Source organism: Marinimicrobium agarilyticum DSM 16975, from assembly GCF_000423345.1.
Classification (GTDB): Bacteria; Pseudomonadota; Gammaproteobacteria; order Pseudomonadales; family Cellvibrionaceae; genus Marinimicrobium; species Marinimicrobium agarilyticum.
The window spans coordinates 229,218-286,888 of sequence record NZ_AUHU01000006.1 but is presented as its reverse complement, the minus strand read 5'-3'; the positions used below and the strand labels follow the sequence as shown (position 1 = coordinate 286,888).

The following is a 57,671-nucleotide window of genomic DNA, read 5'->3' as shown; positions in this document are numbered from 1 at the left end:
AATCGGTATCGGTCAATCCCTGAGCGTGAATCAATGTGCTCTGACTATAAATGTGCTCTGACTATAGCAGATTGTGCCGGGTGCCCGCTTCGGTGACCGGGGTTTTACTGGGCTCGCCCGCGATCTCCCTTACCAGCTTGGGCACCATATAGCCCGGAAGAGTTTCGCGCAGGTGACGATGCAGCGCCAGAGCCTCGGTCTCGGGTACATCGAAGTGATGGGCGCCGGCGACCGGGTCCAGTAAGTGAAGGTAATAGGGTAGAACGCCCAGCTCAAACAAACGCTCGCTCAGCTCGCTCAATGCCGGGGCCGTATCGTTGACTCCGCGCAACAGCACCGCCTGGTTGAGCAGGGTCACGCCAGCGGCGCGCAGTTGCGCCAGGGCCGCTCCCACCTCGCCGTCCAGCTCGCGGGCGTGGTTGCTGTGAATGACCACGGTGGTCGCCAGGCGGTGATGGGTCAGCCAGTCGAGGCAGTCCTCGTCGATTCGGTTGGGCAGCACCACCGGCAGGCGGGTATGGACGCGCAGGCGGCGCACGTGATCAATGGCGCTGACCCGCTCGGTCAGCCATTTGAGCTGCCGGTCGGGGGCGTTCAAGGGGTCTCCACCGCTGTAAATCACTTCGGTGATGCTGGGGTCAGCGGCAATGTAGTCCAGTGCCGCCTGCCAGCGAGCCCGGCCGGGGTTGTTGTCGGCGTAGGGGAAGTGACGGCGGAAGCAGTACCGGCAGTTGATCGCGCAGCCGCCGGAAACAATCAGCAGCACCCGGCCGTGGTATTTGTGAATCAGCCCCGGGTGTGGGTTGGCTTCGGCTTCGCCCAGCGGGTCCTGACTGTAGCCGGGGGCCGTCTCCAGTTCGTCGCCCACCGGAAGCACCTGGCGCAACAGCGGGTCGTCCGGGTCACCCTTGCGAATACGGGCGGCGTAGGCACGGGGCACCCGCAGCGCGAAGTCATTGCTGGCCCGCAGGGCTACCGGCAGTGAGGCCGGGTCGAGCTCGAGCAATTCGTACAGCTCCCGCGGGGAGCGGATGATGTCCGCCAGTTCGCTTTGCCAACGGGGGGCCTGCCAAGTGGTGGCGGTTCGATGTATCATGGGCGCCTTTTAACATTCCAGAGTCAACGAGAGGGCGTAATGGCCACCTATTCTATCAACGATTTCCGTGTCGGTCTGAAAGTCATGCTCGACGGTGACCCCTGTAACATCGTGGAAAACGAACTGGTCAAGCCAGGCAAGGGTCAGGCCTTTAACCGGGTCAAGTTGCGCAACCTGAAAACCGGCCGTGTGTGGGAGCGTACCTTCCGCGGCAGTGAAAACCTGGACGGCGCCGATGTGGCCGACCTGGACATGGACTTTCTTTACTCCGATGGTGAGTTCTGGCACTTCATGGAGCCCACTACGTTTGAACAGCACCAGGCGGATAAAGCCGCAGTGGGCGATGCCGCCAAGTGGCTTAAAGAGCAGGACAAATGTGTTATCACGCTGTTCAACGGCGCGCCTCTGGCGGTGACCCCGCCCAACCATGTGGAGCTGGAAGTGGTTGAGACCGATCCGGGCCTCAAGGGCGACACCGCCCAGGGTGGCACCAAGCCGGCGACCCTGAGCACCGGCGCTGTGGTCAAGGTGCCGCTGTTTATGAACCAGGGTGATGTGGTCCGCGTCGATACCCGTACCGGGGAGTACCTGGGCCGCGCGTCCAAAGACTGATCCCTTTTACCCGCCCGGCCAAGGCCGGGCGGGTATCCCCCTCCTTTATCTCCGACAATCAACCATCCCAATGAATGACTGGCAACCTTCCGCCTCTATCGAACAGCTGCGCCAGCGTGCCCGGTTGTATCGCCAGGTCCGCGCGTTTTTCACTGAACGTGAGGTGATGGAGATTGAGGCGCCGGTGATGGGGGCCGCCACGGTCACCGATCCGTTTATCGATTCCGTGACGGCGCAGTGTGCCGGCCGCTCCTATTACCTGCAGACCTCCCCCGAGTTCGCCATGAAGCGGTTGCTGGCCGCCGGTGCGGGCGCCATCTATTCGCTGGGCAAAGTCTTTCGCAACGGCGAGCGCGGCCGCAAGCACAATCCGGAGTTTACGCTGCTGGAGTGGTATCGCCCCGGCTGGAATGATCACCAGTTGATGCGGGAGGTCGAGGCGCTGGTGCTCAGGGTATTGCCGGGTTTGACGGTCACCTACCTCAGCTACCGGGAGTGGTTTGAGCGCCACCTCGGCCTTGACCCGCACCGGGCCACCGCCGGGCAACTGGCGGCGCTTGCACGGGAGCGCATCAATATTGAGGCCGGGGAGGAAGACAGGGACTTTTGGCTGGACTTGCTGGTTACCCACGAACTGGAAGCAACGCTCGGCCCCGGGCTGACCTTTGTCTACGACTACCCAGAGAGTCAGGCGGCTCTGGCCCGACTGGCTACCGACGCCGAGGGGCAAACGGTCGCGCGTCGGTTCGAGGCCTTTATTGGCAGCATGGAACTGGCGAATGGCTACTGGGAATTGACCGATGCTTCGGAGCAGCGTCGCCGGTTCGAGGCGGATCAGGATAAACGCCGAAAATTGGGGCTGCCACAGTATCCGGTGGATGAAAAATTATTGGCCGCCATCGACGCTGGCTTGCCGGACAGCGCCGGTGTGGCGTTGGGCATGGACCGGTTGTTGATGTGCCTGACCGGTGCCAGCTCGATCGCCGAGGTGCTTGCCTTTGATGTTAACCGGCTCTAGCGGGCCATCCGAGAGGTGAGGCGGGAGCACGAGCGCTACCGGGCCCGCTATACGTTTGACCCCAAGGACGTTTATCTGGATGGGTGATTGTCTCGCCGCTCGGGCTTTTCTGCTCCCGGCTCGGGCTCCTCGGGGGGTTCTTCCTCGCCCTCATCGGTTGAGGCTTCCGGATTGATGCCCATTTTCCGGGCCTGCCGGCGCCAGCGTCGCCGGGCCAGTTCCTGCATGTTTCGGGTCTTGTCTTTTTCATCCACGATTTCCAGGCCGAGCAAGGTCTCCAGTACATCCTCCAGGGTGATAACGCCCACCACCGAGCCGTATTCGGTGACCACCAGGATCATGTGAGTCTGCTCCCGAAGAAACTCCTCCAGCGCCTGGGTCAGCGGCATACTGTCGAGCAGCGCCGGAATCTCGCGGCGGTACTGCTTGAGCGGCTGATCTCCTTCGTCCCGGGCACGTGCCAGCAGCAATTCGTTCAGCAGTACCACCCCGGTAATGTCATCGGGATCATTCCGGTAGACGGGAATACGCGAGAAGGGAATGGTGCGATGGCCGTCGAAGAATTCGGTGACGCTTTGCTCTCCGGCGGCGGAAAACAGAACGGTACGAGGGGTCATGGCATCCTTGATCGGGGTCTGTCTGAGCATTAGCAGGTTTTTCATGATGCCTGTTTCCCGCTCGTCCAGATGACCCTCCTGGGAGCTGAGGTCGGCCATGACCGTCAGTTCATGTCGGTCGAACCCTGAAGCCTGGGCATCCCCCCGGGTGATCAGCCGGGTAATCTGCTCGGACATGATGATGAAGGGGTAGAGCAGATAGATCAGGTAGTGCAGCCCGTAGGCCGTGGCGGGCGCCAGAGCGCGCCAATAAAAGGCCCCCAGGGTCTTGGGAATAATCTCGGAGAACACCAGAATCAGCAGCGTCAGCACGGCGGAAAAGACCCCCAGATAGGCATTGCCGAATACATGGGTGGCCTGGGCTCCCGCGCCCGCGGCCCCGGCGGTGTGGGCGATGGTGTTGAGCGTCAGAATCGCCGCCAGCGGGCGATCGATATTCTGTTTGAGTGCGCTCAGCAGCCGGCCGGAGCGCTTGCCCGCCTGATTCAGAACGCTGGTATAGGCGGAGGTGACGCTCAGTAACACCGCTTCGGCAACGGAGCACAGGAAGGAAATCCCGAGAGCGAGGGCGATGTAAATCAGCAGCAGGGTCATTGGGGCGCTCTGACGAAAATGGGGCTGAAGATCATATCAGGCTTACCGATCTTCTTCACAGTGGGTCAAGGTGCTGGCGTCGCAAGCGTTGACAGCTATAAGCACGCGGGGTAATTTTCGCGGACTAAAAGTCTCAACAACAAAATCCCAACAACAATCGTCAAACACAAGGTCAATACTATGCAATGTCTATCTGGTCTTCGCTTCGGGGGCTTGGGACTGGCGCTCGCCAGCCTGCTCGCCTGTTCCCCCGAACCGACAGAGGCACCCGAGCAAAGCACGAGCCCGGAAACCCGCGCCGCCGTCGAGTGGCCCCGCCTGGAAACGCCAGTGCCCCAGTCACCGGACATTGAGGCCCGCATCGACGACCTTCTGGCAAAAATGACGCTGGAAGAGAAAGTCGGCCAGATGATCCAGCCGGAAATCAAAACCGCCACGCCGGAGGATGTGCGCCAGTATCACCTCGGCTCGGTTCTCAACGGCGGTGGCACCACCCCCGGCAATGACAAGCACGCCCCCATTCAGGCGTGGGTGGATTTGGCCGACGCTTATTACAACGCCTCTGTGGATACCACCAATGGCCGCACCGGGGTTCCCATCATGTGGGGCACCGACGCTGTTCACGGCCTGGGCAATGTGGTGGGCGCTACGCTTTTTCCTCACAACATTGGCCTGGGTGCGATGCGCAATCCGACGTTGATTGGCAGGATCGGCGAAGTCACGGCCCGCGAGATTGCGGTCACCGGGCTGGACTGGAACTTCTCACCCACCGTGGCCGTTGCCCGTGATGACCGCTGGGGCCGCGCCTATGAGGCCTACGCTGAAAGCCCCGAGGTGGTGGGAGAGTATGCCGGGCCCATGGTAAAGGGGCTTCAAGGTAAGCCCGATACCGCCGACTTCCTGTCCGAGCAGCATGTGATTGCCACAGCCAAGCACTTCATTGGCGACGGCGGCACCGCCCAGGGCATTGACCGGGGCGAAACCCTCGGGGATGAGAAAACCCTTCGGGATATCCACGGCGCCGGCTATTTCAGTGCTATTGAGGCGGGGGTACAGGTGGTCATGGCGTCCTTCACCAGCTGGCAGGGCGAGCGGATGCACGGTCATAAATACCTGCTGACCGATGTACTCAAGGATCAGATGGGCTTTGATGGTTTTGTGGTGGGGGATTGGAGTGGCCACGGCTTTGTTCAGGGGTGCTCTCCCGAGAGTTGCGCCCGGGCCGTGAACGCCGGGCTTGACATGTTTATGGCCCCGGGCCCGGAGTGGAAAGATCTGTATTGGAATACCATTGAACAGGTGCGCGATGGCACCATCAGCCAGGCTCGGGTCGACGACGCCGTGCGCCGCATCCTTCGGGTTAAGTTTCGTGCCGGTCTGTTTGAAAAAGGCCCACCGTCGGAACGGGCTCTGGCGGGCGATGCGGATGTGCTGGGCTCGGCCGAGCACCGCCAGGTGGCCCGCCAGGCAGTACGCGAATCCCTGGTGATGCTGAAGAACCGGGACCAACTGCTACCGCTCAAGCGCGGCCAGCGCGTCCTGGTGGCGGGTGACGGGGCTGACAACATTGCCAAACAGTCCGGTGGCTGGTCCGTCACCTGGCAGGGCACTGGCAACGAAAACAGCGATTTCCCGGGGGCCACATCCATTTATGACGGCATTGACGCGGCGGTCTCCGCCGGTGGCGGCGAGGCGGTGTTGAGTGTCGAGGGTCAGTATGAGCAGAAACCGGATGTGGCGATCGTTGTCTTCGGGGAAGACCCTTACGCGGAAATGCAGGGTGACCGGAACAACCTCGCTTACGCGCCCAAGGACCCCCGCGACTGGGAATTGCTCAAGCGCTTGCAGAGCGAAGGCATTCCCGTGGTGTCCCTGTTTATTACCGGCCGGCCGTTGTGGGTCAACCGCGAGCTCAATGCCTCCGACGCCTTTGTGGTCGTCTGGTTGCCGGGCACTGAAGGGGGCGGCATCGCCGATGTGATTTTCCGGGACAACCAAGGCGAGGTGAATTTCCCCATGACGGGCGAATTGCCGTTCAGCTGGCCCAAGCGTCCGGATCAGACGCCGCTCAATGTCGGTGATGAGACGTACGACCCGCTCTTTCCCTACGGCTACGGTCTGAGTTACGGCGAGAAGGACCCTTTGACCGAGCCCCTGTCTGAAAAGGGCATGGAAGTGGCCGAAACCCGGGACCGGTTGGAGCTGTTCAAGCGTCGGCCCCTGGGCATCTGGGAGTTGGAAATCATCGGCGCCCAGAATGATCGAAAAACCATGACCAGCAATCGGGTGGAAGTGTCCTCTCTGCGCATCGAAGCGGTGGATCGCAACGAACAGCAGGATGCTCGTCAGGTGGTCTGGAACGGGAAGGGGCCCGGTCAGGTCGCGCTATTTGCTCCCCAGCGGCAGGACTGGACGGGTTATCTGGAGGATGACGCCGCCCTGATATTCGACATCAAGGTCGATCGAGCGCCGACCGACACCACCTGGCTGCGTTTCGGCTGCGGTTCCTATTGCGCCTCGGACATTGAGATGACCGAGCGGCTGACGGCTGCGCAAGGGAAGGGCTGGCAGACCGTCAGCGTGGACTTGAGCTGTTTCCCCCAAGCGGGCGCCAACTTCGGTGTCAACCAGCCCATTGAAGAGTTCATTACTCAGGTGCGTCAGCCCTTTTCGCTGCTGACCGAAGGGCAGTTGGATGTGACCTTTGCCGAGGTGCGTGTTGAAAAAGGCAAGGCGAGCGAAGCCACCCTGAGCTGCACTGACTGACCGGAGCGTAAGGCGCGGCGAAAGCGGGCTTTGATCAGAGGTCCGCTTCCGTCCAGTCCGCTGTGGTTTTGGCGATCACGACCTGATTGCCGCCCGCGTCCTTGGCGCGGTACATCGCCTGATCCGCCGCCCGCATCAAGCCGCTAGTGTCGCCAGCGTGTTCAGGATACAGCGCCAGGCCGAGGCTCGTGGCGATATGCAGCGTGTGGCCTTCCACACGAAAGGGGGCTTCACAGGTTTTTCGGATTTTTTCAGCGACTTTTAGCGCTTCCTCCTGTCCGGTGATACTGTCCAGCAATACCACGAATTCATCTCCCCCCATCCGGGCTACGGTGTCGGCCGCTCTCAGGTTGACCGTCATCGCCTGGGACACCAGCTTGAGCAGTTCATCACCGAGATCGTGGCCGTAGTGATCGTTGATGATCTTGAAGCCATCGAGGTCGATAAACATCAACGCCACCCGCTCGCCGTAGCGCCCGGCGCTTTTCAGTGCCTGGTCCAGGCGGTCGGAAAACAACGCCCGGTTGGGTAAATTGGTCAAGGGGTCGTGCTGGGCCATATGGCGCATATGCTCTTCCATCTGCTTGCGTTCGGTCACATCGCTGATAAAGCCGTACCAGCGTGTGGTGCCGTCGGGCAGTCGCTCCGGCTCGGCGTTGCCTTCCAGCCACCGCATTCCCTGAATTGGCATGACTGCCCGAAACTCCTGATGCCAGGTGGTCAGGTGGCGGGCGGATGAAATAATGGAGGCGACAATGTCCTTGTAGTCCTGGGGGTGAGCACGAGCGAACAGTCGGTTCACGTTCTCGCGAACCTCCTCCGGGGTCACCTCAATGTACTCTGTCAGCCGCCGGCTCGCGAACGGCATGGCGAACCGGCCTTCTGGGGTCATTTCGAACTGGTAAACGACTCCCGGAGCCTGGGCGGTGAGATTGTCCAACAGCTTTCCCCGTTCCAGTGAGGCTTGGCTGCCCGCGCGTTCGCGATAGACCTGCCCGATCTGATAGCTCACCACCTGGGCCAGTAACAGTACTTCGATCAGCACTGCCACCATGCCCAGGTGTTCCACAAGGTAAAGGGGGTTGCTGGTACTTTCGAGGGAGATCGCGATGAGCGCGGGTATGGCAAAAGCCGCGTTGGCAATCAGGTACAGGCGCGCAACCCTGTGCCCCTGCAGGCTACAGGTGATCCCGCAGAGCAGCCCGTAGAGCGCAAAAATTGCCACCCCGATCCGGCAAAACTCCAGCGACCAGTTGGGCCAGAGCAGGGCCAGGGGCCAGAAGCTCGCGAGAATCCCCAGCAGCGTAATCCCCAGCCAGAACAGTGCGGGGTGATGCTCCCGGTCAACCCCCAGCAGCCGCATCACAAACCCGATATAAACAGCGTTGGAGAACAGAATCGGGGTGCTGATCAGGTAGAACCAGGTCCAGCCGAACAGCTGGCTGTACACCAGCATGGCGGCGCCGTTGTACAAGAGGTTTCCCAGAATAAACAGGGCGTAGAGGCCGTCGGTCCGGGACCGGCGCCACACCGCCATGACCGCGTAGTAAAACAGCAGCCCGAAGAAGATGCCGAGTCCTGCCAGAGTCAGACTCTGGGTCCGGACGATCTGCTGCTCGTAATACGCCCGCTCAAACAGGTGGGGCTCGGGCAGCGCGAGGTAGAAGGGGCTCTCCATTCGGGTCAGCACCCGGTAATTCCCCTCGGGCAGTGACAGCCGGCGACCGTGGCGCAGGAAATAATCGTACCGGTCTCCGAAGCGCAGCCCGCCCTCTATCCGTTTGATCTGCTCGCCCTGGTCATTCACCAGGATGTGAATGAAATGGTTCAGGGTGGATGAGCTGGCGAAATCCAGCACCAGCTCGGTGGGTTCTGACAGGGCGAAGGTTAACTCGTACCACAGCACGCCGCCTCCGGCCGGACTGACCTCCGTGGGTATCAGTTGCGCGGCAGTGGGCACGCCGGTGGCGGTATTCGCGGTGGGCGCGGGTGAGACCCAACGCCCAACCTGCTCGATGGCGGTGCTCTGATCCGCGTTCTCCTCGGCGCTGGCCGGCCCGCCGTGCGCACTCAGGCCGAGCAACAGCCCAAACACAATTGACAATCTCAGCAAGCGGACTCCTTGACTGGGGAGGTTAGGCTCGACTTGGTCGCCGCGAGGACGGGTAAAAGCTCACGCATAAGCATTGACCAGAAACCGCGACTTCGCAAACCTTCGTTTGGGCCCCGGCGACCGGAGCGAGTGATCCAGGTTGGCGGTGGGGTGTCGCATTTTTCCCTTTTGAGGCGGAAATGGCAAGTTTTTACAGGCTGGGTAGAAACTGAACGAGGTCCGTCGAGGCCGTGGTTGCGGGGGGCTCGGGCAGTTACTCAGCCGTCATTCACACAGTTGTGCACAGTTTCTGTGGATAGCGCTGAGGCTGTGGAAAACCGCCAGCCTGTGTCTGAATGGCCAGTTTGCGCTAGAATGCCCGCCTCACTGATGAATTTGGAGGTAGCTTTATGGAAGCTTTACCAGAGACGCTGCGGGAAAATGTCCGCCTTCTGGGCGAATTGCTGGGCGACACGGTACGTGATCACGAAGGCGAAGACCTGTTCCAGAAGATCGAGGACATCCGCCAACTGGGCAAAGCCATCCAGCAGTCTGAAGATGAGGATTCCACGCCCCTGGTGGAGCGCCTGGGCGAGCTGAACGATCGGGATATTCTGCCGATCGTACGCGCCTTCAATCAGTTCCTGAATCTGGCCAACATCGCCGAACAGGAGTACTCCGCCAGCGCCGAGGCTGAGCCGGACGACGGCCTGAAAAATCTGCTTTTGGAACTGAAAGACACCTATGGCCAGGATCGTCTGACCGAGGTGATTCGCGACCTGAATATCCAATTGGTACTGACGGCGCACCCGACCGAGGTCACCCGTCGCACCCTGATCCGCAAATACGACCAGATTGTCCACACCCTGAGCGACCAACAACGCGGCAACCTGCTCACCTATGAGCAGGATAAGCATCGCGGGCGGCTGCACCGGCTGGTGGAAGAGATCTGGAGCACCGATGAAATCCGCACTGAGCGGCCCACGGCGGTGGATGAAGCCAAATGGGGCTTTGCCGTTATCGAGAACAGTCTCTGGCAGGCGGTGCCGGACTTTATCCGCCACCTGGATCGGCTCTGCTGCCGTCACCTAGACCAGTGCCTGCCCATCGATCTCAAGCCATTCAGTTTCTATTCCTGGATGGGGGGCGACCGCGACGGCAACCCCAATGTGACCCACACCGTGACTCGCGAAGTGCTGTTGCTGGGGCGCTGGATGGCGGCGGATCTGTACCATCGGGATATTCTGAGCCTGGGCAACGACCTCAGCATGCACGAGGCCGGAGAGGCGCTGCAAGCGCGCTTCCCGGAAAGCCGCACCCCCTACCGGGACCTGCTGGCCGAGTTGCGCCAGCGTTTGCAGGCCACCTTGGAGTGGACAGAAGCGCGCCTCCAGGGCCGCTCCCCTGAGCTGACCGCCCGGGTGATTTCCCAGCGGGACGATCTGCTCGAACCGCTGCTGATGTGCTACGACTCTCTGCGCGAAGTGGGCTTGCCTCATATTGCCAACGGTCCGGTACTGGATAATATCCGCCGGGTCCAGAGTTTCGGTATCAATCTCGTACCCCTGGATATTCGCCAGGATGGCGAGCGTCACGTCAAGGCCATGGATGAGCTGACCCGGTATCTTGAGCTGGGCAGCTATATGGAGTGGGATGAGGAACAGCGCCAAGCGTTCCTGCTGGAGCAACTGGACAATAAACGCCCGCTGCTGCCGGCCCGCTGGCCCATGAGCGAGGAGACCGAAGAGGTGTTGGCCACATGCAAGGTCGTCGCCCAGGAGCCGGAAGAGACGCTGTCGCATTACGTGATTTCCATGGCCCAACAGCCCTCGGACGTCTTGGTGGTGGCACTGTTGCTGCGCGAGTGCGGCATCACCTGGAACATGCCCATCGTCCCGCTGTTTGAGACCCTGGACGACCTCGATCGGGCGCCGAAGGTCATGGGCCGGCTCTGGCAGATTCCCTGGTACCAGGAGTACACCGAAGGTCGTCAGACCGTCATGATCGGTTATTCCGATTCGGCCAAAGACGCCGGTAAATTCGCGGCGACCTGGGCCCAGTACAAGGCTCAGGAAAAGTTGGTGGAAATCGCTGAGCAGCAGGATATCCGTCTGGTTCTGTTCCACGGCCGGGGCGGTACCGTCGGTCGCGGTGGCGGCCCCGTGGAAAAAGCCATGGCGTCACAGCCGCCCGGCTCGGTGCGCGGTCAGATCCGTGTGACCGAACAGGGGGAGATGATCCGCTACAAGTTCGGTCAGTCCCGCGTGGCCTTCAGCAGTTTCTCGACCTATGTTTCGGCGACTTTGCGGGCCACGCTGATGCCTCACCAGGGGCCCTCGCAGGAGTGGCGTGACCTGATCGAGCGCATGGCGCAGAGCAGTCTCGAGGCGTATCGCAGTGTGGTGCGCGGCCATCCCAAATTTGTGCCCTACTTCCGCAGCCTGACGCCGGAACAGGAGCTGAACCTGTTGGCGCTCGGCAGTCGCCCGGCCAAACGCAAGGCCACCGGCGGCGTCGACAGCCTGCGGGCGATTCCCTGGGTGTTCGCCTGGATGCAGGTGCGCCTGAACCTGCCTTCCTGGCTGGGCACCCGCCAGGCGCTGGAGTACGCGCTGGAAAACGCCCCTTCGACCCTGGTGGACATGCTGGAGAACTGGCCCTTCTTCTCCAGTTTCCTGGACCTGCTGGAAATGGTGGTGGGCAAAGCCGACCTGCCGATCTGCAGTTACTACGAGAAGGAATTGGTACCACAAGAGCTGCACGGGCTGGGGGAGCAGTTGCGGGCGGATCTGGGGGCGTTGGAAGTCCTGATCAACCGGATCAAGCACCAAGACGAGTTGCTGAGCGACGAGCCCATGCTCCAGCGGGCGCTGAGCGTTCGCAAGCCCTACGTGGACCCGCTGAACTATCTGCAGGCGGAGTTGCTCAAGCGCCACCGCAGCGGCAAGGAAATCAGCCCCGAACTGGAAAGGGCGCTTAAGGTCACCATGGCGGGTATCGCCGCGGGGATGCGCAACACGGGGTAAGGGCCCGAATGAGCTTGGCCCGGGAGGCTTGCCGCGAACGCGTCACAGGCCTCTTGGTGCCTCGTTCTCTTCAACCGGCGAGCCTGTGCGTCGGGACAGGCTTTCCAGCGTCTCCCCCGGCTCGGCGGCCGCGATCTGGAAGCTCAACTCAAGGGTGGCCAAGGTCTCTTCGCCCTCCTGATCTTTTAGCAGTACATGCTTGAGGCGCCCTGCAAGCTGCTCCGCGAAGCGTTCGGCCTCTGCCAGGCTTGCGTCCGGCATAAAGACGGCAAACCGACGACCGCCCATACGAGCGGCTATTTGACCCGGGCGCAGATAGCGACGTACCGCTTTGCCCACCCGGATCAACACTTCATCGCCGGCCTGGAGCCCCAGTCTCTGGTTCAGTTCGGTGAGGTTGAGCACCCGGAAACCGATCACCACGGGTTGATCATTCTCCTGGACGGGGTGGTCCATCATTGGGCCACAGGTGGTAAAGAAATAGCGCCGGTTGTACAGTTGAGTCAGTTGGTCAATGGTGGCCAAGTCCCGTTCGATTTTCTGATAGCTGCCAAGCATCAGTCGGCTGACGCGATAGGCGCGTCCCATCTGATAAAGACCGAGCGTGGCGATCAGAAGTCCCAGGGGAACCAATGCCAAGCCAATGGTCTGCGGCAACCAACCGTCGGGCTGGATGAGGTCGTTGAGCAGGTTCTGCCATACGCCCAGAAAGTGAAGGCCAAAGCCCAGCGTCAGTTTGAGAGCGACGGGCTGTCTTACCGGCAGATAGGCGGCGACCACAAATAGCAGGAACGCCGCCAGGCACAGGAACAGGTCCCGTAGAACGTACGCCCAGTCCACACTGTCCGGTCTTAGGGACGGATGGGTGTAAAACAGAAATAATGCCCAGACAAAGGCGAACAGCACCGTTAGCAGTAGTGTAAAGAGCGCCTTCGAAAAGTGGCTGAGCATGATCTTCTCAAGAGGTTTGCTGGTATTAGAGAAAGTGTAGCAGGCGCCATAGGGCCTCGCCCGGTTCTTTTTCCGGCGCCTGCCTGAGAGTGAGCAACGGTTATGAGCAGTGATGAGCGTGATGATTGGGCACTGTTTGAGCGCGAAATGCGCGATGTCCAGCCCATCAAAAGCGAGCCCAAAGTACCTCTGGGGCGGCAGGACGCCCCGGAGGTGACCCTGGCCCAGCGCCGTGAGGCGGCGGTGAAGGCCGCCGTGGGCGCTGACGAGAATTTTCTGTCCGGCGAGTATGTCCCGCCACTGGATCCGCACGATGTGTTGGATTTCAAGCGGGATGGGGTACAGAACGGGGTGTACCGCAATTTGCGCCTGGGTAAGTACACTATTGACGCCCGTCTGGATCTGCACGGAATGACGGTGGAGGAGTCCCGCCGCGCGGTGTTTCAGTTTGTGCAGGACTGCATGTCCCAGGACGTTCGCTGTGGGCTGATTACTCACGGCCGAGGCGTCGGACGGGAGCGGCCAGCGCTGTTGAAAAGCTGCGTCGCACATTGGCTACCGTTGATGCACGAGGTATTGGCGTTTCACTCGGCGCTCCCCCAACACGGCAGCAGCGGCGCGACCTATGTTCTTCTGCGCAAGAGCGAGCGCAAACGGCAGGATAATTGGGAGCGGCAGCATAAACGCAGAGGTTGAATCCGGGACATGGCTAATCGCTGGCACTGAGGGCTGGAGCGGGATAACCCTTTCAAGACCGTGGAGCGGGGGACCCGCGATTCGAGCCTACAGGGATGTATTTACGGCGTGTCTTGAAAGGGTTATCCCGCTCCAGACCGGAGGCAAATTTATACAAAACACCTCGATCAAGAGTCCAACTTCCCCTGAACCAACACATACGGTCTTATCACCAGCGCCCACACCTCGGCGTCCGCCTCGTGCCAGGCTTGGGCCTGTTCGTCCCCAACCACATCCACCTTGCCGTCCTCCATCCACTGTTTGAACTGCTCGGCATTGTCCCGTGACAGTTCGGCGCCTACTTTTATCAAATCCAGTTTGGGGCTGACTCCGATGGCTCGGCCGGCGGCAAAAAACCGCTGGAGTTCGCGCCAGGGAATGGTGGCGGTTTCGAGGTTGAGGCTGGCTTCCAGCGCAATTGTCGGATCGTTGGTCATAGCGTGGGTCGTTAAACGGTTGAGGCGGAATTAACGTTGGGCCAGAAGCGCTCTCGCAACACGTGACGCGTTTGGCCGCTGCAGAGTGTGACAGATTCGGTCGCCGGCGGCGACCAGGCGGTCTAGGTCCACGCCGTGTTGGATACCCAGACCATTGAGCAGGTACACCACATCCTCGGTCGCGACGTTGCCCGCCGCGCCCGGTGCGAAGGGGCAGCCACCCAGGCCGGCGACGGCGGCATCAATGGTGGCGATGCCGTGACGCAAGGCGACCAGAATATTCGCCAGCGCCTGGCCGTAGGTGTCGTGGAAGTGAACCGCCAGGGCATCGGCGCCCAGCTGGGGTACCAGACGCTCGAGCAGTCTTTCCGTATCGCCAGCGGTGCCTACGCCGATGGTGTCGCCCAGGGAGACCTCTCGGCAGCCCATCCGCAACAGCTTTTCGGCAAGCTCGGCGACCCTGTCCGGCGAGACCTCACCCTCGTAGGGGCACCCGAGCACGCAGGAAATGTACCCGCGCACGGGCACGCCGGCCGCCGCCGCCGCGCTGATCACCGGCTCAAACCGTTGGAGGCTTTCGGCGATGGAGCAGTTGATGTTTTTTTGGCTGAAGGTTTCCGAGGCCGCCGCGAACAGGGCCACTTCATCGGCGTCGACGGCCAGCGCCCGTTCCAGCCCTTTCAGGTTGGGGGTGAGCGCCGCGTAGGTGATGTTCGCCCGTCGTTGGAGCTGTTGAAACAGCTGGTCGCTGTCAGCCATTTGAGGGACGCGGGTAGGGTGAACGAAGCTTCCCGCCTCAAGATAGTTGAGACCGGCATTGGCCAGATCTTCCAGTAGCCGTAATTTGGCGTGGAGCGGGACGGGCGTGGGTTCGTTCTGAAGGCCGTCGCGCGGTCCGACTTCAATCAGTCGGACGCGCTTGGGGTAGGGCGAGGAGCGGTGGTCGGTCACGCCGCTCAGTAGACGTCGTAGTCGTTGCGGCGCAGCATTTCGTCCTGGGCCAGGGCGGCATCGACGCGCTGCACATCGGCGGGAGTCAGCATGCCTGCCGCTTCTCGCAACTGGAAGGTGTTGATAATGTAATTGTATAGCGCGTCCTGATAGTCGCGCTCGGCCTGGTAAACCGCTTGCTGGGCCAGCAGCACTTCCACCAGATTGCGCGTGCCGACCTCGTAGCCGGATTGCGTGGCTTCCAGGGCGCTGCGGGCCGAAACAATGGCTTGTCGACGCGCCTCGACTTGAGAAACGCCGGTTTCAACGGACAGGTGCAAAGAGCGCGTGCTTTGAATGACGCTGCGCTGAGTCCGGTTGAATTCCGCGCGTGCCTGCAGGTACTGGGCGTGAGCCTGGCGACGCTCCGCAGAGATGCCACCGCCGGAATACAGAGGTACATTCAGGCTGAGGCGGATGCTATGGCCTTCAGATTCGGAATCACTGTTAAATACCTGACCACCCAAAAATTGCGAACCTTCCGAGGCAGTATCGCTGTAGCTGGCTGAGAGTCCCAGCGTCGGTAAGTGTTGCGACTTGGAGACTTTTGCGCTCTGTTCGGAGGCGCGAGTGTTCAGTTGAGCGGCTTTCAACTGGTAGTTGTTTTCCAGCGCAAACTCGACCCAGGCATGGCGATCGGTCGGAGTCGGGCGCACCGCTTCGAAGTCGTCTGGTAGTGGGGCCAGAGCATTGATCGGCGTGCCGGTCATTACTTCCAGATCTTCGTAGGCGATTCCCAGGTCACCCTTGGCCTGCAGTACGTTGGCGACGGCGCTGTCGTAAACCGAGCGGGCTTCGAGCACTTCGGTAATGGCGGTCAGCCCGACCTCATAGCGCTGCTGGGTCTGTTCCAACTGCTGGGCCAGGGCCTCTTCCTCGGCCATGGCGGTTTCGAGGTTGTCGATGGCACGCAACACGTTGAAATAGGCTTGTGCCACCCGGACGATCAGGTCTTGCTGAGCGGCGCCGAACTGGACTTCCGCCAGCTCGCTCAGGGTGGCGCCGCGTTTGTAGTTGTACCAGGCCGCCATATTGAACAAGGGCTGGGAGAGGGAAATTTCCCAGCCAGAGCCCTCGCTCTCGGTCTCTTTTATTCGTTCATCGCTGTTTTCGGCCAAATTATTCAGATTTTCTTGCTCGCCTTCGGAATAGTAGGCGCTGGCATCAACTTCCGGCAGCAAGCTGGAGCGGCCAATCGCCCGGTTTTCCAGCCCGGCCTCGTAAGCGGCTTCATCCGCTTGTAGCTGGGCGTCATTTTTCAGCGCCAGCTCATACACATCCAGCAGCGAATTGGCGCTGACAGAAAGGGGGGCCATGGCGATCAGGCCGAGAAACCAAAGCGTTTGGGTTGTTTTCATGTGAGTTCCTGTCCGTTGCATTCCAGAGTTGGGACGTCGTCGACCGACTGGTGGGCAACTCGGGAGTTTACTCACTCGCTCGCGGGAGGTCGAGCCCGCTTGCGGGGGAAGTTGTAAAAAAGGGTTAAACAGCGTTAGCGCGGCGACCCGCGATTGGGAGAAGTACGCTGCCTTTACAGGGCCGGATGACTGGCCTAGACTAAAGGCCAATCGTCGGGGTGCCCTGGGCTGAATGCCAAAGGCTGAGATTTTACCCGTTGAACCTGATCCGGTTAATACCGGCGTAGGGAACGAAAGCGAAACAGCCCTCTCTCGGTGTTCCTCACCGATTCTCAATCTCTATTTGGCTTGTTGCTGACGTTTCCCGCGCCACTGTCTTCGGGAGTGGAACGCGTGAACGACATTTTGGCACAACCCCATCGCTCTGGGCCCCCTGTGGCGTTGACGATCGCTGGCAGTGACAGTGGCGGCGGCGCTGGTATACAGGCGGACCTGAAAACCTTCGCCGCCTGCGGTGTGTTCGGCTGCAGCGCCCTGACGGCCTTGACCGCCCAGAACAGTCTCGGTGTTCAGTCGGTGCATCCAGTCCCCCCCGCCTTTGTCACTGAACAGCTCAACTCCGTGCTCTCGGACTTTTCGGTCCGGGCGATCAAAACCGGCATGTTGGCCAACGTTGCGGTATTGGAGGCCGTCGTCGACGTGCTCAACGATTGGCCCGACATCCCCTTGGTGGTCGACCCGGTCATGGTGGCCACCAGCGGTGACCGCCTATTGGAGCCCGAGGCGGAGCGAGTCATCCGCGACCGCCTGCTCCCGCGGGCCAACCTGATCACACCCAACCTCCCCGAGGCCGCCGCCCTGCTGGGCGAACCTCGCGCGGAAGATCAAGCCGGGCTGTGGCGACAGGCCGAGCAGCTCCTCGCCATGGGGCCCGAAGCGGTACTGCTCAAGGGCGGGCACAGCGAGGGTCCTGAGGCCATGGACCTGTTGCTCAGTGCTGAACTGTCTGAAGTGCTGTCCCGACCTCGCCTCAAAACGGCCAATAGCCACGGCTCGGGCTGCACCCTCTCGGCCGCCATTGCCGCCGGTCTGGCGCGAGGCTTGAGCCTCGCCACGGCGGTTGCCGAAGCCAAAGACTTTGTGCAGGGGGCGCTCGCCGGCTCGATCGGGTGGCAGTTGGGCGCGGGTGCCGGCCCCCTCGACCACTTCTATCGGCAGCACTGGCCAGAGCCGCCGATTCCTTCTTCATCCCTGTTGTCATCCGCCACCGAATGACCTTTTGACTGAATACCCAAATCAAGGAGTTTGCTATGCCGTCCCAACCCAATAACCAACCCTTGCGCGAATCCGCGCAGGTCGATAACGCCTCGGTCCAACCGATGCCCGGCTCGAAAAAGGTTTATGTGGAGGGCTCTCGGCCCGATGTCCGTGTACCCATGCGGGAAATCCAGTTGAGTCAAACCCCCACCGAATTCGGCGGAGAAGAGAATCCCAGCCTGAGGGTTTACGACACGTCGGGCATTTATACCGATCCGGAGGCGAGCATTGATCTGCGCCGGGGGCTGCCTGCGCTGCGGGCCGCCTGGATTGAGGAGCGCGGTGATACCGAGATCCTGCCCAAAGCGAGCGCTTACTACACCCAAAAGCGCCAGGATGATCCGGAACTGACGGCGCTGCGGTTCGACCTGAGCCGCCAGCCGCGCCGGGCCAAGAAGGGAGCCAATGTCAGCCAGATGCACTACGCGCGGCGCGGCATCATCACCCCGGAAATGGAGTACATCGCCATTCGCGAAAATATGGCGCTGGCCGAGGCACGCGAGCGCGGCGACGTGCAGCACCCCGGGGAGGCCTTCGGCGCAAACATTCCGGAGGAAATCACCCCCGAGTTTGTCCGTTCAGAGGTCGCGCGCGGGCGGGCCATCATTCCCTGCAACATCAATCATCCGGAGTCCGAGCCGATGATCATCGGTCGCAATTTCCTGGTGAAAATCAACGGCAACATCGGGAATTCGGCCCTGGGGTCTTCCATTGAAGAAGAAGTTGCCAAACTCACCTGGGGCACCCGCTGGGGGGCTGATACGGTGATGGACCTGTCCACCGGCAAGCACATTCACGAAACCCGGGAGTGGATTCTGCGCAATGCCCCGGTGCCCATCGGCACCGTGCCGATTTATCAGGCCCTGGAGAAAGTCGACGGGGTCGCGGAGGATCTGACCTGGGAGGTGTTCCGGGACACGCTGATTGAGCAGGCGGAGCAGGGCGTGGACTACTTCACCATTCACGCCGGTGTGCTGTTGCGCTATGTCCCCCTGACCGCCGAGCGGGTGACCGGTATCGTTTCTCGCGGTGGCTCCATCATGGCCAAATGGTGTCTGGCCCACCATAAGGAAAACTTTCTCTACACCCACTTTGATGATATCTGCGAAATCATGAAAGCCTATGATGTGGCCTTCTCCCTGGGGGACGGCTTGCGCCCCGGCTCGGTCGCCGACGCCAACGACGCGGCGCAGTTCGGCGAGCTGGAAACGCTGGGTGAGTTGACCCACCGCGCCTGGAAGCACGATGTCCAGGTGATGGTGGAAGGGCCCGGCCACGTGCCCATGCAGATGATCAAGGAAAACATGGACAAGCAGATCGAGGCGTGCGGCGAGGCGCCGTTCTATACCCTCGGCCCGCTGACCACCGACATCGCCCCCGGCTACGACCACATCACCTCCGGCATCGGCGCCGCCATGATCGGTTGGTACGGCTGCGCCATGCTCTGCTACGTCACTCCGAAAGAGCACTTGGGGCTGCCCAACAAGGATGATGTCAAAACCGGCATCATTACCTACAAAATTGCCGCCCATGCAGCGGACCTGGCGAAGGGCCATCCGGGCGCGCAGCTGCGGGACAATGCCTTGTCCAAGGCCCGTTTTGAATTCCGCTGGGAAGACCAGTTCAACCTGGGCCTGGACCCGGACACGGCGCGTTCCTTCCACGACGAGACGCTGCCCAAGGATTCGGCCAAGGTGGCCCATTTCTGTTCCATGTGTGGCCCCAAGTTCTGCTCCATGAGAATTTCCCAGGAGGTGCGAGATCACGTCGCGGCCCAGGGGACGGAAGTCGTGGAAGAGGCGGTCCGCATGATCGACGTGGAGGCCGAGATGCAGGAGAAAGCCCGCGAGTTCCGCGAGCAGGGGGCGGAGCTTTACCAGAAGGTTTGATGGGGAGGTTGTACTCCAGCTCGTCCGGACCCTCCAGAAAGTCCGGGCGCGCTACCGGGTGTCTCCTTCTGTAATAACCCTCCAATGATGTCGATATTTGATGAACCAGGTCATTCGTAGGGTATGGTCGGTCCGACGCCTCGGAGGCGGCAGCCGCCACCTACCTTCATGTCTTTCGCTTGGTATAGGTAGCCGAATGCTCGCGTGCTACGTAGTATAAAGGCATAAATTCACTGCAAGGACACGATGTCAGGCCTATTATTTCGAAACCCTCACTTCAGGGAAGAAGTGAGGGAGCTATAGGGACATATTCATCGCGTTTTCGAAATAATAGGCCTGATAGCGAGTCCGTGGTTGCTACTGTAGCTCCATCTCTAGATAGGCTCGAACCATGACCAACTGGAAAAAAGCCCCCTTTACCCGCGACGATGTGGAAATCACCCGCCGCGAGACCCTCTACAAAAACTTCTTCCGCGCCGAAAAGCTCACCTTGCGGCACAAGCTTTTCAAAGGCGGCTGGACCGACCCCATGTCGCGCGAGCTTTTCCTGCGCGGCCCGGCGGTCGGCGTGTTGCTTTACGACCCCGAGCGCGACCTCATTGGCCTGGTCGAGCAGTTCCGGGCCGGCGCGCTCGATGACCCTCAAGGCCCCTGGTGCCTGGAAATCGTCGCGGGCATGATCGAAGAGGGTGAAACTCCCGAGGATGTGGCACGGCGGGAGTCCGTCGAAGAGGCCGGCGTCGAGCCTCAGCACCTGGAATACATCGGCAGCTATTTCCCCAGCCCCGGCGCTTGTGATGAGAAAATGCACGTGCTTTGCAGTCTGGTGGACCTTGGCCAGGCCGGTGGTATCCATGGTCTGGACGAAGAGAACGAGGACATCAAAGTGCACGTTATTCCGGCGCTCGAAGCCTTTGAACACCTGTACACCGGGCGCTTCAATAACGCCGCTGTGCTGATCTGCCTCCAGTGGCTGCAGCTCAACCGGGGGCGGTTGAAACAGGGATAAATGCCCAAAGGTCTGTTAGACTGAATGAGTTCCGTCCGATTCTCCGGGCGGCCAAGCCGCCCAGCGCCCCACTGGCTTATTCATAGCCGCCCTCCTACGGGCGAGAGGGGCTTTTAGTGGCTGAAAAACGTCGAAAGGTACCGCAGGAGAGTCCGCGCGAATGGTAAAAAACCGCTACAAGGTCAATCTGTCCCGTCAGCTCGCCGAGTGTGAAGCCAATTACTGGCGTCTGAGCAAGCTGATGCCCGAAGGCGTGAACGGTGGTGAGCGCTGGCAGTTCGCGGTGACCAGTGGTGGCCGGCAGTGGTTGACGCAACTTGAAGTGACCGAGCGCTCCCGCTACACCACGACGCTGCGATTGAGCCAATCGGACGCGGCCGTCGGGGATGACTGGCTCAAGGCGCCTCAGCTCACCGTGCGTCTCTATCACGATGCGCAACTGGCCGAAGTGCTCGCCTGGGAGCGCCATCGCCGCCTGCAGCCGCGCTATGAATATCCCAATAGCGCCATGTACCACCAGGACGAAAAGGCGCAACTGAACCGTTTTCTGGGCGAGTGGCTCGGCTTATGCCTGGCGAAGGGGCATAGCCTGGAAACGGTCTGGTAGTCCTTCACACTCCCTGACAAAAGTTCCGACACTGGTGGCAACTTCCTTGCACCTGTCTCAACTTGTGGTTATTCTCCAAAAACATTCCAGATTACACAGTAGCGCTGCCAGAGCCGCGTTTTGCGCGAACCGCCTGGGGCGCCATGAGTCAACTGGAAGTGGAGTCAACCGGATATTGAGACGTTCGTGCGCCTGATTCAGATAACCGACTGCCATTTGGGCCCTCTGTCTGATCCCTCCCTGCTGGGGCTCAACACTGACCAGAGCCTGGCGGATGTAATGGAGTTGATTGCCAAAGAGCAATCGACCTACGACGCTGTGGTCTGCACGGGCGATGTCGCCAGTGATGCCCACACCGAGTGCTATGGGCGCTTCGTGGAAACGATTCGACGCTATACCGGCGTGCCCTTGGGCTGGCTGCCCGGCAACCACGATTCCGCGTCGACCATGGCCCAGTATGAGGGAGACGATGTACCCGAGTCCCGCGTCATGATGGTGGGCGAGTGGATGCTCGTGCTGCTCGATTCAGCGGTGCCGGGCTTCGTCCATGGCCATTTGGCGCAGAGCGAGCTGGAGTTTCTGGACCAGACGCTGGCCAGCAACAGTCACCGTCCGACCATGATCATGCTCCACCACCAGCCGGTCCCGGTAGGGAGCCGCTGGATTGATGAATATATCCTCAATAACGCCGATGCCTTCTTTAAGGTCGTTGACGCGCACTCTCAGGTCAAAGCGATTTCCTGGGGGCACGTGCATCAGTTCTACCAGGGTGAGCGCAACGGGGTACAGTTGTTTGCGACGCCCGCCACCTGCATCCAGTTCGAACCCGGTAGCCAGGATTTTGCGGTGGACCATGCCATGCCGGGCTATCGCTGGTTTGAGCTGCATTCCGATGGGACTCTGGATACGGGCGTCTCGCGCGTGACTGACCGCGAATACCAGATTGACTACCGTTCTGCCGGTTACTGATGGCGACAGCCCCCCGGTTACTCTATATTCACGGTTTCCTCAGCTCACCCGCCTCCTTCAAGGCGCGTCAGGTGGAAGCCTGGCTGGCGCGGCATCGCCCCGAAATGGATTTTCAATGCCCGCATTTATCTCCTTACCCGGCTGATACCGCCCGACAATTGAGCGCCTTGATCCCGGACGACGCCCCCCTTTACCTGATGGGTAGCTCCCTGGGAGGCTTCTGGGCCACCTGGATGGCCGAGCAATATCAGTCTCCCGCGGTGCTGGTGAACCCCGCCGTCGCTCCCTGGCAATTCATGCCGGATTATCTGGAGGTTGACCTGAAGGGGTATCATACCGATGATACGTATCGCCTGACGGCTCACCATGTGGATGAATTCCGGTGCTACGACGTCAATCCCCCGAGCCGGCCGGAGAACCTGTGGCTACTGGTGCAGACGGGAGATGAGACATTGGATTACCGGCAGGCGGTGGATAAATACGCGGGGGCGAGGCAAACCGTCGAGCCCGGCGGCGATCACGGTTTTCAGGCCTTTGAGCGCTATATTCCCGACGCCTTGGCTTTTCTGGAAAGTCGGTAGTGGCGGATGCGCGCGCTGCGTATTCGCCCCACGCAACCTCCGCACTACCTGTAGGGCGGATAAGGCCGCAGGCCGCATCCGCCGTTACCGAACATGACTTCACCCTGACCGTAGGGTGGATAAGTCCGAAGGGCGTCATCCACCAAAAAAACTGCATCCAACAACAAGATCGACGACAGAGTTAATACCCTTTTATGGCAAATTACTCCTCAGAAGATATTGAAGTCCTCACGGGGCTCGACCCGGTCAAAAAGCGTCCCGGCATGTACACCGACACCACGCGGCCCAACCACCTGGCTCAGGAGGTGATCGACAACAGCGTGGACGAGGCGCTCGCCGGTCACGCCAAAAGCATTCAGGTGGTCCTGCACAAAGACCACTCGGTCACCATCTCCGACGACGGTCGCGGTATGCCGGTAGATATTCACCCGGAGCAGGGCAAGCCCGGGGTGGAAGTGATCCTGTGCACCTTGCACGCGGGCGGCAAGTTCTCCAACAAGAACTACCAGTTCTCGGGCGGCCTTCACGGGGTCGGCGTCTCGGTCGTCAACGCCCTGTCCCAGATGTTGGAAATCACCATCAAGCGGGACGGTCAGGTTCACCGCATGGGCTTCATGAATGGTGATAAAGCCTCGGACCTGGAAGTGATTGACACCTGCGGCAAGCGCAACACCGGCACCGCCATCCGGTTTCTGCCCAACCCCAGTTACTTTGACTCCCACAAATTCAGTGTCAGCCGCCTGCGCCACGTGTTGCGTGCCAAGGCTGTGCTGTGCCCCGGGCTGACCGTCACCTTCAAAGATGAACAGTCTGGGGAAACCGATGAATGGTTTTATGAAGACGGCCTGAAGGATTACCTCCAGGGCGCCACCCAGGGCTGGGAAACCCTGCCCGAGCTGCCTTTTGTCGGCGAGTTCAACGGCAAGACCGAAGCGGTGACCTGGGCGGTGCAGTGGTTGCCCGAAGGGGGGGAGCTGGTGCAGGAAAGTTACGTCAACCTGATTCCCACCGCCCAGGGTGGGACCCACGTCAACGGCCTGCGCACGGGCTTGCTGGATGCGCTTCGCGATTACTGCGAATTTCGCAACTTGTTGCCCCGCGGCGTGAAGCTGGCACCGGAAGATGTCTGGGCGAACTGCAGTTACGTCTTGTCCTCGAAGTTGGCCGACCCGCAGTTCTCAGGCCAGACCAAAGAGCGTTTATCCTCGCGTGAGGCTGCGGCTTTTGTCTCCGGTATCGCTAAAGATGCATTTGCACTTTGGCTCAATCAGCACACCGAGGACGGGGACAAGCTGGCGGAGCTGTGCATCAATAACGCCCAGCGGCGTGTGCGCTCGAGTAAAAAAGTCGCTCGGAAAAAAGTGACCCAGGGCCCGGCGCTCCCCGGTAAGCTGGCGGACTGTTCCAGCTCCGATCCGGTGCGTAGCGAACTCTTTCTGGTGGAGGGGGATTCGGCCGGCGGCTCTGCCAAGCAGGCGCGGGACCGCGAATTTCAGGCCATCATGCCGCTGCGCGGCAAGATCCTGAACACCTGGGAAGTGGATGTTTCCGATATTTTTTCCAATCAGGAAGTGCACGACATTTCCGTGGCCTTGGGGGTGGACCCCGGCGCGACGGACCTGAATCAGCTTCGCTATCACAAGATCTGCATCCTGGCAGACGCCGACTCCGACGGCCTGCATATTGCGACGCTGCTGTGCGCGCTGTTCGTACAGCACTTCCGCCCGCTGGTGGAAAACGGTCATGTGTTCGTGGCCATGCCGCCGTTGTACCGAATCGATGTGGGCAAGGAGGTGTATTACGCGCTGGATGAGAGTGAGAAAAACGGCGTGCTGGATCGGATCGAGGCGGAGAAGAAAAAGGGCAAGGTGAATGTGCAGCGTTTCAAGGGGCTGGGTGAGATGAACCCGCTTCAGTTGCGGGAGACCACCATGGCTCGTGATACCCGCCGCCTGGTGCAACTCGGCATTGATGATATTGAGGGCACGCTGCAATTAATGGATATGCTGCTCGGGAAAAAACGCGCGTCTGATCGTCGTGTTTGGCTTGAGAGCAAAGGGAATTTGGCCGATATTCCTGTGTAGTTAAATTTGAGCAAAATCGTTTTTGGTACAAGCTAAACCGAGAGATCTATGCTGGAGGGTGGAGTCGGCGCCTCTGTGTTGTGGCTAGAGGCGACATGCTGCAAAGAAAACACCGGTATGCCAACTTTGAGGCGCACGATTCGTGGCCCAAGATTCTTCCGTTCTCTCTCAGGAGGGGCCAGTTTTTAAAAAGAGTTGCTATATATAGTAAATTTACGTAGCATTCTTTTGGTGTAACGATTATCAAAATAAAAATCACTTTATTGCTTGGATCCAACCCTAATAAAAAGGACTTAACAATGAATCGTTTCTTCTTCTATTTTCGACGTACTCTCTGGCTTTTGATTTTTGGGGCAGCCTGCTACCCCGCTCACGCCGTCTATATAACGTATTGCTATCATCCTTCCCCGGTTTGTACGACTAAGCATCACGCAGGGTATACAGAAACAATATGTCAAACACAGGGTGAGAAATGCGAAATTCAATGGGTGGAAGATTTGTCTAGGCCTCCAAGTACACAGCCGCCTAGCACGCCACCGCCTGGTACACCCCCGCCTAGCCCGCCACCAAACCCCGAGCCTTCTCCCGGTCCGATAGAGGAGGTGGTAGTGACTGGAGAAAAAGTTCAGAACTCCGCTCTGACTGACGATCTTGATTGGTATAATGCGTATCTCCGCCACATAAGGCTGGTAGCTCGGGCGGCGCTAGATGCTGCTGCCGAAGCAGCGCGCAGAGGGCTTAAAGAGCAAGCAATGAGGAACTTGGTGGAAGATCGCAGGGCGTCCGCCTGTAGAGGGAGCGTAATGTATGCGGTGGGTGCTTGTAAAAGTTATTATCATCGAGCTGCAAGTGATTTAAATAGAGCGTGCAATGGGCTCGCCACTGGTGTTACCGCCTCAGTTGAGTTGAATTTTGGGGTTTTTTCAGCGCAGGCCGGTGTTAGTGGAACGGACAATATGCTCGCATGTAAGCAGAGTGTGAAAGTTGACAAAGAGGCAGCTTTTCAGTTCTGTGAATCGGACGGTATTATGTTTTCTTTGTACGCAGGGTGCCCTTAAATGAAGCTTAGAATATTTTCATTCATGGCTTTCGGGGCTATGCTTTTGGGCGTCTTTTGGTGGGTGTTCGCTCAAGAAGACATGGCTGGCTCGCAGCCTCTTTCTGAAGCGCGGCTTCAGGCGAGCGACGAAAATAGCAGCGTTGAGCTTTCGGTGAGGAGAGGCATCGAAGAGGTTGGTGCTCATAGGGGCTCACGATCCGCTGCGGCAGTTGAGCGTAATGAAGGCGTGGCGGCGCAACCGCCGGCCCCTTATCCCGACGAAATACACGTGACTAACGATGAAATGGCGGGATACCAGAGCTATAACAACGACGTTTTATCCGAGCTCGGGGAGAGTGGCGATATTGTAGCGCTTCATGTCTTGGCAGCTCGATATGGTGATGATCTTGATCTGGAAAAACACCAGCAGTATTTGATCAAGGCATTAGATCATGGTTCAGCAACTGCCGCTGCCGAATTGTCAATTTTTAATAGCAACTACAAATTGGCGATGGCACAAGATCCAGAGGAGAAGCTTCAAGCGGGCAGGGATAGTCTGGCTTGGTTGGCGCTTGCTCAGTTGCAAGGGGATGAGGACTTGGACGATATGTTTGGCAGGCTGGTTCAGGAGTTGTCCGCTAAAGGGATTGAAATAGACCCTCAAAGCGTAAAACAACGAGTAAGAACGTTGGCTGACTCTATCCAAGCTCGGCGCAAAGCGGGGGGAGTTAATCTCCATATTGATTATTCACAAGAAGAAGTCGATCGCATAATTGACGCAGGTCTGGAAGTCCAATAATTTTCGAGCGGAGTCTGCCGTTGACCATTAACGGCGGCATATAAAGTTCGGCTTGGCCGGGAAGGGGCTGCACCCGAGGCTTGAGATTTTGGGTGTACGAGGTTTGATGATTGGCGGGACATTCCCCCTTTTTGAACGATTGATAGATAGCCTCGTAGTAGAACTCCCAGAGGCCCGGTCTTCAAGCAAGCCCCCATCAAAAAACTAATAGAGAGGTTTCTCCCCCTCCGGACGCGTCTTGAACCGCCGGTGTACCCACATATATTGCTCGGGACACTCTCTTACCCGCGCCTCTACGAACGCATTGATCATCGCCGCATCCGCCTCATCATCACCGGTCGGTATCGACGTCAACGGCGGGTAGACCTTCACATCGTAACCACTGCCGTCCTCACGCCGATGATGTGTAAAAGGAATCAGCTGCGCCCGACCCATCCGCACAAGCTGGCTGGTCGCCGTAATGGTTGCCGCCGGAATACCAAAAAAAGGCACGAACACATGCGGTCGACGGGCGCCGTAATCCTGGTCGGGCGCGTACCAGACCACCTTGTTCTGGCGGAGCCGGCGCACCATCTGACGGATGTCATCGCGGGCAATGACACCGCCTTTCTCGCCCAGGTGCTCCCGGCCCTTCAACTGCATATAATCGTAAACCGGGTTATTGTGAGGGCGATACAAGCCGCCCACCGAATGGTTCAGGCACAGCAACTTGGCACCCAGATCAAGGTTGGTGAAATGCATCCCCAAGAGCACGACCCCCTGACCCGATTGCTGGGCTGCCTGCAAATGCTCCAGACCCTCCACGGAGCAAAGGCGGCGCATGCGCCAGCGGGGCCAGAACCAGGACATGCCGGTTTCAAAAAACGCCTGTGCCGTGGACTCAAAGTTACGGCGCGCCAGTCTCCACCGTTCCTGCTCCGGTTTTTCCGGAAAGCATAGTTCAAGGTTGCGCAGCGCCGTCCGGCGCCGGCTCTTGGCCAGATGCCACAGCAGGCGCCCCAGGCCCCGTCCCAGCGCCATCTGGATGCGATAGGGCAATAGAGCCAGTAGCCACCAGATTCCAAAGCCCACCCAGGTCAACCAGTAGCGCGGGTGAAACAGTTGGCGGGAGACTCTCGGCATTTCGTCATTCCTCATGCGGGCGCAAAAGCGCTATTCTAACGCGTATAACCGCGGTGGGTGTGTCTCTCCGCTATGCTAATATATGCGCCAAATATTGAACCCATTGAATTGTGAGGAGCAGCTTTGTCTCCATGCCCGTCATTGCGGCAGGCTCTGCGCGCCGCTACACGAGCGGAACACGAGGCACTTGAGGCTCAGCCGCTGATGCGCCGCCTGGTGTCCCCGGAACTGACGCTTGCCGAGTACAGTCTGATCGTTCGCGCGCAACGGGCTTATTACCGTTTGCTGGAGCCGGCGCTGTGGCCCTTCGAACGTCAACTGCGGGATCGTTTGCCCGATGCCGGATACCGCTATCAGTCCCGTTTGCCTGCTCTGGAGCGCGACAGTCGTCAGTTGGCCCTGCCCGCTGACGAGAGCGAGCCGGGTTGGGTATTTCGCCCGACGTCAGCCGAACAGGCGTTGGGTGTGCTATATGTCTTGGAAGGGGCGAGCCAGGGAGGCCGGCTGATCGCCCGTCGTCTTGAGCAGGTACTGGCTCTGGACGGGGAGAATGGCGCCCGTTTTTTCTCCTCTTATGCGGAACACTCCAATTGGACGTTGTTCTGCCGCTGGTTGGAAGAACTTCCCAGCGAGGAGCTGTGGGGAGAGGCGATCACGGGAGCACAAAAAACGTTCACAACACTCCATATTCATTTTGACCATTGGCAGAGGCGGGTTTGAGTGGCCGTTAAAAACTTCCAGCATAAGACCGAGGACCTTCGGGCGGCTCAGGAAGAGTGCGCGCGCGAACCCGTCCATATTCCGGGCGCTGTACAGAGCTTCGGTGTACTGCTGAGTTTTGACGCGGCCATCAGCCGCGTCTGGCAGGTCAGCGCCAATGTCAGCCAGCACCTCGGGCTCAGGGTGGATGATTGCCTGGGGGCCAGCGCGATCGACATTTTCGGTAAGAGCCTGCTCGGTCGCATAAGGCGGGGTCTGAAAGGCGTTGACCGGCTTCCGGGGGCCCTGACCGTCACGCGCAAGTTGGGGGGTGTCAGCCGCAAGCTGCATGTGGTGGCTTATCGCAGCGGTGAGGCGGTGATTGTGGAGTTGGAGCCTCTGGGCGGCGGGGTGCGTTATCGTTGGTTGTCGTTGGTCAACGACTGGATTTCCCGGTTGGTGGAAACCGGCACAGAGAGCGAAGTGATGGCAATGCTGTGCGAGGCGGTGCGCGCCATTAGCGGTTACAACCGCGCCCTCATTTACGCATTTGATGAAAACTGGAATGGTAAGGTTGTAGCGGAGAGCCGCTGCGAAACCCTTTCACCCCTGCTGGGGCAACATTTTCCTGCTTCTGATATTCCCCCTCAGGTCAGGGCCATGTACGGCAACAACCGCGTCCGGGTGATTGCCGATGCCAGGGCTGAGCCGGCGAGGCTGGTACCGGCCATGAACCCCGCCAACGGGCAGCCGCTGGATTTGAGCAGCGGCTATCTTCGGGCGGTGTCACCCATTCACTGTGACTATATGCAGAATATGGGCGTGCGTTCATCCCTGTCTGTGGCGATTTATTCCGAGACCCGGTTGTGGGGGCTGGTGAGTTGTCACAGCAATGAGGTTTTGGCGCTGTCGCCCTCTGCCCGAGACAGTGTGGTCACGCTCGTTGAAGTCGCCAGCCAGCGGCTGTTTCTGCTCAAGGCCGAGGCGGATGCCCACTACCGTTATCAGATTCATGACAATCGGGTCGAGCTTGCCGGAGGGGTTCAGGAACGTCAGGCGCCCAGTGATCTTGTGCGCCAGCATGCCGAACACTGGCGAGAGCTGTTCACGGTGGAAGGGCTCGCGCTCGCCTATCTGGGGGAGATTACGCTCTCCGGGACTACTCCCGGGGAAGATCAAATCCGGGCACTCACGAATTGGCTGGAGAACCATGTGAAAGGCTCGGAACCCTGGGCGACGACCTCACTGGCCGCGTCCGGTTATCCGGGTGCGGAAGCCATCGGTGAGAGCTGCTGCGGGTTGCTGGCCATGCCACTGTTGATCGATATGGACGCCCGGGGCTGGCTGCTGTTGTTCCGACCGGAGCAGTTTGAAATGGTCCCCTGGGCGGGCAAGCCGGATAAGGTACCGGAGATGCGCGATGGGCGCACGGTGCTATCCCCTCGAACCTCCTTTGCGACCTGGGTTGAAGAGGTCAGCGGGAAGAGCCAGGCGTGGCATCCGGCGGAAATCAATGCCGCCCGGGATTTGGGTGATGATCTGGCGGTGATTGCGGCCGCTCACGAAATTACCCGCCTGAATGAATATTTGCGGCGCGAGCGCGAGGCGCTGGCGCAAGCCAATAAACATCTTGAGAAGGTTGCCAATACCGATGCCCTGACTGGCACGCTGAATCGTTATCGGATTGAACACCTGGTGCAGATGAGTCTGGCGAATGCTGAGCGGTACGGCCAACCGTTTTCCTTGCTGCTATTCGACCTGGATCACTTCAAAATGATCAATGACACTTACGGCCACGAGGTGGGCGACCGTATCCTGAAAGCGCTAGTGGGCGCTTTGACCGAAGGTTTACGGGAAGGGGATCAACTGGGGCGTTGGGGGGGCGAGGAGTTTTTGGTGTTGGCTCCCAACACGGTGTTGAGCGATGCAGGCATCTTCGCCGAGCGGCTGCGGGGCATGGTGTTGGACGCTGAGTTTGGGCTGGATGAGCCGGTCACCATCAGTATCGGCGTGACCGAATGGCGTGCAGGCGACACCCTGAAGAACCTGCTGGTGCGAGCCGATCGGGCGATGTACCAAGCCAAACATTCAGGTCGCAATCGGGTCCACTTGGATACGCATTAGTGTACCCCCCTCTGGGGACCTGTGAGCCAGGCCTCGAAATGGTCGCGTGGTTTACCATCGCGTTTGCCCCGGTGTTAACATAGGGCCACCAGTGTCACAGCTATGGGGAAACCTTTTGAAACTGTCCGTCATCATGACCACCTACAACTCGCCCGTTTGGTTGGAAAAAGTCCTTTGGGGATACAGTGTGCAGACGCACAAGGACTTCGACATCGTGATCGGAGACGATGGCTCTACCGAACAGACGCGCGCGACCATTGAGCGCCTGCGGGAGGAGACCGGGCTGAACATTACGCATATCTGGCAGGAAGACGACGGGTTCCGAAAATGCCGGATTCTCAACAAGTGTATCCTGGAGGCGCAGTCTGAGTATCTGGTGTTCACCGACGGTGACTGTATTCCTCGCAAGGATTTTCTTGCGGTGCATGCCGCCCAGTCCCGGCCGGATACGTTCCTCTCCGGTGGCTATCACAAGCTGCCCATGAGCACGAGTGAGGCGATCACCAAGGAGGACATTGTTTCGGGTCGCTGCTTCGATCTGGCGTGGCTCAAGGCCCATGGCCTGAAGTCGAGCCACAAGAACCTCAAATTGACAGCGACGCCGTTTCAGGCCTCAATACTGAACAGAATTACCCCGACTGCCTGCAACTTCAAGGGTTCCAATGGGTCGGTATGGAAGAAAGATGCCCTGGCGGTAAACGGGTTTGATGAACGTATGCCCTGGGGCGGCCTGGACCGGGAGTTTGGGGTTCGCCTGATCAACGCCGGTGTCCGGCCCAAGCATGTCCGCTACGATGCGATTGTTGTGCATCTGGATCATGCGCGGGGTTATAAGTCGCCCGAGCAAGTGGCCGAAAACAAAGCATTGCGAATCAAAAGCGAAAAAGAAAAGTTGACGCGCACCGAGTACGGGATTGCCCAGCTCCGCGAGACGGAGGGTGAATAACGGTTGAGGAGGCCGTCGCGTTCAGATGCAGTTATCCGCCTTGTTGCAGGAGTTACAATGAATAACAATACGAATGTTTCGCTCCCTTTTGGTGCGCGAACTCCCTCCAGGTGTTGGCAGTTTTTGATCAAACTCTGTCACCGCCCCAGCGCCCCGGTAATCAGCCGGTTGTGCGCGCCCATTGTGCGCAAGTGTCTGTTAAAACGCCGCTCGTTGTTGCCGGTGGATTTACGGCTGGGGAGTTTTAACCTCCGCTGTTACTTCACCGACAATTACTCCGAAAAGAAATTTGTCTTTACGCCGTGGCGTTACGATTTTCGTGAACGCCAGATGCTCACCGAATGTTTGGGCCAGGGCGGGGTGTTTGTCGACATCGGCGCAAATGTGGGCCTGTATACCCTGACGGCCGCCAGGGCCCTGGCGGGAAAACCCGGGCGCATTATTGCGTTCGAGCCCAACCCGCCCACTTTGGCTCGGCTTAAAACCAATATTGAGGCCAATCCCGAGTTGTTTGGTGAGCCCCTGCGGTTGGATTTGCTGCCGATCGGGGTGGCGGATCGGGAGCTGGTGTTTACGTTGCAAGTGGATAGCGACAATCTTGGCGCCAGCAGCATCGCACAAAAAAGCCGTTCGTTTGCGACTCTGGAGCGAAAGTCTTCCGTTGAAATTCAGTGTCGACCGTTGCTGGATGTGCTGGCGGAGCTCAATGTAGAGAAAGTCGATGCGCTAAAAATTGATATTGAAGGGGCCGAAGACCTGGCACTGGGGCCTTACCTGGAGCAGGCGCCCGAGGCACTGTTGGCACGCTGCCTTTTTATCGAGAATTCACAGCATCTGTGGTCGGTGGACCTGTTTGCGCAAATGGAAAGGCGAGGTTACCGGCGGGCTTACGTCAGCCGTATGAATTCCGTCTTTGTTCGGGAATAATTGGGGTGGATTTGCTCAGCGTGACCCTCCCAAGCGCCCCGCGACATGGCGGTGGAAGAAGGTCTCCAGGCTGTTTAAATGCTTTAGCAAGCGATTTCCCGATAGCGGGTTATAGCGCCAGGGGGTGGGAGGCGTCTGCCCCTCGCACGTCAGGTGGGTTTGCGCAACAGGTGGTTGCTTGCCGGCGCGAGCCAGGAACTGCCTGCTTTTTTCGGTGGACCAGATTTTGAATGGGTAATACCCACATCGAGCTTTTTTCTCGGCATACTTCAATGCCCAGGTTTTCTTCTTGCCTCGATACGCTGGTACGTTGGGGAGCCACATGGCGAAAGGTGAATAGAGGTACGGCATCGGGCCGAACAACGCTTTCGCCTGACGGTCATTGTCCGGTTCAGATGTTTTGAACACCCAGTGCCGTTCAAGGAGTCGAGAGGGCGAGGTGATCAGGAGGTCGGAATAATGAATGCCCGCGCTCTGATTTCGGTCTTTTCGATAAAACAGCCGGACACCGTCTTCTTTGGAGGCTTCAAATGATTGCTGCTCTGGATCGGGCCTGCGAAGAAAGCAGGGCTGGACAAAGCCGAGCGAACTGTTTTCCGAAAACAGTCGTTTGAGAGAGCGGATTTCCTCGTTGAGGATGGGGCGGACGACCTGTGTGTCGTCCTGTAAAAAGCAGACCAATGATGAGGTGTCTTTCAGAACCTCTATGGCGTGCTGCATATTACCGTAGAGCCCCCCGTGTTTTGTGGTTCCCGCTTTGTTCGGGGTTATCACTCTGTGCTTATTCCGAATTTTATTCAGAACTGACAGGGTAGTCGTGTCCCCACTGTCGTCATCGAAAATAATGATTTCTGCACCCGGCAGACATTGCTCAACGGAGCGGACGCAATTATCCAAGAAGAGGCCTCTATTGAACGAGAATATACAGAATATCATCATGGCTCACTAATTCTGGTGCTCGATGAGTCGCGCAGCCGGGTCTGGGCTTATTCAGGAACGTCGGTCTGGGGCTGATGCGTCTGTTGGCTCCACAACCAAAGAAAAATGAGTGGAAACCAAGTGTACAACCAAATGGTTTTGACGGAAATGATTAGGGTATAGGTATTGGTGGCCACCAGCATCATGACGACACCAAAGATTCCCAGCATATACCATTTGGCGGTAGGGGTGGAGTTGGCCGTGTAGATCGCACGCAATATGGTCCCAAGAAGTAGTAACAGGAGTGCCAGACCTACCAGTCCGGTTTGCGCGAAGGTACCGATGAACAGGTTGTGCGGTTGCGCCGTCCCGATGCCGGCCTCCTTGTAGATTTTCAGGCCGGCGGTCGTCGTTTCAAGGTCTGTGGCAGCTCCGTGGCCAAACAGCAATGACTCCGGCGGATATTGAAGGTGGGCCGTCCACAGAAGCAACCGGTAGGAGGTGCCTCGCTCTACCATGAGTTCAATGAAATCATTGAGGCCGTAAAGCCAAAGCACACACCCCAGCGCGATGATCAGGCAAGCGGTGGTGATCAGTAGAATTTTCCAGTGGCGATGGGCTATGGCGCCTACGAGCAGGCAATAGCCAACGATCAGCGCCAGCGCCAGCGTAGGTCCCCGGCTTCCCGAGAGCAGGGTACAGGCACAGGTCAGAATCAGTGCGGAGAAAAGCAGGGTCTGGTCCTTCACGGTCAGTTTGTGGCGCTCTTGCCATAACAGGAAAGCGCCAATACTCAAGTACACGATCAACACCGAGACGCCTTCAATGGGCTGATACAGGGCGCCGATCCCACTGAGTCGCCCCGAGAAATCCTGGAAAACCCCGAAAATGATCAATGCCGAAAGGCCGCCGAGAATGACGCACGTCAACAGAAATCGCCCGAGAAACAACGGGTTTTTGAGTAGAGGCGGCAATGCCAGGAAGAGCACCAGGATCAGTAACAGTGTTTCGAAGCTCCACCGAAGCGCATGCAGGTGCAGACTCCAGTCGGCGTCGCTGATGATCAGGGAGCCTACCGTCGTATAAAGCAATAGTCCGGCACAGACGCGCAACAATGCGTCTGTCGTATCGATGCGCAGTCGCCCCATGGTCATCAGGACCAGCAGCGGAATGCTCATGGCCAGATGAAACCACCCTTTAAAGAGGTCCGGGTGGGGGGAAATGGCGGATAGCACAATCCATATCAAAAACAGGGTCGGCAGTTTTTGCTGATACCGGCCCAGGGGGCGTTCCCGGTCATTGGCTGTCATAGCGTGTTGATCCATTCGAGCAGGCTTTCCGTGTAGTCGCTGGCGCCCCAGTCATGCTTGCCGCTGCTCTGGGAATGAAGCGTAATGTAGTGGATGTCGGGCCTTTGAAACAAGTGGGTCACCTGTTTTACCACCGCCGCGGCATTACTGGTGTCGAAGAGGTAGTGCATCTGCTCCGGGGCGCGCCAGTCCACGGGCTGTCGGCTCCAGGTTTTCAGGTACTGCTTGTACAGACCGAACTCGGACCAGCGACGCGGCGGCTGGTTCAGTAGGTGTTGCCACCAGGGCAGGCCGCTGCGCGCCTCGAGGTACGAGAGCATTGCCCTCAGTACCTCGCCATCGAGAACAAACGGAGTATCAAAGTAGGTGTTTACGTTCTGCGCTTCGCTGGTGGGGATGGTGTCGGTCAACTCGGCCGCGTTGTCGACCCATTTGCGCACCTTGCCTCTGAGTGAACTGAGGGGCTGCCACTGAGCGAAGCAGACCACCGCTCCGGGGGTGCGAAAGTCATTGATGTGCGCCGATGGGGTCACCACCACGTCGGAATCCAGGACGATGGTGGTGGCGCGCTCCCTTTCGCTCGCCACCGCCAACTTGCACAGTTGCTGGGTATGCCAACCGGTGTAGGAGGGCCAGCGGGGCCAGCCGAGGGTACGGCGCAGGCTGCCGCTGATGCGGGTCAGGTGCCGGCCGGCGTGGGCGCCGATATGGCGGGCCCGGCGTCGGTGCTTTTCCACGATTGGAGGCAGTACCTCGGCGGTGGAGCGCAGCACGACGTTGGGCTCCTCGGCGAATTTCCGGAACAGTGGCAAGTCTTCGGTCTGGACCACTACATGGTGTTCGAGGGCGGCCAGGGGCGAGCGCGCCAAGGAGGCGCGCAGCAGTCGGAAGTGGTCCAGATCACCGGCCCAGGTGGGCGTCAGCACGATGGTATCGGTGCCTGCGGTCTCGCTCATCAGGTGCGGTCTCTCAGCCAGGATTGCAGACGGCGAAGGGCGGTGCGAACGCCGGTGTTGGCTTTGCTGCCGGTGTAGCGGCCCTTGCTGATGTGGCGGATACGATAGACGCCCGGAATGGGAAGGGGCTCACCCTGGCTGCGCACCAGCCAGCGAAACGCCCGGTCTTCGTGACATTTGGCAAACTGCTCGACCGGCTGCTGGTACAGGTCGATGTTGCGACAGTAGCCCACCGCGCGGCAGACATCGCCGTGGGCAATCTGCAGCGGCCCGGTGGCTTTGGAGGGAAATTTCGTGGTGAACGAAGAGGTGTCGATGTCCAGCACCTGAGGCTCGCCCGTTCCGGCTTTCAGCATGGGGTTGTCTTCGGCGAGTAGGTCGGTGCATCGCTCTTCCTCGGGAAACACCAAGGCGCTTTGTCGGCTTTGCAGTAGCTCGGCGAGGGCATCGAGACAGCCGTCCCGGAACATCAGGTCGCAATCGGTAAACCAGACCCAGTCGGCGTGGGTGCCCAGTGCCGCCTTGTTGCGCCCGATGCCGCGGCGGAAAAGCTGCTGGCGTGGCAGCGGTTGCCAATTCCAGGTCACGCCAGGGACGGACTGCTTGGCGAAGAACGCCAGTAGGCGTTCGGTCTGCTGGTCTTCGGGGCAATAGAACACGGTCATTGTGACGTTGAGCCGGGTGGGTGGAAACAGGACCAGGGAACTGAGCTGGTAGGCCAGAAAGTGAGAGTAATTCCAGCAATGGCTGACCACCTCAAGGCTCAGATGTCCGGTTCTGGGCGCGCGCGCGGACACCGGCGGTAGGGCCGGTTCAAACCAGCGGGCGGGAACCCAGCCCTTGGCAGCCAGGCGGTAGAAGGCGAGGCGGAAGGCGTCGAACATAGCGGAGACCACTCGGACCAAAAATCGCGGCATTCTACCACGGGGCGATGGGCTCTGCCCGTCAGGCATAGCCTTGCATCAAGGCTTTCAGAAGGGGCGGCGGCGTCGTGGCGGCATCGGCTGCCCAATGTTTGTAAATGCCCCGCTCCAATCGGGCCAGGTTGGCCGCTTTCCAGTGTGCCCCGGCGGGCGCTTTGGCGAGCTGCACGCTCCGGTCGAAATCAATCAGAAATACCTCCCCCGAATCCGGGCGAACCAGAATGTTGGTCGCGTTCAGGTCGGCGTGATCCACTCCGGCGTCGTGGAAGCGTCGAATGCAGCGACCGGCCGCTTCCCAAAGCGGAGCGTGCTCAGGCCGGTTCAGGCTAAGCAGAGAGCGGACGCCCTCCAGACGCTCGATGATCAGAGCCGCCCGGTAAGTAAGGCCCTGCCGTTGGTACCAGGCGGCGATGGGGGCGGGGACTGGCAAACCCTGCTTGAGGAGAGACTCTAGCAGCAGGAACTCTTTTACCGAGCGTACACGGTGTTGCCCGAGATAGAGGTAGCGGTCAGTCAACAGTTTTCCGGGAAGGCCTCCGCGGCGGTAGTGGCGAAGAACCCAACGACCTTGCGTGTCTTTCAGAAACCAGGCGGCTCCGCGGCCGCCTGCGTTGACCGGTTCGGCCGAGGCGCCCCAGGCCTGCGGGTCAAACCACTGAAATTGGAAAGAGGAGGCCAGGTCCTGGCGCACCCAGGCGTGCTGGGAACCGTCGGAAATCGTCCGGGTGGTGGAGTCAGTCATGCGAGAAGTCATTGTTGTGGGTGAGCGCTAGCTAACCTTCGTAGCAAGTAGGGGAACTGGGCTCGCGGCCATCGGCCTGCTCGTCCTCGCGGGCCAGGTGATCCAGCAGGGCGTCTCGAAGCACCGGTAGGTGAGAGTGATCCGGGTTGCGGGTGGCAGTGAGCAGGCTCAGCCGGCCCTCGCGGGCATGTCGCATCAGGGGGGTTAACACCTCGGGGTGGGCTTGCAGCTCCTTGCGGTAGTTGTCGGTAAAGCGCTGCTCATCAATGTCGTTCTGGTGCCAGGCTCGCCTCAGGGCCGAAGAGGGGGAGGCGTCCCGATACCATTCTGCCAGTTGCAGGTCCTCGTGGCGCTTGCCCCGAGGCCATAGGCGATCCACCAACACTCGGGCACCATCAGCGCTATCCGTGGGTTCGTAGACACGTTTGAAGGCAATATCGTAGTTCATGGAAGCCATCATAGCATTGATTGAAAGGGGCAGAGACTTCGCTTCGCTGTATGGGAGCAATCACCTCTAATGATATTGTGTTTGATAATCAATCTTATTTTAAAGTACTATTAAGATTAACTGAAGGGTGGGAATCAGTGTCAACTGAGTGCTCCAGGCCCTTCCTCATCGTTGTTTATATTTTACCAAGGAGAAACCTGTGAATTTTCGATGGTATGTCTTGTTTCTGGCGATACTGGCCACCGTCACGCTGACCGCTTGTGGTGGCAGTGACAATAATGATGACGAGCCCCCCGCTGAAGAGCAACCCGGTGAGAATGAGGATAACGATGACGGTGATGACGGTAGTGATAGCCTGGAGGTACCCACCACCTATGCTTTCCCCAACGCCGACGATGAGAGCACGGTTTCTTACACCGGCCAGACCAAGCGCCACATTCTCATCGAGGACCTGACCGTTGAAATGAACGGTCTGGAAGAAGACGCCGGTCAGGAGAGCGTTGAAGCCCGCCTGAACTTCTATTTCCGCTTCGATTCCGCGACCTCCGATGACATTACCACCGAATTTAATGCTCGGGATCTCGGCGGCATGGATATTCTGCCTGAAGACTCCGGTGAGCTGACTTACGGCGCCATTGCCGACGGCAAGGACCTGATCGGCAAGATTGCGGGGGGCGACGGCCAGGGCAATGGCGAAGCCGACAAGCTGATCGACGATGACTTTTTCGGATGGGAAGATGGGCTGGATACCGACGCCCTGCCGGTGGACCTGGTGGATTACTACTTCGCGGCCTTGGCTGAACAGGCCACCGACGGTGTCGCTCCGCTGATTGAAACGGTCGATGGGCCAGTGCCGCTGGATACCGTAACCGTCGATGCTCACGGTCGGGATTTCCGGCAATTGACGCAAAAGTTTCTGCTGGGCGCCGTGGCCTTTTCGCAGGGAACCAACGATTATTTGCAGGCCGATTTTGCCGCTATGCTCGAACGGGAAGGCGACAATGCCTATACCGAAGGGGAGCACAATTGGGATGAAGCATTTGGGTACTTCGGTGCGGCGCGCGACTACGGTGATTACACCCTTGATGAAATCCGCAACGTCGGCTACATGGATAGCAATAACGACGATGCCATCGACATCCGTAGCGAATTCAATTTCGGCAACTCCACTAACTGCGCCAAGCGCGACGCGGGTACCGCCGATAACAGCAATCCTACCGACTACACCACCGACGTGTTCCAGGCCTTCCTGACCGGTCGCGCCATTCTGCGCGAAGCAGCAGAAGCGGGCGAGCTGACCGAAGCGCGCCAGGCCGAGCTCGATGAGCAAATTGAAGTGGCGGCGCTGACCTGGGAGCAGTGTGTGGCGGCGACCGTGGTGCACTATATCAACGATACCGTGGCCGATCTGGAAGCGGTGGAAGACGGTAAGTTCCAGGACCTGGCTCACTTCAAAGATTTGGCCAAGCACTGGAGCGAAATGAAAGGCTTTGCCCTGAATCTGCAATTCAGCCCCGTATCGCCGTTCCGTGCGGATGCCGATTCGCTGGCTGATTTGAAAGAGATTCTCGCGGCCATGGGTGATGCTCCCGTGCTGGCTGACGGCACACAGGCGGGTGTGGATTTTGAGGGCGGCGTGGATCAGTACGTTGCCGACCTGCTGGCGGCCCGCGCGCTGATGCAGGACGCCTACGGTTTTGATACTGAAAACGTTGAAAACTGGTAAGCCTTAATTGACCCAGGCGAACAGGCGAGCTCCCGTTTCGGGGGCTCGCCTGTTGTGCGTTGGGAGAACGAGCGAATTAGGAGTTCAAGTGTGATGCGAATTAATCGCTGGGCCATTCCGTTGCTGGTGTTGGTCGTTGGCGGCTGCGTCGGTGACGATCAATCTGGTGGCGCCGAGTCGGAGAATGCCGCTCGCGGCTTTGATTATCAGGGCATGATGGCGAATTATGCAGACAACGTGTTCTTGCCCGAATACCGGGCATTCGCTGAGCAAGCCGAGGAGCTCGCCGAAGGGCTCAATTCGGTGCAATTTTACTGCGAAGCGCTGACTGACCCCGACCGCGCGACTACCCCGGAGCGGGTGCGTGACCAGTGGCGCAGGGCGATGGACCAGTGGCAGCGGGTGGAGCTGTTCCAGGTCGGACCTCTCGCGGCCAACGGCGGCGCTTTGCGCAACCGGATTTATTCCTTTGGCAGCTCGGCGCCGCTGAGCGAATGCGCCGTGGATCAGAGTGTGGTGCTTGCCCAGGATGAAGGTTTCGACCTGAGTTCGCGTTCGGTTAACGCGCGCGGCCTTGATGCGTTGGAGTACTTGCTGTTTTCTGAGGACCTTACTCATCATTGTCCGTCCCAGATCAGTGAAACTCAGGGATGGAATGATCTACCGGAACAGACTCGTCGCGAGCAGCGTTGCGCTTATGCCCAGCGTCTGGCCGATGACCTCGTGGACGCCTCACAGACACTGGTCCAAGCCTGGCAGCCGGAAGGGAACGATTACCGTTTTGAGTGGGTGAACCCCGCTAACCAGGAGGTCAATCTCAAAGCCTTATCGGATGCGCTGTTCTACATTGAGCTTCAAACCAAAGACCGCAAGCTTGGCGTACCTACTGGCCTTCACTCCAATTGCAACGCAGTCGCCTGCCCGGAGGCCGTGGAGTCCCCCTACAGTGAGACCTCCATGGACAATGTCGCCGCGAATGCGGAGGCGTTTCTGGTCGGCTTCAAGGGCGGCAATGGCCTGGGTTTTGATGACATCTTCGTCTACGAAGGCTTCCCGGATGTCAAAGAAGCCTTCGAGGATGCCGTCATCGACGCCCAGGTTCGCGCCGGCTATTCAAGCCCCTCGTTGTTGCAAGAAATGCGCGAACAGCTGGCCTCCGGCAGCGCCCAGAATTGCCTGAACGCCGCCGCCAATCCGGCGGACAATTATCCCGGTGCCTGTGCCGCCCACGCTTATCTCAAGCGGGTAACCGACCGGCTGCGCACGGACTTCATTACCATCGTCAACCTCGACTTGCCCGAGCGCGGGCAGTCCGATAACGACTGATCGCGGGAATGAACATGACTCCACTGAAATATACGCCTTTGTTATTGACCCTGGTTGGCGGCTTGGCCAGCGCTCAGGACATTGAGCTTCCCCAACTGGTCTATCAGGAAATACTGGTCACGGGCGGTGCTGACGCCGTGCGTTCGACGGCGGGTTCCGCGAGCTTTCTCGACGAGGAGGCAATTGCCCGGTTTGACCAGACCGATATCAATGAACTGCTGACCCAAGTGCCCGGTGTTTATATCCGCACCGAAGACGGCTATGGCTTGCGGCCCAATATCGGCATTCGCGGCGCCACCGCCGAGCGCAGTCAGAAAATCACGCTGATGGAAGACGGCATCCTGATCGCGCCGGCGCCATACTCGGCGCCGGCGGCCTACTACGTGCCGAACGTCAATCGGATGAGCGCGGTGGAGGTATTCAAGGGCCCCGCGGCGATTCACTATGGCCCCCATACCGTGGGCGGTGCCATCAACCTGGTCACCGCGCCGCTGCCTTCTGAGCGCGAAGGTCAGGTGTCGCTCAGTGCTGGCACCGATGGCTATCGGAAAGGGCGGCTGGTCTACGCCGATCGCCAAGAGCAGTTCAGCTACCGAGTGGACTTTCTCAATTATGGCGCCGACGGCTTCAAGGCGTTGGATAGCGGCGACGATACGGGGTTTGAGCGCAACGATCTCAACGTCAAACTGGGGTGGGAGTCCCGCCCCGGCGTTCCTATTGCGCAGAGCGTGGTTCTGAAACTGGGTTATGCGGATGAGGACTCCAATGAAACCTATCTGGGGTTGACCGATGAGGACTTTGAAATCAACCCGGATCGTCGCTACCTGGGAAGTGCCGCCGACCGGTTCGAATCCGAGCACACTCAGGCGCACCTGCTGCACCAAGCCCGTTTCCTTTCCGGTTGGCAGTGGATCAACAAGCTGTACCTAAACCGCTTTGATCGTTCCTGGAAAAAGGTGGACGGCTTTTTTGCCGCCCCCGCGGATGAGGGTGATTACTCCTCGAACCTGAGTGCGGGCAGCGTTTTCGAGCGTCCCGAGATCTTTGGTCGGCAACTGTCCCTGTTGCGGGGGCAGATCAACTCCAGCGATCGTCTGTCAGATCGGCTCGATGTGACCGACAACGCCCGTGAGTACGGATCCCAAGGGCTGGAAACTGAAATCCAGCACCAATTGGGCCTGGGTCAGTGGCAGCACGAAATGGCCATAGGTCTGCGCTTCCATCACGATTATGTCGACCGGAGTCATCAACCTTTTGGCTACCGGGTACAAGACGGCACGCTGGTGTTTGATGGTGAAAGTGACCGGCCCCTGAAAACCGATAACCGGGCGGAAACCGATGCCTGGGCCCTGTTTGTGAGCGACGAACTGCGCCGCGGCCCCTGGAAAATCAATCTGGGTCTGCGCGCCGAGCACATTGAAGGGGAGGTGGAAAGTCGCGTCGATGGCGGCCGCCGCGGCAACACCCAGGAGATTGTCATTCCCGGTGCCGGCGTCTTTTATGAGTGGACGGATAACCTGGGGCTGCTCGTGGGGGTCAACAAAGGGTTTTCTCCCACGGGACCCGGCGCCGACGATTCGGTTGAACCGGAAGAGAGCCTAAACCTCGAATATGGCTTTCGCTATCAGGCCGGGGAGTTGACCCTGGACGCCATCGGCTTTTTCAGCGACTACGATAATCTGCTCGGTCGCTGCCGGGTGTCCGATGCCGGTTGCGAGCCGGGGGAGGAGTTCAACGGTGGGCGAGTGGAAATTGCCGGTCTGGAGTTGACCGGGGACTGGATGCTTTCGCTCAGCGACCGGGTTGGCGTACCCCTGAGCCTGGCCTACACCTATACCGAAACCGCTTTTCAGAGTGAGTTTACCTCGGGCTTTTCCCAGTGGGGCGCGGTGCGAGCCGGAGATGAGCTGCCATACACGCCCGATCATCAGGCCCGCATCGGCATCGGTCTGATGGCGTTGGATTGGCAGGTCGATCTTGCGCTGAAGTACTCTGGCGAAATGCGTGACCGGCCCGGGCAAGGCGAGCCGACCGGGCGCGACCGCCTCTCGGCTTACACCACCGTCGATGTGTCCGCACGCTACGATTGGTCTTCGGATCTGAGTCTGCAACTGGTGGTGGACAACCTCACCGATGAGCGTGAGCTGGTCTCTCGCCGCCCCTTCGGCGCCCGCCCCAATGCCCCGCGCACGGTGCAGGCGGGTGTGACCTACCGATTCTGAGTGAGGGCTGATCGGCGTGCTTGAGATGCAGTGGTGGCAGGCGCTGACCGCGCCCCTGAACTACCCGCTGAACCCGGCCAGTCGTATGTATTGGTTGTTCTGGGTTTCGGCGGGTGCGATGGCGTTGGTCGCGCTCTATCTTCAGTATCGCCGCCAACGGCAGGGAAGCTTTTGGCGCAGCCTGCGCCGGACTCTCTTTTCCCGTCGCCACTGGTTCAACCGTTCCACTGCCACTGATCTGGGGCTGATGGTGGGTAACGGCGTGCTGCGGCTGCTACTGATTGTCCCCTTGCTGGGTAGTCACCTGATGGCCACGCTCTGGGTGGCCCGCACTCTGCAGACGCATTTGGGGAACGCCCCTACATTCCACTGGCACTGGCTGGCGATTGCCCTGAGCTACACCCTGGTGTTCTTTCTGGTGGAAGACCTCAGCCGCTTCGCCTTGCACCGGACCATGCACCGAGTGCCCTGGCTGTGGCGTTTTCACCGTGTCCATCATAGCGCCCGGCGACTGACGCCTTTGACTCTGTTTCGGGTGCATCCGCTGGAAATGACCGCCTATTACCTCCGTGGGTTGGTGGTCTTTGGAGGCGTCAGTGGGGTTTTTGTCTATCTGTTCGGCGGGCGGTTGAGTGGCCTGGATGTTCTTGGTGTGGATGTTCTCGGCTTCGCGTTTAATTTCCTGGGCGCCAATCTGCGCCATAGCCACATCTGGTTTACTTTCGGGCCGTTGGAGCGCTGGCTGATCAGCCCGGCCCAGCACCAGTTGCACCACAGCGCGGCGCCGGAGCACCGAGACCGCAATTTTGGTACCTGCCTGACGCTGTGGGACAAGCTCGGCGGCAGCCACTTGCCGGCGGGGGAGCGCCCGCGGCGGCTGCGTTTTGGTGTGGCCCGTTCAGGGCATACGCAGTAACTGTTTCATTTCCCGAGCGTTTTCGGGGTAAACCAGGTCTGCCAGGGTGTAGCTGTCCAGTACTCGGAAAAACGCCTCCAGCGACTCGGCCAAGACCCCTTTGAGCCGGCAGGCCGGTGTCAGGGCGCACTGGCTTCCACTGCCAAAGCACTCCACCAGGGTGAGATCCTGTTCGGTGCTTCGAATGAGCTCACCGAGGTTAATTTCCTCTGGCGTGCCACGTAAGCGCAGCCCCCCGTTTTTGCCCCGAATGGCGTGCAGGTAGCCCTTACTGTTCAACTCCTGCACCACTTTCATCAAATGGTTTTTGGAAATATCGTAGCTCTCGGCGATTTCGCGAATAGTGGATAGCGCCTCGCCCTTCAGGGCCACGTACATCAGCACCCGTAAAGAGTAGTCGGTGTAACGGGTAATGTGCATGAATGACCTCGGTTAGCCTGGGCGGTTGTCGGCCCGGGGTTGAGTTAACATGGGTGCGTAAAGCACGACAAACAAGCTGAAGGCCAAAATCCAGCTCAGCGCGGACAAGGTTACCCCAATGCGGTAATCAATCCACTGGTTGGCTGCCAACAGACGCAAAACGGTGGCGGCAATAATGGCCCAAATCATCAAACGGCCATAAGGCGGCAACTTCATGGGTCGCCCTGTATGGCCGACGGCGACCCGGCTCATCACCCCGAGGATCAGTGTTCCAATGCCCCCCAAGGCCAGCGAGTGCTGCCACAGCGTGTCGGGTATGGCCGGATAAAAACCGCTGACCCCGCGCAGCAGCAGCGCGAGGACCACCCATCCGTAGGCCAAGTGCAGGATCCACAGCAGTGGCTCACGCCACGCCAGCCACCCCCGCCACTGGTATAGTCTCAGAGCGTTCACTCCCCCCGCAAACAGAGCAGCCAGCGCTTCGCACCAAGCGGGTAGTGGCAACAACGCCAATACGGCCAGTAAGGCCACGCTGGCCATTGCCAGGCCAGTGACGGTTGTGGATTTAACAACCCGTTCAGCCGGTTCCCCCTGGCCTCTTAACCAGTTGGCCGTGAACGCCGGCGTAATGCGCCCGGCAATGACCACAATCATTAACGTTATGATATCGAGTCCCAGGCCCTGCCCGAGCTTTAACCAATGCATGCTGCCGCCGGAAAACCCCAGGTGCATGAGCAGGTTGCCGACGGTCAGCGCGGCTAGCACCGCCACTAAAATCAGGTTGCGCTTGTTGCCGTAGCGTAACAACACACGAGCGGCATAGATTGCAACCACCGGTAGAAAAGCCAGATCCACCGCGGCCACCAGCCAACCGGGCAGCCAACCGGCGAACCAGAAGACAAGGCGCCCGGCCAGCCAGAGCATTACCAGTGCTAACAGGCCTTTACCTTGAAGTGGGGGAGCGCCCGTCCAATTGCACATGGCCGTGAGTAGAAACCCGGCGGTGGCGGCCGTAACGAAGCCGTAGATCATTTCATGGCTGTGCCATTGCAGGGGTGACCAGCCCAGCGGCAGAGGCCAGCCGCCAAACAGAAACCCGACCCAGGCCAACACCACCACTATGGCGTACAGGCCCGTCAGAATAAAAAACGGACGAAAAGGGTAGCAGAGCAGGGCGTTGCGTTGGGGCATGAATAGCTCCTCGGTTTCGTCCCCGAGCCATCAGGCGTCGGGGCGGCTGAACAGATAAATTGTTACGGCGCAGAACAGGCCTACCAGCGCAAGCAGTACTACCGGAGCTACCCCTGTCAGCGCCATCAAGATCAGGCTGCCGAGCATTAATGCCGGTGCGAACCACTTGGCTCGCCTGGGGACCGCGCGCCGGGTATGCCAGGCACGCAGTAGCGGTCCAAATTGCCGGTGGCTACTCAGCCAGCCATGCAGCCTGGGGGAACCTTTGGGAGCCGCCCAGGCGGCTACCAGCAGGAATGGCGTCGTGGGCAGTACCGGCAGCAGGGCGCCGACAGCTCCCAGTCCAATGCTGAGCCAGGCTACCAGCAACCAGGGTAGTCGGCGGGTGTTCTGCCACCATTGTGTTCCGCTCATACCGGCTCCTGACGATGTCCAGTGGATCCCGCAGGGTACCACCAACAAGGGATTTAAACATGTAAAAATAATATATCTTTTAAAGAGCCTCTTCAACGTCTATTTCCACTAAAGGGTGGCTCCCTCTCCCGCGCGGGCGATGCCCCGCTACCTCTGATGGGGTAATAGGGGTATTTAAAGATGAATTTGTTTTACTTCTTTTTCTTGGGGCGGTATTCTTTGTAAAGATGTAAAGTTTATGCATCTTAAGGGATGCTTCGATGATGTGCTGCAACCGGAAGGGGGAGCCGCCTATGAGTTGGCTGACGCAATCGGTCGGTGATATTGCCCGGGAGTTACCCGGCGCCACTGGCGTATTTCATGGCTACGGCCTGGATTTTTGTTGTGGGGGGAAACAGACGCTTTCCCATGCACTTGAGCGCAAGGGGGTGGATCCGGGCGCACTGGTTGCTGAACTGGACCTTTTACACGCCCAGGCGAAGGGTGCCCGAGGCAACTGGGCGGAGGCGGGCGATAGCGAACTGATTGAGCATATCTTGACTCGTTATCACGACGTGCATCGCCAACAGCTGCCGGAACTGATTCGTCTCAGTCAGCGGGTTGAGCTGGTTCACGGCGGCCACCCCGAGTGCCCCAGCGGCTTGGCGAATCATCTGGAAGCGATGGTTGCCGAGCTGGAGAGCCATATGGATAAAGAAGAGCAGATTCTCTTCCCCATGATTGCCCGGGGCATGCTGGGGATGGCCACGGGGCCGGTGAACATGATGCGCCACGAACACGATGAGCACGCCCAAGGGCTGCGCCGAATCCATGAGCTGACTCGGGGCATCAACCTCCCCGTCGGGGCCTGTAACACCTGGCGAGCGCTTTACGTGGGATTGGCATCGCTCGAGGTCGACTTAATGGACCACATCCATCTGGAAAACAACATTTTATTTGATCGTATTGACGGGCTGGGGGCTGCGGCAAATGGGTAAGTACAAGAAACTGTGGTGGACGCTGATTGGCACACTGGCTGTGACCTTTGGCTTGTTGGGGTATTTCGGGATGGAGGTGTATCGCAAGGCGCCACCGATCCCCGATCAGGTGGTAACGGCCTCTGGCCAGACAATCATGACCGAGACCAGCATTCTGGACGGTCAGACGGCCTGGCAATCCGTGGGCGGTATGCAACTGGGTTCCATTTGGGGGCACGGTGCCTACCAGGCCCCGGACTGGACAGCGGACTGGTTGCACCGGGAATTGCTTGCCTGGCTGGAGCTGGCCGCAAAGGACACCTACGGCGCCGGTTATGAAGAACTGACTGGGAGTGAGCAGAATGCGCTCCAATATGAATTGAAGCAGGCCTATCGCACCAATACCTGGAATGCCGAGACCGATACGCTGGTCGTTTCCGAGCGGCGCGTTCAGGCCATGGCGCAGACGGCGGATTACTACAACCGCCTGTTTGGAGGCGATCCTGCGCTTCAGCCGACCCGCGAAAGTTATGCCATGAAAGAAGTCACGATGCCCAGCGCGGAGCGGCGCGAACAGTTGACCGACTTTTTCTTCTGGACGGCCTGGGCGGCCGCCACCGAGCGCTATCCCGGTGAGGCGACCTACACCAACAACTGGCCCCATGAGCCCTTGATCGGCAACAAGCCCACGGCGGAGAACATCGTCTGGTCCATCGCCAGTGTGGTCTTGCTGATTGCCGGCGTGGGCGGGCTGGTCTGGGGTTGGGCGTTCCTGCGCAAAGAAGACGAAGAAGAGCCCGAGGCACCCAAGCAGGACCCGATCACCACCTTTGCGCTTACGCCCTCTCAAAAAGCGCTGGGTAAGTATCTTCTGGCCGTGGTGGGACTGTTTACCTTCCAGGTGTTTCTGGGCGGGTTCGTCGCGCACTACACCATTGAAGGCCAGGGTTTTTACGGCATTCAGACGTCGGACTGGTTTCCGTATTCGTTGATGCGCACCTGGCACATTCAGTCGGCCATGTTCTGGATCGCTACCGGCTTCCTGGCGGCGGGACTGTTCCTTGCGCCGGTGATCAATGGCGGCAAAGATCCCAAGTATCAAAAGTTGGGGGTGGACATTCTGTTCTGGGCATTGATTGCGGTCGTGGTCGGGTCTTTCGTCGGTAACTTCTTCGCCATCAACCAGATCATGCCTGCCGAGTGGAGCTTCTGGCTGGGTCATCAGGGCTATGAGTACGTCGACCTCGGCCGGTTCTGGCAGATCCTGAAAGTCGCCGGCATTGCTTTCTGGCTGTTCCTGATGATGCGCGGCATCGTGCCGGCCCTCAAGCAGGGTGGGGATAAGAACCTGCTGGTACTGTTAACGGCTTCGGTGGTGGCCATTGGCCTGTTCTACGGCGCGGGTCTGGCCTATGGAGAACGCACACACATTTCCATCATGGAATACTGGCGTTGGTGGGTGGTGCACCTGTGGGTAGAAGGCTTCTTCGAAGTGTTCGCCACTGCCGCCCTGGCCTTCATTTTCTGCAGCATGGGGCTGGTGTCCCGGCCCATGGCCACCGCCGCGTCGCTGGCCTCGGCCTCACTGTTTATGCTCGGGGGCGTGCCCGGTACCTTCCACCACCTGTACTTTTCCGGCACCACCACACCGGTGATGGCGGTGGGCGCTTCCTTCAGCGCGCTGGAGGTGGTCCCTCTGGTGGTTCTGGGCTATGAGGCCTGGGAGAACTGGCGGTTGAAGTTCCGTGCGCCCTGGATGCAGAACATCAAGTGGCCACTGCTGTTCTTCGTAGCCGTTGCCTTCTGGAACATGCTGGGAGCGGGCGTGCTGGGCTTTATGATCAACCCTCCCATCTCGCTGTACTACGTACAGGGGCTGAATACCACGCCCACCCATGCTCATGCGGCGTTGTTCGGCGTTTATGGCTTCCTGGCGCTGGGGTTTGGTCTGTTGATCCTGCGTTACATTCGCCCCAACATGGTGTTTAGCGAGCGACTCATGAAAACCGCCTTCTGGTGGATGAACGGCGGACTGGTGTTGATGCTGTTTACCAGCCTGTTGCCGGTGGGCATCATCCAGTTCGTGGCAAGCGCTTCCGAGGGGCTGTGGTACGCTCGCAGTGAAGCCTTTTTGCAGCAACCGCTGCTGGAAACCCTGCGCTGGATACGTACTATTGGTGATGTGATTTTCATTGTCGGTGCTCTGGCAGTGAGCTGGCAGGTGGTTAAGGGCGTACTCTTTCCCGACGCATCGGGCAAGCCGGCGGCGGGGCGCCTGGAAAAAGCCTGGCCCCCCGCCTATGCTGAGTCCGACGCCGCCATGGCCGAAGCCCATCAGGGTGACAGCGTCTGCTGCGGTCACTGCGGCGGCAACAAGTAACCCAGACCGAGGGCGGGCTCGCTCCGCCCTCGGCGTTAAACGGTTCTGGAGAAGCGAATGGTGAATGCTCACGAACGTATCGATACTATCTTTGATGTTGTCAAAAGCCGCAATCCTGGGGAAACCGAATTTCATCAGGCCGTGTGGGAAGTGATTGAAACGTTGATCCCGGTATTGGAAAAATGCCCCTATTACGCCGAACAGAAAATCATCGAACGTATTTGCGAGCCGGAGCGACAGATTATTTTCCGTGTTCCCTGGGAGGACGATAACGGGGAAGTGCACATTAACCGTGGCTTTCGCGTGGGTTTTAACAGTGCGCTGGGGCCTTTCAAAGGCGGTTTGCGTTTTCATCCCAGTGTGCTGCTGGGAACCATCAAATTCCTTGCCTTTGAACAAACCTTTAAAAACGCCCTGACGGGTATGCCCATTGGTAGCGGCAAGGGCGGCTCGGACTTTGATCCCAAAGGAAAGACTGACTCGGAAGTGATGCGTTTTTGCCAGAGCTTCATGACCGAACTCTATCGCCATATTGGCGAGATGACCGATATTCCCGCCGGTGATATTGGCGTTGGAAGTCGCGAGATCGGTTTTCTGTTTGGCCAATACAAGCGCATCACCAATCGTTATGAGTCGGGGGTGTTGACCGGGAAAAGCCCGCTTTGGAGCGGGGCGCTGGTGCGTCAGGAATCCACCGGTTATGGTGTGGCTTACTTCGCGGAACAGATGCTCAAGACGCGGAACGAGCCGCTACAAGGGTTGTCCTGTGTCGTATCCGGTTCGGGCAATGTGGCGATTTACGCGATTGAAAAACTTCACCAGCTTGGTGCAAACGTTGTCGCCTGCTCGGACTCGTCGGGCGTCATCTATGACGAAGACGGGATCAAGCTCGATACGGTCAAAGCCATCAAACAGGGCGAACGCGGGCGGATCAAAAGCTACGTGGATGAACATCCCGACGCCGAGTACCGCAAGGGTGGCAATATCTGGGAGATTCCCTGCCATTTGGCGTTTCCCTGCGCCACTCAGAATGAGTTGGACAAAGACGCCGCTGAAACCTTGATTGAAAACGGCTGCAAAGCGGTGGTGGAGGGCGCCAATATGCCCTGTACGCCAGAAGCGGTCGACCTGTTTTTGGATAACGATGTGGGCTACGGGCCGGGCAAGGCAGCCAATGCCGGTGGGGTGGCGACGTCCGCGCTGGAAATGCAGCAGAACGCCAGTCGCGATGCCTGGACGTTTGAATACACCGAAAAGCGGTTACGCACCATCATGGCCAACATCCATGATGACTGTTATCACACCGCGGATGAGTTCGGCTCCAAGGGCAACTATGTGGTCGGCGCCAACATTGCCAGCTTCCGGCGCGTTGCCGAGGCCATGTTGGCTTTCGGGATAATCTGACGGCACTGCTGTCCTATGGTTATAGGACGACGCTGGTCTACGATAGAGCGTGGCTGGTCATCTCTGTGTCCGGTACGAGCATTGAAATCGAAACGGTATGGAGGTCACTATGGTGGACGTATTTCTTAAGCGCGCCCATGACCATGTTGAAAAAGACGATGGCGCCCGAGTGCTTGTGGATGGCCTCTGGCCGAGGGGCATCAAAAAAGAAGCGCTTGAACTCGATGACTGGTGTAAAGAGGTGGCTCCCAGTGAAGCCCTACGCAAGTGGTTCAATCACGACCCCGATAAATGGAAGGAGTTTCGAACCGATTACTTGGAAGAGTTGAAGGACCACAAGCAGACAGCAAGGGAGCTTCTCGGGAAAAACCAAAACGGACGGCTGACACTGGTTTATGCTGCCAAAGACAGGGAGCATAATCACGCTCGTGTGCTGCGCGAGTATCTTAAAAAGATGGATCACTGAGCGCATTGATACCATTGCCCGGAACCTGGAGAACGCCTCCCCGGCGGCAAGCTCGTTACGATGGGTGGTATGATGCGCTTTCTGCCAGTTTTTCGGTGCGCTAGCTAGCACAGAATGATACGAGAGCTTTTAACTTGGCTCTGGGTCTTTACTCTCTTTATAGGAGGTTATGATGAAGTTTTCCATGAAAGTATTTGTGTTGTCCCTTGCCGCTTGTGCCGCCACTGGCGCTCAGGCCGCTGACTGTGAGGTGACCGTTGATAGCAACGACAAGATGCGTTATGACACCGACCGCATTGAAATGGATGCGAGTTGTGAAGAGTTCACGGTCAAGCTGACGCATTCGGGCTCAATGGCGGAAAACGTCATGGGGCACAACTGGGTGTTGACCCTGAATGAGGACATGCAGGGAGTGGTGCAGGATGGCATGTCGGCCGGGCTGGAAAACAACTACGTGAAGCCGGGCGATGAGCGTGTGATTGCCCACACAGAAATCATTGGCGGCGGTGAGGAAACCTCGATCACCTTTGATGCCAGTGGACTGGAGCAGGGTGCCAACTACCAGTTCTTTTGCTCTTTCCCCGGACACTCCTCACTCATGAAGGGCGAGTTCGTCGTCAAGTGAACGCGCAATGGCGGGTGCGTCGCCAAGCGGCGCGCTCGGTTACGCCAACGGCCGCGTGACACCGGGTATTGATGGGTTGGTCACATCAACGTTCTGGGGCCGCTTCTCGCTTGGCTTTGTGCTGCATGGCGTGCCGGATATCTTCCAGGCGCAGACCACGGGTGTCGATACCGCTGCGAATCAGTAGCACGGCCGCGCCCGCCAAGGGTATGACAATGACAAGCGCCGAGGCGGTCAGAGAGTCCAGCAGGCCTGAAACACCCAGCAACGTTCCCGCAATTCCGCCGAGTTTCGAACTGGCAGCGACGATCCCTGCCCCGGTGCCTCGAAGATGCACGGGGTAGATTTCCGAGGCGTAGGGAATCAACATGGCGATCACGCCACTGGCGCTGACAAGCAGCAGGGCGGTGCACGCCGTCAACGTGGTGACCGTGAGAACTCCCATAGCACTGCACAGGGCGAAAGCCAGCATTGTGAGGGCCGTCAGTGTGGTAAACAGCGTCAGTGTGTAGATGGAGCTCCACCAGTGATACAGGGCAATTACCAGCGCCACACCCGGCAAAGCCAACAGCGCGGACTGGGCCACCAGAGAGTTTGCGTACTCCGACAGGCCGAGGCTGTGCAGGTTGGTGGGCAGCCACAACAGAAACCCAAAGTTGACCAGGCCCCAGGCCAGACCCGCCGTAATCAACCCCCAGGTGATGCCGGCGTAGGGGGGGTGGAACAACTCCCTGAACCCTCCCTGAGACGGTTCGGGCTCTACCATGACATCCTGATCGCGATGTGCATCGCCCGCAAACCGGGCCAACACATGGCGAGCTTCTCGGAGCATCCCTTTGCTTGCCAAGTACCGCGGGGACTCGGGGATGTATCGGTTGAGAATGATCACCAGCAGGCCGGTCGGCAAGCCCAGCAACCAGAGTATTCGCCAACTGAAGATGGGCTCCAGCACCGTGGCAGAGCCGGCGGCGGCGAGGTAACCCGCAGCGGTACCCAGACCGCCCAGTGCCACCAGCAGCCAGCCCCGTTGCCGGGCGGGCACGGACTCCGCCATCAGGGCAAATGTAATGGGCAAAAGACCACCGGCTGACAAGCCCATCAGGAAACACATGACCAGGTTCCAGGTGTAGGAAGGCATGGCACCGCAAATGGCGGTGCCAATGAACATGAGGGCCGATAGGAGGATAGTGGCGCGTCGGCCGAACCGGTCTGAGGCCATACCCCATAAAACGGAGCCCAGTGTGGTGCCGGTGAGCGCCACTACCGCCAGCACGCCGGCCGACTGACTGCTCAGTTGGTATTCGGCCGCCATGCCGGGCATGACAAAGCCCAGAGTGGCGGGCTTCATTACATCCACCGTTACGGCGACCATCAGCACCGCCACCAGCTTCCAGTGCTCCCGATTGAGCGGCACCTGGTCGGCGACGTGAAACTGTAAATGGATTTCCTCGTGCTGGGCCAGCGCCGCCATTCTGGGCACAACACCGTAGGCGGATAGCAGAAGCCCGACGGGGATCAACGCCATGCCGACCAGCATGGTGGTACTCATCGGCATCCCCGCCATCTGATACCCCATGGGAGCGGCGTGCAGAAACATGGGAATGTGCGACAGAACGCCCAACGTAATGGCGAGGCACCCAAGCCAGAACGCAACGGGATGGTAAAAGCGCATGACAACTCCAAACGCCCGGGAGTGTGAGCGGCTGTTGTTATTGAAATATCGAGCGAGCCACTGAATACCCGACTAAAACACTTGGGTATTCAGGTTGCCGAGGAATAATGGTAGCATAGCGTTGTAAGATAAAGTGTATTCAGAGAGCATCTTATGACGCCCAGCTTCCATATATCCGCCCCCGCCCGAGATTACCTGATCGAACTGCTCGACCGGCAGGGCGTGGACGCCGCCCGAATTTTTGTCGTAGAAGCGGGCACTCCCCGAGCCGAGACCTGCCTGGCTTACTGCCGCCCCGGCGAGGAGTCCGAAAGCGACCTGGAAGTCTATGAGGGCGATCTCAAACTCTACCTGGACAAACGCAGCCTGCCCTACCTGAAAGGGCTGGAGGTCGACCTGCAGGAGCAGGGCGATCAGAAGCAGATCACCATTCGCGCGCCGAACGCCAAAAAACCCCAGAGTGCCCAAGGGCGTGAAGTGGTGTTCGAGCGTGAAACCCCTGCCAAATTGGTTCCGTCCGGCGATGATCTGATGATTCCCAAAGGGGCGGAGGCGGCCATTACCCAGGCGCTCGGGGCGAGTTACACCCTTTTGTACCACGGCAACCTGATCCGTATTGATGGGAAAGACGCCGATGCCATCGGTCTGACCGCCAACGGCCTGGAGTTCGAAGCGCGCGAAGACGGCCAGATTGACGAAGAGCAGGTCTGGAAAGCCTTGTCGATGGTCTATGACCCGGAAATTCCAGTGAACATTGTCAGCCTTGGGCTGGTCTATAAGATGAATGTGGATCAGGAGCGCGGTCACGTCGATGTGGAAATGACGCTCACCGCTCCCGGTTGCGGCATGGGCGATGTGCTGGTGGACGACGTCAAACGCCGACTGGCGGAAGTGCCGAATGTGGCTTCCACCGATGTTGATCTGGTATTCGACCCGCCCTGGGATCGCACCATGATGAGCGAAGAGGCGCAGCTCGAAACCGGAATGTTCTTCTAGCCTCGTTCGCTGACATCTATAAGCCGCAGCTCAAGGCATTCAACGCTTTAGTCAACTACACTACAGCGTGTGTTTTGTCTCATCCGTATTGCAGTCTCATCATTTTGTGCACGAGGAGAGCATCATGGATAAAAAAGCGCTTAGCGTTGCCCTATCTCTGACGGTGGCATTGCCCTCAACCGCGCTGGCATCATCGTTCCAGCTATTGGAGCAAAGCCCCGCTCACCTGGGTAAGGCCTTCGCCGGCACGGCGTCGGATATTACCGACGCTTCCACGGTTTATTACAACCCCGCCGGCATGTCCCGCCTTGAAGGCAGCCATGTCACTCTAGGCGGCAATGCGGTATTCACCGAGGCGGACTTCGTCAATGACGGCTCCAGCTATACGGTGGGCGGAAATACCGTGCCGGTTAGTGGTGGCGGCAACACTGATGAAACCGGCTTTATTCCCAACGTCTATTGGGTGGCGCCACTGACTGAGCGGCTGACCGTGGGGGTCGGTGCTGGAGGGCCGTTCGGGTTGTCCAGTGACTTTGACGATACTTGGCCTGGTCGCTACTCGGCCACCTTCAGTGAGCTGGAGGTCATGAACCTGAATGCCACCACGGCCTGGGAGCTGACCGACCAGATCGCTGTGGGGCTGGGCGTCAATTATCAACGGATGGATGTGACGCTGGAAAGCCAGTTCGACTCCACGCTGGGGCTCAACCCCAACCCAGAAACCGATACCGGCGCCCGCATTGAGGGCGACGATGATGACTTTGTCCTGGATGCCAGCGTGCTGTGGACGCCCGCGCCGGGGACCGATATCGGTCTGGTATGGCGCCAGGGGGGCGACTTCACCCTGGAGGGGACGGCAAGCTTTGATCTCAATGCCGCCTGTGCTCCGGGAGCGGGGCTGCCCACCGGCGCGCCGCCCGCCCCGACGACGGGCACTCTGTGCGCAGGCGCTCTGGCGGCGCGCGAGGGCGGCGTGACGGCGAATGCAGACCTTCCGGATACCCTCACCCTGAGCGCCTCTCAGCAGCTTGGTGAGCGCTGGACCGTGCATGCCGACCTCGCTCAGACCCGCTGGAGCAGCATTCAGACCATTGCGGTCGACAATGTTGAGAGCGGGGAGAACGTGACCGAGCTGCATCTGAATTACGACGACACGCTGCGTTTCGCCCTCGGTGCCAGCTACGCGTTCTCCGATACCATGACCTGGCGGTTTGGCGTTGCCAAGGATGAGGCGCCACAAACCGATCCGGCATATGTCAGTCCCCGCATCCCGGATGAGGATCGCACTTGGCTGGCCGTGGGCGCTAACATGATGCTTTCTGACGCTTTGTCTCTGGATGTGAGCTACGCCCATCTGATGGTGGATGACGCTCAACTGAACCGGCAGGACGCGACGGCTACCGGCGGCACTTATAACCTTGAAGGTCACTTCGACAACAGCGTCAACATTGTCGGGGCCCAGTTGAATTGGCACTTTTAGGCCTTCCTGAAAAGATGTGTTTTGTTAAGCCGCCCCTCGAGGCGGCTTTTTTATGATTGACACGGCGGTTCAGACGAGCGCAAACGGACGCCATTGCGACATTGGGCGTCATTGATGCCGTTTCCTCTGTGAAAGGAATCACAGCGTTGCACACGGAGCCCTGCGTGTTGGGGTGATATCAGGCAAAATTGCGTTTCGATACGCTTATTCCGTGTACCAATGATAAGGACAGGTCATGTTGGATGTAATATGGAACCCCGAGTCCTGTGATGTCGATAAAACCATTCTGGGCGAGGAGATGGCCAGCTACCAGCGCAGCATGCTGGGCAGCAACCACGGCTTCTGGGACTGGAACCTGAGTACCAACCGCATGCGTTGGTATGGCACCTTCTGGCGGGAGCTTGGTTACGATGAGCGGGACGCTCAACGTATGACCACCCCGGAAATTCTTCTGGATTTTATTCACCCGGATGATCGTCAGGGCTTCCGTCTTGCCATCGAAGAGACCATCAAAAAGGGCTCCCCACTGGATTACTGCTACCGGCTGCAAAGCAAGCGGGGCGATTACCTCTGGGTCCGGGTCAACGGTCAGGGTTACCGGGACGAATCCGGTTGGACCTACTACATGGCGGGTGTTAATTACGATATATCGGAACTCAAGCGCACGGAGGAAGCACTCCGGGCCAGCGAGGCCCGACACTCCCGCATGATCGCAGGCACCCGTGACGGCGTCTGGGAGTGGGATTTGAGCACTGACGAGGTCAGCTTTACCGACATCTGTTGGGAGCAGTTGGGTTTTACCCCGCAAGAGGTGCGCGAATTTCAGCTATATCGTATAGAGGATTGGAAAGCGCGCATGTCTGACCGGGACATTCAGCGTTTTGACCAGGCCTTGCGCCGCCACATCATCGATCGGGTGCCGTTTGATGTGGAATACCAGGTCACCGCGAAAGACGGCTCCTTGCGCTGGATTCGCGCCCGCGCCGAGGCCACGTATAACGAACACGGGCGGGCGGTGCGCATCTCTGGCAGCAATATGGACACCACGGAACTGAAAAGCACTCAGGAGGCGCTCCTGGAGGCGAAAACGTCCGCGGAAAAAGCCAACCAGGCCAAATCCGAGTTCCTCTCCAGTATGAGCCACGAGCTGCGCACGCCGCTCAATGCCATTCTCGGGTACTCACAGTTGCTCACCTACGATGCGAACCTCAGCGGTGGAAGCCGGGATAACGTGGATGAAATACACCGGGCGGGCAAACATCTGCTGCAGTTGATCAACGAAGTGCTGGATCTGGCCAAAATCGAGGCGGGGCACATGAGCCTGACGCTCGATTCAGTGGTGCCCTCCCGGCTGGTGACCGAGTGCCTTCGCCTGATGGCCCCTCTGGCAGATGACCACCAGATACAGCTCCATTGCCAACTGAATGCGCTTGAGTCGGTGGCGGTCGAGGCCGATTTCACCCGACTCAAACAGGTGTTCCTGAATCTCGTTAGCAACGCCATCAAATACAACCGTCCCGGTGGGCGTGTGGATGTGTCCTTTCACGCCACCGACCGGAATACCTTGCGTATCTTGGTGGAAGATACCGGTGTCGGTATTCCCAAAAACCGGTTGGATCAGGTGTTTGAACCCTTCAGTCGTTTACACGAACACTCGGCTCACGTGGAAGGCAGCGGCGTGGGGCTGGTGATTACCCGACAGTTGATCAACATGATGAACGGCCACCTGGATTTTACCAGCGTGGAAGGACAAGGCAGCGGTTTCTGGTTCGAATT

General features: G+C 59.1%; 48 protein-coding genes and 1 riboswitch (1 of these 49 only partly in view). Of the genes, 30 read left to right on the top strand and 18 right to left on the bottom strand.

Going from position 1 to position 57,671, the window contains the following annotated elements:
* Window positions 1-61: 61 nt before the first annotated feature.
* Window positions 62-1,096 carry an EF-P beta-lysylation protein EpmB gene (gene epmB / locus G547_RS0108415; RefSeq protein ID WP_027329481.1) on the bottom strand — a complete coding sequence of 345 codons (1,035 nt, stop codon included), beginning with the start codon at window positions 1,094-1,096 and terminating at the stop codon, window positions 62-64.
* 39 nt (window positions 1,097-1,135) lie between these two features.
* On the opposite strand from epmB, the gene efp reads away from it, so the two are divergent.
* Window positions 1,136-1,708: an elongation factor P gene (gene efp, locus G547_RS0108410; RefSeq protein WP_027329480.1), complete on the top strand. Its 573-nt coding sequence runs from the start codon at window positions 1,136-1,138 to the stop codon at window positions 1,706-1,708.
* A 70-nt stretch (window positions 1,709-1,778) separates the two neighbouring features.
* Window positions 1,779-2,726, top strand: coding sequence for an EF-P lysine aminoacylase EpmA (gene epmA / locus G547_RS0108405; protein ID WP_027329479.1), 948 nt, complete (start codon window positions 1,779-1,781; stop codon window positions 2,724-2,726).
* Window positions 2,727-2,797: 71 nt separating this feature from the next.
* Here epmA and G547_RS0108400 read toward each other — a convergent pair whose 3' ends face one another.
* Window positions 2,798-3,937 carry a CNNM domain-containing protein gene (locus G547_RS0108400; protein ID WP_027329478.1) on the bottom strand — a complete coding sequence of 380 codons (1,140 nt, stop codon included), beginning with the start codon at window positions 3,935-3,937 and terminating at the stop codon, window positions 2,798-2,800.
* 180 nt (window positions 3,938-4,117) lie between these two features.
* Here G547_RS0108400 and G547_RS0108395 point away from each other — a divergent pair, with 180 nt between their 5' ends.
* Window positions 4,118-6,703 carry a glycoside hydrolase family 3 protein gene (locus G547_RS0108395; protein ID WP_051235077.1) on the top strand — a complete coding sequence of 862 codons (2,586 nt, stop codon included), beginning with the start codon at window positions 4,118-4,120 and terminating at the stop codon, window positions 6,701-6,703.
* A gap of 34 nt (window positions 6,704-6,737) precedes the next feature.
* On the opposite strand, the gene G547_RS22615 is transcribed toward G547_RS0108395, so the two are convergent.
* A complete protein-coding gene (locus tag G547_RS22615) occupies window positions 6,738-8,816 on the bottom strand; it encodes a diguanylate cyclase (RefSeq protein WP_051235075.1) in 2,079 nt (692 codons plus the stop codon).
* 389 nt (window positions 8,817-9,205) lie between these two features.
* Between G547_RS22615 and ppc the strand changes: the two genes are divergently transcribed.
* Window positions 9,206-11,821: a phosphoenolpyruvate carboxylase gene (gene ppc / locus G547_RS0108385; RefSeq protein ID WP_027329476.1), complete on the top strand. Its 2,616-nt coding sequence runs from the start codon at window positions 9,206-9,208 to the stop codon at window positions 11,819-11,821.
* A 42-nt stretch (window positions 11,822-11,863) separates the two neighbouring features.
* On the opposite strand, the gene G547_RS22610 is transcribed toward ppc, so the two are convergent.
* Window positions 11,864-12,772, bottom strand: a complete 909-nt coding sequence (locus tag G547_RS22610; RefSeq protein WP_027329475.1) for a GGDEF domain-containing protein — start codon at window positions 12,770-12,772, stop codon at window positions 11,864-11,866.
* 102 nt (window positions 12,773-12,874) lie between these two features.
* Here G547_RS22610 and smrA point away from each other — a divergent pair, with 102 nt between their 5' ends.
* Complete coding sequence (gene smrA, locus G547_RS0108375) at window positions 12,875-13,468, top strand: DNA endonuclease SmrA (RefSeq protein WP_027329474.1); 594 nt, start codon at window positions 12,875-12,877, stop codon at window positions 13,466-13,468.
* A gap of 167 nt (window positions 13,469-13,635) precedes the next feature.
* Here the strand turns inward: smrA and G547_RS0108370 are convergent, their stop codons facing one another.
* Genes G547_RS0108370 through G547_RS0108360 form a run of 3 tightly spaced genes read right to left on the bottom strand, consistent with a single transcriptional unit; the run spans window position 13,636 to window position 16,292 of the window.
* On the bottom strand, window positions 13,636-13,944 hold the full coding sequence (locus tag G547_RS0108370; protein WP_027329473.1) for a DUF2288 domain-containing protein: 309 nt from the start codon (window positions 13,942-13,944) through the stop codon (window positions 13,636-13,638).
* A gap of 30 nt (window positions 13,945-13,974) precedes the next feature.
* The gene (locus G547_RS0108365) at window positions 13,975-14,895 is read right to left on the bottom strand and encodes a hydroxymethylglutaryl-CoA lyase (RefSeq protein WP_036187680.1); all 921 of its coding nucleotides are present in this window, start codon (window positions 14,893-14,895) and stop codon (window positions 13,975-13,977) included.
* A gap of 5 nt (window positions 14,896-14,900) precedes the next feature.
* A complete protein-coding gene (locus tag G547_RS0108360; RefSeq protein ID WP_051235073.1) occupies window positions 14,901-16,292 on the bottom strand; it encodes a TolC family outer membrane protein in 1,392 nt (463 codons plus the stop codon).
* A 204-nt stretch (window positions 16,293-16,496) separates the two neighbouring features.
* Window positions 16,497-16,599, top strand: a riboswitch (TPP riboswitch).
* 86 nt (window positions 16,600-16,685) lie between these two features.
* Between G547_RS0108360 and thiD the strand changes: the two genes are divergently transcribed.
* The 9 genes from thiD (at window position 16,686) to G547_RS0108315 (ending at window position 26,586) form a co-directional block, all read left to right on the top strand.
* Window positions 16,686-17,567, top strand: a complete 882-nt coding sequence (gene thiD, locus G547_RS20660) for a bifunctional hydroxymethylpyrimidine kinase/phosphomethylpyrimidine kinase (protein ID WP_245573420.1) — start codon at window positions 16,686-16,688, stop codon at window positions 17,565-17,567.
* Window positions 17,568-17,602: 35 nt separating this feature from the next.
* Entirely contained in the window at window positions 17,603-19,498 is a 1,896-nt protein-coding gene (gene thiC, locus G547_RS0108350) for a phosphomethylpyrimidine synthase ThiC (protein ID WP_027329470.1), read from the top strand.
* A 391-nt stretch (window positions 19,499-19,889) separates the two neighbouring features.
* On the top strand, window positions 19,890-20,507 hold the full coding sequence (locus G547_RS0108345) for an NUDIX domain-containing protein (protein WP_027329469.1): 618 nt from the start codon (window positions 19,890-19,892) through the stop codon (window positions 20,505-20,507).
* A 160-nt stretch (window positions 20,508-20,667) separates the two neighbouring features.
* On the top strand, window positions 20,668-21,114 hold the full coding sequence (locus G547_RS0108340; RefSeq protein ID WP_027329468.1) for a DUF1249 domain-containing protein: 447 nt from the start codon (window positions 20,668-20,670) through the stop codon (window positions 21,112-21,114).
* Between the two features lie 186 nt (window positions 21,115-21,300).
* The gene (gene cpdA, locus G547_RS0108335; RefSeq protein WP_051235071.1) at window positions 21,301-22,083 is read left to right on the top strand and encodes a 3',5'-cyclic-AMP phosphodiesterase; all 783 of its coding nucleotides are present in this window, start codon (window positions 21,301-21,303) and stop codon (window positions 22,081-22,083) included.
* Window positions 22,083-22,664 carry a YqiA/YcfP family alpha/beta fold hydrolase gene (locus G547_RS0108330; protein WP_036187678.1) on the top strand — a complete coding sequence of 194 codons (582 nt, stop codon included), beginning with the start codon at window positions 22,083-22,085 and terminating at the stop codon, window positions 22,662-22,664. Before cpdA ends, G547_RS0108330 begins: the two co-directional genes overlap by 1 nt.
* 194 nt (window positions 22,665-22,858) lie before the next feature.
* Window positions 22,859-24,748, top strand: a complete 1,890-nt coding sequence (gene parE / locus G547_RS0108325; protein ID WP_027329465.1) for a DNA topoisomerase IV subunit B — start codon at window positions 22,859-22,861, stop codon at window positions 24,746-24,748.
* A 608-nt stretch (window positions 24,749-25,356) separates the two neighbouring features.
* Entirely contained in the window at window positions 25,357-25,806 is a 450-nt protein-coding gene (locus G547_RS0108320; protein WP_027329464.1) for a hypothetical protein, read from the top strand.
* Window positions 25,807-26,586 (top strand): hypothetical protein, encoded by a 780-nt coding sequence (locus G547_RS0108315; protein WP_027329463.1) that lies wholly within the window; start codon window positions 25,807-25,809, stop codon window positions 26,584-26,586. It begins immediately after the preceding gene.
* 204 nt (window positions 26,587-26,790) lie between these two features.
* On the opposite strand, the gene lpxL is transcribed toward G547_RS0108315, so the two are convergent.
* The gene (lpxL, locus tag G547_RS0108310) at window positions 26,791-27,708 is read right to left on the bottom strand and encodes an LpxL/LpxP family Kdo(2)-lipid IV(A) lauroyl/palmitoleoyl acyltransferase (RefSeq protein WP_027329462.1); all 918 of its coding nucleotides are present in this window, start codon (window positions 27,706-27,708) and stop codon (window positions 26,791-26,793) included.
* 123 nt (window positions 27,709-27,831) lie between these two features.
* On the opposite strand from lpxL, the gene G547_RS0108305 reads away from it, so the two are divergent.
* The 4 genes from G547_RS0108305 (at window position 27,832) to G547_RS0108290 (ending at window position 32,404) form a co-directional block, all read left to right on the top strand.
* On the top strand, window positions 27,832-28,428 hold the full coding sequence (locus G547_RS0108305; protein ID WP_157209820.1) for a biliverdin-producing heme oxygenase: 597 nt from the start codon (window positions 27,832-27,834) through the stop codon (window positions 28,426-28,428).
* Window positions 28,429-30,531: a sensor domain-containing diguanylate cyclase gene (locus tag G547_RS0108300; RefSeq protein ID WP_027329460.1), complete on the top strand. Its 2,103-nt coding sequence runs from the start codon at window positions 28,429-28,431 to the stop codon at window positions 30,529-30,531. It begins immediately after the preceding gene.
* Between the two features lie 115 nt (window positions 30,532-30,646).
* Window positions 30,647-31,477 (top strand): glycosyltransferase family 2 protein, encoded by an 831-nt coding sequence (locus G547_RS0108295; RefSeq protein ID WP_027329459.1) that lies wholly within the window; start codon window positions 30,647-30,649, stop codon window positions 31,475-31,477.
* 123 nt (window positions 31,478-31,600) lie between these two features.
* The gene (locus G547_RS0108290; RefSeq protein ID WP_169449435.1) at window positions 31,601-32,404 is read left to right on the top strand and encodes an FkbM family methyltransferase; all 804 of its coding nucleotides are present in this window, start codon (window positions 31,601-31,603) and stop codon (window positions 32,402-32,404) included.
* A 15-nt stretch (window positions 32,405-32,419) separates the two neighbouring features.
* Here the strand turns inward: G547_RS0108290 and G547_RS0108285 are convergent, their stop codons facing one another.
* From G547_RS0108285 to G547_RS0108260, 6 genes are read right to left on the bottom strand one after another with little or no spacing between them, the layout of a single operon-like run.
* Complete coding sequence (locus G547_RS0108285; protein WP_281167763.1) at window positions 32,420-33,340, bottom strand: glycosyltransferase family 2 protein; 921 nt, start codon at window positions 33,338-33,340, stop codon at window positions 32,420-32,422.
* A gap of 50 nt (window positions 33,341-33,390) precedes the next feature.
* A complete protein-coding gene (locus tag G547_RS0108280) occupies window positions 33,391-34,647 on the bottom strand; it encodes an O-antigen ligase family protein (protein ID WP_084645794.1) in 1,257 nt (418 codons plus the stop codon).
* Entirely contained in the window at window positions 34,629-35,588 is a 960-nt protein-coding gene (locus G547_RS0108275; RefSeq protein ID WP_027329455.1) for a DUF6492 family protein, read from the bottom strand. The genes G547_RS0108280 and G547_RS0108275 overlap by 19 nt, the downstream gene beginning before the upstream one ends.
* The gene (locus G547_RS0108270) at window positions 35,588-36,505 is read right to left on the bottom strand and encodes a glycosyltransferase family 2 protein (protein ID WP_245573419.1); all 918 of its coding nucleotides are present in this window, start codon (window positions 36,503-36,505) and stop codon (window positions 35,588-35,590) included. Before G547_RS0108270 ends, G547_RS0108275 begins: the two co-directional genes overlap by 1 nt.
* Before the next feature lie 28 nt (window positions 36,506-36,533).
* Window positions 36,534-37,253, bottom strand: coding sequence for a 3-deoxy-D-manno-octulosonic acid kinase (locus G547_RS20655; protein WP_051235069.1), 720 nt, complete (start codon window positions 37,251-37,253; stop codon window positions 36,534-36,536).
* A gap of 31 nt (window positions 37,254-37,284) precedes the next feature.
* Window positions 37,285-37,701, bottom strand: a complete 417-nt coding sequence (locus tag G547_RS0108260) for a DUF488 domain-containing protein (RefSeq protein ID WP_027329453.1) — start codon at window positions 37,699-37,701, stop codon at window positions 37,285-37,287.
* A gap of 199 nt (window positions 37,702-37,900) precedes the next feature.
* On the opposite strand from G547_RS0108260, the gene G547_RS0108255 reads away from it, so the two are divergent.
* The 4 genes from G547_RS0108255 (at window position 37,901) to G547_RS20650 (ending at window position 43,891) form a co-directional block, all read left to right on the top strand.
* Entirely contained in the window at window positions 37,901-39,427 is a 1,527-nt protein-coding gene (locus G547_RS0108255; protein WP_027329452.1) for a DUF4856 domain-containing protein, read from the top strand.
* A 93-nt stretch (window positions 39,428-39,520) separates the two neighbouring features.
* Window positions 39,521-40,753 carry an imelysin family protein gene (locus G547_RS0108250; RefSeq protein WP_027329451.1) on the top strand — a complete coding sequence of 411 codons (1,233 nt, stop codon included), beginning with the start codon at window positions 39,521-39,523 and terminating at the stop codon, window positions 40,751-40,753.
* Window positions 40,754-40,767: 14 nt separating this feature from the next.
* Entirely contained in the window at window positions 40,768-42,975 is a 2,208-nt protein-coding gene (locus G547_RS0108245) for a TonB-dependent receptor family protein (RefSeq protein ID WP_169449433.1), read from the top strand.
* 25 nt (window positions 42,976-43,000) lie between these two features.
* On the top strand, window positions 43,001-43,891 hold the full coding sequence (locus G547_RS20650; RefSeq protein WP_051235067.1) for a sterol desaturase family protein: 891 nt from the start codon (window positions 43,001-43,003) through the stop codon (window positions 43,889-43,891).
* On the opposite strand, the gene G547_RS0108235 is transcribed toward G547_RS20650, so the two are convergent.
* The 3 genes from G547_RS0108235 to G547_RS0108225 are packed head-to-tail and all read right to left on the bottom strand — an operon-like array spanning window position 43,874 to window position 45,916.
* The gene (locus G547_RS0108235; RefSeq protein ID WP_027329449.1) at window positions 43,874-44,311 is read right to left on the bottom strand and encodes an RrF2 family transcriptional regulator; all 438 of its coding nucleotides are present in this window, start codon (window positions 44,309-44,311) and stop codon (window positions 43,874-43,876) included. The genes G547_RS20650 and G547_RS0108235 overlap by 18 nt on opposite strands.
* A gap of 12 nt (window positions 44,312-44,323) precedes the next feature.
* The gene (locus G547_RS0108230; protein ID WP_027329448.1) at window positions 44,324-45,502 is read right to left on the bottom strand and encodes an NnrS family protein; all 1,179 of its coding nucleotides are present in this window, start codon (window positions 45,500-45,502) and stop codon (window positions 44,324-44,326) included.
* A 30-nt stretch (window positions 45,503-45,532) separates the two neighbouring features.
* On the bottom strand, window positions 45,533-45,916 hold the full coding sequence (locus tag G547_RS0108225; protein WP_027329447.1) for a YbaN family protein: 384 nt from the start codon (window positions 45,914-45,916) through the stop codon (window positions 45,533-45,535).
* A 293-nt stretch (window positions 45,917-46,209) separates the two neighbouring features.
* Here G547_RS0108225 and ytfE point away from each other — a divergent pair, with 293 nt between their 5' ends.
* From ytfE to azu, 5 genes are all read left to right on the top strand, one after another.
* Entirely contained in the window at window positions 46,210-46,893 is a 684-nt protein-coding gene (ytfE, locus tag G547_RS0108220; RefSeq protein ID WP_027329446.1) for an iron-sulfur cluster repair protein YtfE, read from the top strand.
* Window positions 46,886-49,252: a nitric-oxide reductase large subunit gene (locus tag G547_RS20645; protein ID WP_084645790.1), complete on the top strand. Its 2,367-nt coding sequence runs from the start codon at window positions 46,886-46,888 to the stop codon at window positions 49,250-49,252. Before ytfE ends, G547_RS20645 begins: the two co-directional genes overlap by 8 nt.
* Window positions 49,253-49,309: 57 nt before the next feature.
* Window positions 49,310-50,656, top strand: a complete 1,347-nt coding sequence (gene gdhA, locus G547_RS0108210; RefSeq protein WP_027329445.1) for an NADP-specific glutamate dehydrogenase — start codon at window positions 49,310-49,312, stop codon at window positions 50,654-50,656.
* A 109-nt stretch (window positions 50,657-50,765) separates the two neighbouring features.
* Window positions 50,766-51,122, top strand: a complete 357-nt coding sequence (locus tag G547_RS0108205; RefSeq protein WP_036187670.1) for a DUF488 domain-containing protein — start codon at window positions 50,766-50,768, stop codon at window positions 51,120-51,122.
* Between the two features lie 172 nt (window positions 51,123-51,294).
* Window positions 51,295-51,747: an azurin gene (gene azu, locus G547_RS0108200; RefSeq protein ID WP_211224529.1), complete on the top strand. Its 453-nt coding sequence runs from the start codon at window positions 51,295-51,297 to the stop codon at window positions 51,745-51,747.
* Between the two features lie 85 nt (window positions 51,748-51,832).
* Here the strand turns inward: azu and G547_RS0108195 are convergent, their stop codons facing one another.
* Window positions 51,833-53,419: an MFS transporter gene (locus G547_RS0108195; RefSeq protein WP_027329442.1), complete on the bottom strand. Its 1,587-nt coding sequence runs from the start codon at window positions 53,417-53,419 to the stop codon at window positions 51,833-51,835.
* Window positions 53,420-53,896: 477 nt separating this feature from the next.
* Here G547_RS0108195 and sufT point away from each other — a divergent pair, with 477 nt between their 5' ends.
* The 3 genes from sufT to G547_RS0108180 form a co-directional block, all read left to right on the top strand.
* Window positions 53,897-54,415 (top strand): putative Fe-S cluster assembly protein SufT, encoded by a 519-nt coding sequence (gene sufT / locus G547_RS23790; RefSeq protein ID WP_027329441.1) that lies wholly within the window; start codon window positions 53,897-53,899, stop codon window positions 54,413-54,415.
* 124 nt (window positions 54,416-54,539) lie between these two features.
* A complete protein-coding gene (locus G547_RS0108185) occupies window positions 54,540-55,895 on the top strand; it encodes an OmpP1/FadL family transporter (RefSeq protein ID WP_027329440.1) in 1,356 nt (451 codons plus the stop codon).
* A gap of 235 nt (window positions 55,896-56,130) precedes the next feature.
* Window positions 56,131-57,671, top strand: the 5' portion of a protein-coding gene (locus G547_RS0108180) for a PAS domain-containing protein (RefSeq protein ID WP_027329439.1). The gene runs 469 nt beyond the window's last position; the window shows 1,541 of its 2,010 coding nt (coding positions 1-1,541); its start codon is at window positions 56,131-56,133; its stop codon lies off the right edge, out of view.

What these genes read in the sequence shown, in the direction of transcription:
- parE (WP_027329465.1), top strand. Translation starts at nt 22,859, where the DNA reads ATGGCAAATTACTCCTCAGAAGATATTGAAGTCCTCACGGGGCTCGAC.
- azu (WP_211224529.1), top strand. Translation starts at nt 51,295, where the DNA reads ATGAAGTTTTCCATGAAAGTATTTGTGTTGTCCCTTGCCGCTTGTGCC.
- G547_RS20650 (WP_051235067.1), top strand. Translation starts at nt 43,001, where the DNA reads ATGCAGTGGTGGCAGGCGCTGACCGCGCCCCTGAACTACCCGCTGAAC.
- ppc (WP_027329476.1), top strand. Translation starts at nt 9,206, where the DNA reads ATGGAAGCTTTACCAGAGACGCTGCGGGAAAATGTCCGCCTTCTGGGC.
- G547_RS0108185 (WP_027329440.1), top strand. Translation starts at nt 54,540, where the DNA reads ATGGATAAAAAAGCGCTTAGCGTTGCCCTATCTCTGACGGTGGCATTG.
- G547_RS0108250 (WP_027329451.1), top strand. Translation starts at nt 39,521, where the DNA reads ATGCGAATTAATCGCTGGGCCATTCCGTTGCTGGTGTTGGTCGTTGGC.
- G547_RS0108275 (WP_027329455.1), bottom strand. Translation starts at nt 35,588, where the DNA reads ATGAGCGAGACCGCAGGCACCGATACCATCGTGCTGACGCCCACCTGG.
- G547_RS0108225 (WP_027329447.1), bottom strand. Translation starts at nt 45,916, where the DNA reads ATGAGCGGAACACAATGGTGGCAGAACACCCGCCGACTACCCTGGTTG.
- G547_RS0108360 (WP_051235073.1), bottom strand. Translation starts at nt 16,292, where the DNA reads ATGAAAACAACCCAAACGCTTTGGTTTCTCGGCCTGATCGCCATGGCC.
- G547_RS22610 (WP_027329475.1), bottom strand. Translation starts at nt 12,772, where the DNA reads ATGCTCAGCCACTTTTCGAAGGCGCTCTTTACACTACTGCTAACGGTG.
- G547_RS20645 (WP_084645790.1), top strand. Translation starts at nt 46,886, where the DNA reads ATGGGTAAGTACAAGAAACTGTGGTGGACGCTGATTGGCACACTGGCT.
- G547_RS20655 (WP_051235069.1), bottom strand. Translation starts at nt 37,253, where the DNA reads ATGACTGACTCCACCACCCGGACGATTTCCGACGGTTCCCAGCACGCC.
- efp (WP_027329480.1), top strand. Translation starts at nt 1,136, where the DNA reads ATGGCCACCTATTCTATCAACGATTTCCGTGTCGGTCTGAAAGTCATG.
- G547_RS0108345 (WP_027329469.1), top strand. Translation starts at nt 19,890, where the DNA reads ATGACCAACTGGAAAAAAGCCCCCTTTACCCGCGACGATGTGGAAATC.
- G547_RS0108330 (WP_036187678.1), top strand. Translation starts at nt 22,083, where the DNA reads ATGGCGACAGCCCCCCGGTTACTCTATATTCACGGTTTCCTCAGCTCA.
- G547_RS0108285 (WP_281167763.1), bottom strand. Translation starts at nt 33,340, where the DNA reads ATGATATTCTGTATATTCTCGTTCAATAGAGGCCTCTTCTTGGATAAT.
- G547_RS0108370 (WP_027329473.1), bottom strand. Translation starts at nt 13,944, where the DNA reads ATGACCAACGATCCGACAATTGCGCTGGAAGCCAGCCTCAACCTCGAA.
- G547_RS0108340 (WP_027329468.1), top strand. Translation starts at nt 20,668, where the DNA reads ATGGTAAAAAACCGCTACAAGGTCAATCTGTCCCGTCAGCTCGCCGAG.
- G547_RS0108205 (WP_036187670.1), top strand. Translation starts at nt 50,766, where the DNA reads ATGGTGGACGTATTTCTTAAGCGCGCCCATGACCATGTTGAAAAAGAC.
- smrA (WP_027329474.1), top strand. Translation starts at nt 12,875, where the DNA reads ATGAGCAGTGATGAGCGTGATGATTGGGCACTGTTTGAGCGCGAAATG.
- G547_RS0108395 (WP_051235077.1), top strand. Translation starts at nt 4,118, where the DNA reads ATGCAATGTCTATCTGGTCTTCGCTTCGGGGGCTTGGGACTGGCGCTC.
- G547_RS0108230 (WP_027329448.1), bottom strand. Translation starts at nt 45,502, where the DNA reads ATGCCCCAACGCAACGCCCTGCTCTGCTACCCTTTTCGTCCGTTTTTT.
- G547_RS0108245 (WP_169449433.1), top strand. Translation starts at nt 40,768, where the DNA reads ATGACTCCACTGAAATATACGCCTTTGTTATTGACCCTGGTTGGCGGC.
- lpxL (WP_027329462.1), bottom strand. Translation starts at nt 27,708, where the DNA reads ATGCCGAGAGTCTCCCGCCAACTGTTTCACCCGCGCTACTGGTTGACC.
- epmB (WP_027329481.1), bottom strand. Translation starts at nt 1,096, where the DNA reads ATGATACATCGAACCGCCACCACTTGGCAGGCCCCCCGTTGGCAAAGC.
- G547_RS0108235 (WP_027329449.1), bottom strand. Translation starts at nt 44,311, where the DNA reads ATGCACATTACCCGTTACACCGACTACTCTTTACGGGTGCTGATGTAC.
- G547_RS0108280 (WP_084645794.1), bottom strand. Translation starts at nt 34,647, where the DNA reads ATGGATCAACACGCTATGACAGCCAATGACCGGGAACGCCCCCTGGGC.
- G547_RS0108315 (WP_027329463.1), top strand. Translation starts at nt 25,807, where the DNA reads ATGAAGCTTAGAATATTTTCATTCATGGCTTTCGGGGCTATGCTTTTG.
- thiC (WP_027329470.1), top strand. Translation starts at nt 17,603, where the DNA reads ATGCCGTCCCAACCCAATAACCAACCCTTGCGCGAATCCGCGCAGGTC.
- G547_RS0108195 (WP_027329442.1), bottom strand. Translation starts at nt 53,419, where the DNA reads ATGCGCTTTTACCATCCCGTTGCGTTCTGGCTTGGGTGCCTCGCCATT.
- gdhA (WP_027329445.1), top strand. Translation starts at nt 49,310, where the DNA reads ATGGTGAATGCTCACGAACGTATCGATACTATCTTTGATGTTGTCAAA.
- epmA (WP_027329479.1), top strand. Translation starts at nt 1,779, where the DNA reads ATGAATGACTGGCAACCTTCCGCCTCTATCGAACAGCTGCGCCAGCGT.
- G547_RS0108400 (WP_027329478.1), bottom strand. Translation starts at nt 3,937, where the DNA reads ATGACCCTGCTGCTGATTTACATCGCCCTCGCTCTCGGGATTTCCTTC.
- G547_RS0108270 (WP_245573419.1), bottom strand. Translation starts at nt 36,505, where the DNA reads ATGCCGCGATTTTTGGTCCGAGTGGTCTCCGCTATGTTCGACGCCTTC.
- ytfE (WP_027329446.1), top strand. Translation starts at nt 46,210, where the DNA reads ATGAGTTGGCTGACGCAATCGGTCGGTGATATTGCCCGGGAGTTACCC.
- G547_RS0108260 (WP_027329453.1), bottom strand. Translation starts at nt 37,701, where the DNA reads ATGAACTACGATATTGCCTTCAAACGTGTCTACGAACCCACGGATAGC.